At 67.2% G+C, this 56,167-nt stretch carries 53 protein-coding genes, 1 tRNA gene and 1 pseudogene (2 of these 55 running past the window's edge); 25 read left to right on the top strand and 30 right to left on the bottom strand.

Features of this window, described 5'->3' with window-relative positions:
* Window positions 1–1,582, bottom strand: the 5' portion of a protein-coding gene (locus ACQPZP_RS43255) for a helix-turn-helix transcriptional regulator (RefSeq protein ID WP_433475404.1). It extends 1,148 nt beyond the left edge of the window; only the first 1,582 of its 2,730 coding nucleotides appear in the window; its start codon is at window positions 1,580–1,582; its stop codon lies beyond the left edge, outside the window.
* Window positions 1,583–1,830: 248 nt separating this feature from the next.
* Between ACQPZP_RS43255 and ACQPZP_RS43250 the strand changes: the two genes are divergently transcribed.
* From ACQPZP_RS43250 to ACQPZP_RS43230, 5 genes are all read left to right on the top strand, one after another.
* A complete protein-coding gene (locus tag ACQPZP_RS43250) occupies window positions 1,831–2,790 on the top strand; it encodes an alpha/beta hydrolase (protein ID WP_433475403.1) in 960 nt (319 codons plus the stop codon).
* A gap of 133 nt (window positions 2,791–2,923) precedes the next feature.
* Window positions 2,924–3,679, top strand: a complete 756-nt coding sequence (locus ACQPZP_RS43245; protein WP_433475402.1) for an SDR family oxidoreductase — start codon at window positions 2,924–2,926, stop codon at window positions 3,677–3,679.
* 16 nt (window positions 3,680–3,695) lie between these two features.
* Window positions 3,696–4,103 carry a hypothetical protein gene (locus tag ACQPZP_RS43240; RefSeq protein ID WP_433475401.1) on the top strand — a complete coding sequence of 136 codons (408 nt, stop codon included), beginning with the start codon at window positions 3,696–3,698 and terminating at the stop codon, window positions 4,101–4,103.
* Entirely contained in the window at window positions 4,103–5,854 is a 1,752-nt protein-coding gene (locus tag ACQPZP_RS43235; protein ID WP_433475400.1) for a ferritin-like domain-containing protein, read from the top strand. Before ACQPZP_RS43240 ends, ACQPZP_RS43235 begins: the two co-directional genes overlap by 1 nt.
* 8 nt (window positions 5,855–5,862) lie before the next feature.
* A complete protein-coding gene (locus ACQPZP_RS43230; protein WP_433475399.1) occupies window positions 5,863–7,089 on the top strand; it encodes a low temperature requirement protein A in 1,227 nt (408 codons plus the stop codon).
* 268 nt (window positions 7,090–7,357) lie between these two features.
* Here ACQPZP_RS43230 and ACQPZP_RS43225 read toward each other — a convergent pair whose 3' ends face one another.
* Window positions 7,358–8,041: a TetR/AcrR family transcriptional regulator gene (locus ACQPZP_RS43225; protein ID WP_433475398.1), complete on the bottom strand. Its 684-nt coding sequence runs from the start codon at window positions 8,039–8,041 to the stop codon at window positions 7,358–7,360.
* 123 nt (window positions 8,042–8,164) lie between these two features.
* Between ACQPZP_RS43225 and ACQPZP_RS43220 the strand changes: the two genes are divergently transcribed.
* Entirely contained in the window at window positions 8,165–8,689 is a 525-nt protein-coding gene (locus tag ACQPZP_RS43220; protein ID WP_433475397.1) for a hypothetical protein, read from the top strand.
* A gap of 121 nt (window positions 8,690–8,810) precedes the next feature.
* Window positions 8,811–9,665: an SDR family oxidoreductase gene (locus tag ACQPZP_RS43215; RefSeq protein WP_433475396.1), complete on the top strand. Its 855-nt coding sequence runs from the start codon at window positions 8,811–8,813 to the stop codon at window positions 9,663–9,665.
* Window positions 9,666–9,754: 89 nt separating this feature from the next.
* Here the strand turns inward: ACQPZP_RS43215 and ACQPZP_RS43210 are convergent, their stop codons facing one another.
* Complete coding sequence (locus tag ACQPZP_RS43210; protein ID WP_433475395.1) at window positions 9,755–10,726, bottom strand: AraC family transcriptional regulator; 972 nt, start codon at window positions 10,724–10,726, stop codon at window positions 9,755–9,757.
* An 82-nt stretch (window positions 10,727–10,808) separates the two neighbouring features.
* On the opposite strand from ACQPZP_RS43210, the gene ACQPZP_RS43205 reads away from it, so the two are divergent.
* Window positions 10,809–11,546: an SDR family NAD(P)-dependent oxidoreductase gene (locus tag ACQPZP_RS43205; RefSeq protein ID WP_433475394.1), complete on the top strand. Its 738-nt coding sequence runs from the start codon at window positions 10,809–10,811 to the stop codon at window positions 11,544–11,546.
* Window positions 11,547–12,091: 545 nt separating this feature from the next.
* Here the strand turns inward: ACQPZP_RS43205 and ACQPZP_RS43200 are convergent.
* Window positions 12,092–12,289 carry a DUF397 domain-containing protein gene (locus tag ACQPZP_RS43200; RefSeq protein WP_433475393.1) on the bottom strand — a complete coding sequence of 66 codons (198 nt, stop codon included), beginning with the start codon at window positions 12,287–12,289 and terminating at the stop codon, window positions 12,092–12,094.
* A complete protein-coding gene (locus ACQPZP_RS43195; RefSeq protein ID WP_433475392.1) occupies window positions 12,286–12,936 on the bottom strand; it encodes a DUF5753 domain-containing protein in 651 nt (216 codons plus the stop codon). The genes ACQPZP_RS43200 and ACQPZP_RS43195 overlap by 4 nt, the downstream gene beginning before the upstream one ends.
* A gap of 259 nt (window positions 12,937–13,195) precedes the next feature.
* On the opposite strand from ACQPZP_RS43195, the gene ACQPZP_RS43190 reads away from it, so the two are divergent.
* Window positions 13,196–13,432 carry a hypothetical protein gene (locus ACQPZP_RS43190; RefSeq protein WP_433475391.1) on the top strand — a complete coding sequence of 79 codons (237 nt, stop codon included), beginning with the start codon at window positions 13,196–13,198 and terminating at the stop codon, window positions 13,430–13,432.
* 405 nt (window positions 13,433–13,837) lie between these two features.
* Here the strand turns inward: ACQPZP_RS43190 and ACQPZP_RS43185 are convergent, their stop codons facing one another.
* The 3 genes from ACQPZP_RS43185 to ACQPZP_RS43175 form a co-directional block, all read right to left on the bottom strand.
* Window positions 13,838–15,010: a hypothetical protein gene (locus ACQPZP_RS43185; protein ID WP_433475390.1), complete on the bottom strand. Its 1,173-nt coding sequence runs from the start codon at window positions 15,008–15,010 to the stop codon at window positions 13,838–13,840.
* A gap of 163 nt (window positions 15,011–15,173) precedes the next feature.
* A complete protein-coding gene (locus tag ACQPZP_RS43180; protein ID WP_433475389.1) occupies window positions 15,174–16,376 on the bottom strand; it encodes a cation:proton antiporter domain-containing protein in 1,203 nt (400 codons plus the stop codon).
* Window positions 16,377–16,724: 348 nt separating this feature from the next.
* On the bottom strand, window positions 16,725–17,234 hold the full coding sequence (locus ACQPZP_RS43175; RefSeq protein WP_433475388.1) for a DUF1269 domain-containing protein: 510 nt from the start codon (window positions 17,232–17,234) through the stop codon (window positions 16,725–16,727).
* A gap of 536 nt (window positions 17,235–17,770) precedes the next feature.
* Between ACQPZP_RS43175 and ACQPZP_RS43170 the strand changes: the two genes are divergently transcribed.
* On the top strand, window positions 17,771–18,742 hold the full coding sequence (locus tag ACQPZP_RS43170; protein WP_433475387.1) for an IS481 family transposase: 972 nt from the start codon (window positions 17,771–17,773) through the stop codon (window positions 18,740–18,742).
* A gap of 156 nt (window positions 18,743–18,898) precedes the next feature.
* Here ACQPZP_RS43170 and ACQPZP_RS43165 read toward each other — a convergent pair.
* Window positions 18,899–20,064 (bottom strand): IS3 family transposase gene (locus ACQPZP_RS43165; protein WP_433479771.1). Its coding sequence is split into 2 segments (ribosomal slippage): window positions 18,899–19,800 and window positions 19,800–20,064, totalling 1,167 coding nucleotides; the frame shifts between segments, so codons are not numbered across the junction.
* 424 nt (window positions 20,065–20,488) lie between these two features.
* Here ACQPZP_RS43165 and ACQPZP_RS43160 point away from each other — a divergent pair.
* Window positions 20,489–21,306: pseudogene (locus ACQPZP_RS43160) on the top strand (IS5 family transposase).
* Window positions 21,307–22,008: 702 nt separating this feature from the next.
* Here the strand turns inward: ACQPZP_RS43160 and ACQPZP_RS43155 are convergent.
* Window positions 22,009–23,274, bottom strand: a complete 1,266-nt coding sequence (locus ACQPZP_RS43155; protein ID WP_433475386.1) for a DNA cytosine methyltransferase — start codon at window positions 23,272–23,274, stop codon at window positions 22,009–22,011.
* Window positions 23,275–23,383: 109 nt separating this feature from the next.
* On the opposite strand from ACQPZP_RS43155, the gene ACQPZP_RS43150 reads away from it, so the two are divergent.
* On the top strand, window positions 23,384–23,887 hold the full coding sequence (locus ACQPZP_RS43150; RefSeq protein ID WP_433475385.1) for a very short patch repair endonuclease: 504 nt from the start codon (window positions 23,384–23,386) through the stop codon (window positions 23,885–23,887).
* A 280-nt stretch (window positions 23,888–24,167) separates the two neighbouring features.
* Here the strand turns inward: ACQPZP_RS43150 and ACQPZP_RS43145 are convergent, their stop codons facing one another.
* Entirely contained in the window at window positions 24,168–24,962 is a 795-nt protein-coding gene (locus ACQPZP_RS43145) for an HNH endonuclease (RefSeq protein WP_433475384.1), read from the bottom strand.
* Between the two features lie 1,201 nt (window positions 24,963–26,163).
* Between ACQPZP_RS43145 and ACQPZP_RS43140 the strand changes: the two genes are divergently transcribed.
* A protein-coding gene (locus ACQPZP_RS43140; RefSeq protein WP_433475383.1) for an IS5 family transposase occupies window positions 26,164–26,999 on the top strand; the annotation gives its coding sequence in 2 pieces (ribosomal slippage) (window positions 26,164–26,518 and window positions 26,518–26,999; 837 coding nt in all).
* A 23-nt stretch (window positions 27,000–27,022) separates the two neighbouring features.
* Here the strand turns inward: ACQPZP_RS43140 and ACQPZP_RS43135 are convergent.
* The 5 genes from ACQPZP_RS43135 to ACQPZP_RS43115 all read right to left on the bottom strand — a co-directional run bounded on the left by ACQPZP_RS43135 (window position 27,023) and on the right by ACQPZP_RS43115 (window position 34,197).
* Window positions 27,023–27,841, bottom strand: a complete 819-nt coding sequence (locus tag ACQPZP_RS43135; protein ID WP_433475382.1) for a DUF3883 domain-containing protein — start codon at window positions 27,839–27,841, stop codon at window positions 27,023–27,025.
* Between the two features lie 70 nt (window positions 27,842–27,911).
* A complete protein-coding gene (locus tag ACQPZP_RS43130; protein WP_433475381.1) occupies window positions 27,912–29,540 on the bottom strand; it encodes a DEAD/DEAH box helicase in 1,629 nt (542 codons plus the stop codon).
* A gap of 212 nt (window positions 29,541–29,752) precedes the next feature.
* Complete coding sequence (locus tag ACQPZP_RS43125; RefSeq protein WP_433475380.1) at window positions 29,753–31,180, bottom strand: hypothetical protein; 1,428 nt, start codon at window positions 31,178–31,180, stop codon at window positions 29,753–29,755.
* A 1,453-nt stretch (window positions 31,181–32,633) separates the two neighbouring features.
* Complete coding sequence (locus ACQPZP_RS43120) at window positions 32,634–32,762, bottom strand: DUF397 domain-containing protein (RefSeq protein ID WP_433475379.1); 129 nt, start codon at window positions 32,760–32,762, stop codon at window positions 32,634–32,636.
* Between the two features lie 46 nt (window positions 32,763–32,808).
* Window positions 32,809–34,197, bottom strand: coding sequence for a hypothetical protein (locus ACQPZP_RS43115; RefSeq protein ID WP_433475378.1), 1,389 nt, complete (start codon window positions 34,195–34,197; stop codon window positions 32,809–32,811).
* A gap of 370 nt (window positions 34,198–34,567) precedes the next feature.
* Here ACQPZP_RS43115 and ACQPZP_RS43110 point away from each other — a divergent pair, with 370 nt between their 5' ends.
* A complete protein-coding gene (locus ACQPZP_RS43110) occupies window positions 34,568–35,377 on the top strand; it encodes a transposase family protein (RefSeq protein WP_433479770.1) in 810 nt (269 codons plus the stop codon).
* Window positions 35,378–35,872: 495 nt separating this feature from the next.
* On the opposite strand, the gene ACQPZP_RS43105 is transcribed toward ACQPZP_RS43110, so the two are convergent.
* The 4 genes from ACQPZP_RS43105 to ACQPZP_RS43090 form a co-directional block, all read right to left on the bottom strand.
* Entirely contained in the window at window positions 35,873–36,124 is a 252-nt protein-coding gene (locus ACQPZP_RS43105) for a helix-turn-helix domain-containing protein (RefSeq protein ID WP_433475377.1), read from the bottom strand.
* Between the two features lie 322 nt (window positions 36,125–36,446).
* A tRNA-Pro gene (locus ACQPZP_RS43100) sits at window positions 36,447–36,520 on the bottom strand.
* A 76-nt stretch (window positions 36,521–36,596) separates the two neighbouring features.
* Window positions 36,597–37,184, bottom strand: coding sequence for a class I SAM-dependent methyltransferase (locus tag ACQPZP_RS43095; protein WP_433475376.1), 588 nt, complete (start codon window positions 37,182–37,184; stop codon window positions 36,597–36,599).
* Window positions 37,181–38,080 carry a metallophosphoesterase gene (locus ACQPZP_RS43090; protein ID WP_433475375.1) on the bottom strand — a complete coding sequence of 300 codons (900 nt, stop codon included), beginning with the start codon at window positions 38,078–38,080 and terminating at the stop codon, window positions 37,181–37,183. The genes ACQPZP_RS43095 and ACQPZP_RS43090 overlap by 4 nt, the downstream gene beginning before the upstream one ends.
* A 93-nt stretch (window positions 38,081–38,173) precedes the next feature.
* On the opposite strand from ACQPZP_RS43090, the gene ACQPZP_RS43085 reads away from it, so the two are divergent.
* Window positions 38,174–38,626 (top strand): GatB/YqeY domain-containing protein, encoded by a 453-nt coding sequence (locus tag ACQPZP_RS43085; protein ID WP_433475374.1) that lies wholly within the window; start codon window positions 38,174–38,176, stop codon window positions 38,624–38,626.
* A 43-nt stretch (window positions 38,627–38,669) separates the two neighbouring features.
* Here ACQPZP_RS43085 and ACQPZP_RS43080 read toward each other — a convergent pair whose 3' ends face one another.
* Window positions 38,670–40,994: a penicillin-binding protein gene (locus ACQPZP_RS43080; RefSeq protein WP_433475373.1), complete on the bottom strand. Its 2,325-nt coding sequence runs from the start codon at window positions 40,992–40,994 to the stop codon at window positions 38,670–38,672.
* Window positions 40,995–41,319: 325 nt separating this feature from the next.
* On the opposite strand from ACQPZP_RS43080, the gene ACQPZP_RS43075 reads away from it, so the two are divergent.
* Window positions 41,320–41,637 (top strand): WhiB family transcriptional regulator, encoded by a 318-nt coding sequence (locus ACQPZP_RS43075; protein ID WP_433465282.1) that lies wholly within the window; start codon window positions 41,320–41,322, stop codon window positions 41,635–41,637.
* 476 nt (window positions 41,638–42,113) lie between these two features.
* Here the strand turns inward: ACQPZP_RS43075 and ACQPZP_RS43070 are convergent, their stop codons facing one another.
* From ACQPZP_RS43070 to ACQPZP_RS43060, 3 genes are read right to left on the bottom strand one after another with little or no spacing between them, the layout of a single operon-like run.
* Entirely contained in the window at window positions 42,114–43,271 is a 1,158-nt protein-coding gene (locus ACQPZP_RS43070) for an ArsA family ATPase (protein ID WP_433475372.1), read from the bottom strand.
* On the bottom strand, window positions 43,268–43,456 hold the full coding sequence (locus tag ACQPZP_RS43065) for a hypothetical protein (protein ID WP_433475371.1): 189 nt from the start codon (window positions 43,454–43,456) through the stop codon (window positions 43,268–43,270). The genes ACQPZP_RS43070 and ACQPZP_RS43065 overlap by 4 nt, the downstream gene beginning before the upstream one ends.
* Window positions 43,453–44,448, bottom strand: coding sequence for an ArsA-related P-loop ATPase (locus ACQPZP_RS43060; protein ID WP_433475370.1), 996 nt, complete (start codon window positions 44,446–44,448; stop codon window positions 43,453–43,455). The genes ACQPZP_RS43065 and ACQPZP_RS43060 overlap by 4 nt, the downstream gene beginning before the upstream one ends.
* Window positions 44,449–44,689: 241 nt before the next feature.
* On the opposite strand from ACQPZP_RS43060, the gene ACQPZP_RS43055 reads away from it, so the two are divergent.
* The gene (locus tag ACQPZP_RS43055; protein ID WP_433475369.1) at window positions 44,690–45,745 is read left to right on the top strand and encodes an SPFH domain-containing protein; all 1,056 of its coding nucleotides are present in this window, start codon (window positions 44,690–44,692) and stop codon (window positions 45,743–45,745) included.
* A gap of 68 nt (window positions 45,746–45,813) precedes the next feature.
* Here ACQPZP_RS43055 and ACQPZP_RS43050 read toward each other — a convergent pair whose 3' ends face one another.
* Window positions 45,814–47,031: an MFS transporter gene (locus ACQPZP_RS43050; protein ID WP_433475368.1), complete on the bottom strand. Its 1,218-nt coding sequence runs from the start codon at window positions 47,029–47,031 to the stop codon at window positions 45,814–45,816.
* An 83-nt stretch (window positions 47,032–47,114) separates the two neighbouring features.
* Between ACQPZP_RS43050 and ACQPZP_RS43045 the strand changes: the two genes are divergently transcribed.
* Window positions 47,115–47,612: a MarR family winged helix-turn-helix transcriptional regulator gene (locus ACQPZP_RS43045; protein WP_433475367.1), complete on the top strand. Its 498-nt coding sequence runs from the start codon at window positions 47,115–47,117 to the stop codon at window positions 47,610–47,612.
* A gap of 96 nt (window positions 47,613–47,708) precedes the next feature.
* On the opposite strand, the gene ACQPZP_RS43040 is transcribed toward ACQPZP_RS43045, so the two are convergent.
* Together ACQPZP_RS43040 and ACQPZP_RS43035 are read right to left on the bottom strand one after the other, a co-directional pair.
* Window positions 47,709–48,509: a class I SAM-dependent methyltransferase gene (locus ACQPZP_RS43040; RefSeq protein WP_433475366.1), complete on the bottom strand. Its 801-nt coding sequence runs from the start codon at window positions 48,507–48,509 to the stop codon at window positions 47,709–47,711.
* Window positions 48,510–48,661: 152 nt separating this feature from the next.
* The gene (locus ACQPZP_RS43035; protein WP_433475365.1) at window positions 48,662–49,609 is read right to left on the bottom strand and encodes an NADP-dependent oxidoreductase; all 948 of its coding nucleotides are present in this window, start codon (window positions 49,607–49,609) and stop codon (window positions 48,662–48,664) included.
* An 81-nt stretch (window positions 49,610–49,690) separates the two neighbouring features.
* Between ACQPZP_RS43035 and ACQPZP_RS43030 the strand changes: the two genes are divergently transcribed.
* Window positions 49,691–50,092, top strand: coding sequence for a winged helix-turn-helix transcriptional regulator (locus ACQPZP_RS43030; RefSeq protein ID WP_433475364.1), 402 nt, complete (start codon window positions 49,691–49,693; stop codon window positions 50,090–50,092).
* Here the strand turns inward: ACQPZP_RS43030 and ACQPZP_RS43025 are convergent.
* Entirely contained in the window at window positions 50,084–50,842 is a 759-nt protein-coding gene (locus tag ACQPZP_RS43025; RefSeq protein WP_433475363.1) for a helix-turn-helix domain-containing protein, read from the bottom strand. The two genes, ACQPZP_RS43030 and ACQPZP_RS43025, sit on opposite strands and share 9 nt — an antisense overlap.
* A 58-nt stretch (window positions 50,843–50,900) precedes the next feature.
* On the opposite strand from ACQPZP_RS43025, the gene ACQPZP_RS43020 reads away from it, so the two are divergent.
* Genes ACQPZP_RS43020 through ACQPZP_RS43000 form a run of 5 tightly spaced genes read left to right on the top strand, consistent with a single transcriptional unit; the run spans window position 50,901 to window position 53,767 of the window.
* On the top strand, window positions 50,901–51,266 hold the full coding sequence (locus tag ACQPZP_RS43020) for a DUF4345 family protein (RefSeq protein WP_433475362.1): 366 nt from the start codon (window positions 50,901–50,903) through the stop codon (window positions 51,264–51,266).
* A 50-nt stretch (window positions 51,267–51,316) separates the two neighbouring features.
* The gene (locus ACQPZP_RS43015) at window positions 51,317–51,475 is read left to right on the top strand and encodes a DUF4177 domain-containing protein (protein WP_021591512.1); all 159 of its coding nucleotides are present in this window, start codon (window positions 51,317–51,319) and stop codon (window positions 51,473–51,475) included.
* A gap of 25 nt (window positions 51,476–51,500) precedes the next feature.
* Complete coding sequence (locus tag ACQPZP_RS43010) at window positions 51,501–51,962, top strand: RidA family protein (RefSeq protein WP_433475361.1); 462 nt, start codon at window positions 51,501–51,503, stop codon at window positions 51,960–51,962.
* Window positions 51,963–51,996: 34 nt separating this feature from the next.
* A complete protein-coding gene (locus tag ACQPZP_RS43005) occupies window positions 51,997–52,851 on the top strand; it encodes an NUDIX hydrolase (protein WP_433475360.1) in 855 nt (284 codons plus the stop codon).
* A gap of 4 nt (window positions 52,852–52,855) precedes the next feature.
* Window positions 52,856–53,767 carry an MBL fold metallo-hydrolase gene (locus tag ACQPZP_RS43000; RefSeq protein WP_433475359.1) on the top strand — a complete coding sequence of 304 codons (912 nt, stop codon included), beginning with the start codon at window positions 52,856–52,858 and terminating at the stop codon, window positions 53,765–53,767.
* A gap of 3 nt (window positions 53,768–53,770) precedes the next feature.
* On the opposite strand, the gene ACQPZP_RS42995 is transcribed toward ACQPZP_RS43000, so the two are convergent.
* Window positions 53,771–54,457, bottom strand: coding sequence for a Crp/Fnr family transcriptional regulator (locus tag ACQPZP_RS42995; RefSeq protein WP_067483689.1), 687 nt, complete (start codon window positions 54,455–54,457; stop codon window positions 53,771–53,773).
* Between the two features lie 229 nt (window positions 54,458–54,686).
* Here ACQPZP_RS42995 and ACQPZP_RS42990 point away from each other — a divergent pair, with 229 nt between their 5' ends.
* On the top strand, window positions 54,687–55,313 hold the full coding sequence (locus tag ACQPZP_RS42990) for a TetR/AcrR family transcriptional regulator (RefSeq protein WP_433475358.1): 627 nt from the start codon (window positions 54,687–54,689) through the stop codon (window positions 55,311–55,313).
* Window positions 55,314–55,367: 54 nt separating this feature from the next.
* Here the strand turns inward: ACQPZP_RS42990 and ACQPZP_RS42985 are convergent, their stop codons facing one another.
* Window positions 55,368–56,167, bottom strand: the 3' portion of a protein-coding gene (locus ACQPZP_RS42985; RefSeq protein WP_433475357.1) for an SDR family NAD(P)-dependent oxidoreductase. Its footprint extends 82 nt past the window's final position; 800 of the gene's 882 nt are visible here — the last part of the coding sequence; its start codon lies off the right edge, out of view; the stop codon is at window positions 55,368–55,370.

The following is a 56,167-nucleotide window of genomic DNA, read 5'->3' as shown; positions in this document are numbered from 1 at the left end:
TGATCCGCAGCGCCAGGCCGTCGAGCAGCAGGTCGGCCGGGCGCGGCTCGTCCGGCGACGGCGCGGACCGCGCGGCCTCGGCCGCCTCGACCTCCCCGTCGTCGGCCATCGCACCGGCGAAGAGCGCCGCACTGATCGCCTCCAGATACGTCTCGCGCGCCAGCGCAGGATCCTGCGGCGCGAGCCGCCGGGCCGCGTCGAGCAGGAGCCGCGGGGCCTCGCGGCCGCGGCCCACGGTGAACGCGATCTGGGCGCGCAGCAGCTCGACCTGCGCGCGCCGGCTCTGGTCGAGGGGGCCCGCCTCCGCGATCGACAGCAGCCGCAGCGCGGTGTCGGGCGACCCGGCCTGGTGCGTCGCCCGCGCGGCGGCCAGCGCGCGCTGCTGCCGCCGCACGTGGTCGGGGGTCAGTTCGGCCGCCCGCGCCAGGAACGCCGCCGCCGCGGCCACCCCGCCGCGCGACCGCGCCCGTCCGGCCGAGCGCTCCAGCTCCGCCGCGATGTCCTCGTCCGGAGCCTGCGCGCCCTGCGCCGCGTGCCAGGCGCGCCTGTCGGGATCGGTCTCCGGGTCGATGACCTCGGCCAGCACCCGGTGCGTGGCGCCGCGGTCCTCGGTCGACGCCGCCCAGTAGACGGCGGCGCGCACCAGCGGATGGTGGAACCGCACCCGGTCGCCGATCTCGACGAGCCCGGCCGAGACGGCGGGCGCGTCCGCCCCGACACCGATCCCCAGCCGGTCGGCCGCACGCCACATCAGGACCGGCTCACCGGCCGGCTCCGCCGCCGCGACCAGCAGCAGCCGGCGCGTCTCCGGCGGCAGCCCGGCCACCCGCCGGCGGTAGATCTCCTCGATCCGGCCGGCGAGGGTCCGCGCGCCCGGCACGCGGAAGCCGCCGGCGATGTCCGCCGGCGTCGTCTCCTTCGGCAGTTCCAGCAGGGCCAGCGGGTTGCCGCGGGTCTCGGCGACGAACCGGTCGAGAACCCGCTCGTCCCACCGGCCGGGGAGGGCGCTGCGGACCAGTTCCCGCGCGTCCTCGTCCGGCAGCCCTCCGACCGGCATCTCCGGCAGCCCGGTCACCTCCGGCGTGCCCTCCGCCACCCGGGTCGCGAAGACGATGGCCACCGACTCCGCGTCCAGCCTGCGGGCCGCGAACGCCAGCGCCTGCACCGACGCCTGGTCGAGCCACTGCACGTCGTCCACGAGGCAGACCAGCGGACGGTCCCGCGCCGTCTCGGCGAGCAGGCCGAGGATGGCCAGGCCGACGAGGAAGCGGTCGGGCGCGCGACCGGAACTCAGCCCGAGCGCCGCGCGCAGCGCCTCCTGCTGGGGTGCGGGGAGGGCGGGAAGCCGGTCCGACAGCGGCGTGCAGAGCCGGTGCAGCCCGGCGAAGGCCAGTTCCGTCTCCGACTGCACACCGGTGATCCGCATCGTCCGGAAGCCCCGCGCCCGCTCGGCCAGGTATTCCAGCAGGGCGGTCTTGCCCATGCCGGGCTCGCCCCGCACCACCAGCGCGCGGCTCTCCCCGCCGCGGACGGCGTCCAGCAGGCCGTCCAGCGTCGCGCACTCGTCGCGCCGGCCTCGCAACAACCGCCACCACCGCCACCCGGTAGTTAACCGACATACCCGGCGCGATGGGTGCATTCCCCCCGATCACGCCCGCAACGTCAGCCTACGAGACGGGCGGCGTGGTCCACCTCAACGAGCTGGCCCAGGGGCCCTGGGCCAGACCCCCGTGACCCGGCCAGTGACTCACCCTGGTTTCCTTCGCGCCTCCGCTGGCGAGGGTGGTCGGTATCGGCCTCGACGCCGAGATCGGAGGGGAGATCACGCTCATGAGCAGGAAAATCCTGGAACCCGCCGCGCAGGAGTTCGCCGACGCGGCGGCCAAACCGCCTTTCCTTTACGAACTGGGCACGGAAGGCGCCCGCAAGGTCCTGGACGACATCCAGGCCGCTGCCGTCGACATGCCCGACGTGGACGAGAAGTGGATCACCGTATCGGCCGGTGCCGGCGACGTACGGGTGCGGATCGTCAAGCCCGCCGGGACATCCGGCGTCCTGCCCGTCGTGCTGTACGTCCACGGGGGCGGATGGGTGCTCGGCGACGCCGGAACGCATGACCGGCTCGTCCGCGAGCTCGCCGTCGGCGCGCGGGCCGCGGTCGCGTTCGTCGAGTACGACCGCTCGCCCGAGGCCCGCTACCCGGTCGCGATCGAGCAGGCGTACGCCACCGCGCAGTGGATCATCCGGAACGGGCCCGCGGAAGGGCTCGACGCGTCCCGCATGGCGATCGCCGGCGACTCGGTCGGCGGCAACATGGCCGCCGCCCTGACGATCCTCGCCAAACGGCGCGGCGACGTGTCGTTCGTGCACCAGTCGCTGTACTACCCGGTCACCGACGCCGCCCAGGACACCGCCAGCTACCGCGAGTTCGCCGACGGCCCGCACCTGACGGCCAAGGCCATGGCGTGGTTCTGGGACGCCTACACCACCGACCCGGAACAGCGCGCGGAGGCCACCGCGTCGCCGCTGCGCGCCACCCTGGACGACCTGGCCGGCCTGCCGCCCGCCCTCGTCATCGTCGACGAGAACGACGTGCTGCGCGACGAGGGCGAGGCCTACGCCCGGCGGCTCACCGAGGCCGGCGTCCCGACCACGAGCGTCCGCTACAACGGCACCCTGCACGACTTCATGATGCTCAACCCGGTCCGCGGCACCGACGCCGCGAGGGCCGCCACCGCCCAGGCCGTCCAGGTCCTGACCGACGTCCTGAACACCCGTCCGGCCGGCTGACGGCCGAGCTCTCAGCAACCCGCAAGCCGGGTACGGCCTGAGAAGAATCCCGCCGGAGCCGTCACAGGCGGGAGGGCCACCCGGTCCTTTCCGGTGGCGGCAACGCATTCCCTGACGAAAGAGAGGCACCCACATGAAGATCGTCGTCATCGGCGGCACCGGCCTGATCGGGTCGAAGGTCGTCGCGAACCTCGCCGAGCACGGCCACGAGGCGGTCGCCGCGGCACCGAACACCGGGGTCAACACCCTCACGGGCGAAGGACTCGCGGAGGTCCTGACCGGCGCCTCGGTCGTGGTCGACGTGTCGAACTCCCCGTCGTTCGAGGACGCCGCCGTCCTGGAGTTCTTCGAGACCTCGACCGGCAACCTGCTGGCCGCGGAGGAGAAGGCGGGCGTCGGCCACCACGTCGCCCTGTCGATCGTGGGGGTCGAGCGGCCGCCGGAGCGCGGCTACTTCCGCGCGAAGATCGCCCAGGAGGCCCTGATCGAGAAGTCGCCGATCCCGTACTCGATCGTCCACGCGACGCAGTTCTTCGAGTTCACCAGGGCCATCGCCGACGAGGCCACCGCCGACGGCAAGGTCCGGATGGCGCCGGTGTTCTACCAGCCCATGGCCAGCGACGACGTGGCCGAGCAGGTCGCCAAGGCCGCGGCCGGATCGCCGCTCAACGGCCGGATCGAGACCGCCGGGCCCGAGCGGTTCCGGATGGACGAGTTCTTCCGCGACGCACTGGCGTTCTGGGACGACCCGCGCGAAGTCGTCACGGACCCGGCGGCGCACTACTTCGGGGCCGGGCTGGAGGAGCAGAGCCTGGTCCCCCTCGGCGACGCCGTCCTCGGGAAGATCCACTACAGCACCTGGCCCGGCCGGATCCCGCCCGCGAAGTAGCGGCCGCGGCCCGCTGGTGGTCGTCGCCCGGAGCCCGCTCGTTTCGCGGGCTCCGGACGGCGACCACCGGACCGACCGCGTCCTGGCCGCTGACCAGAGCACGCGGTTCACCTGGCCGTTCTCCGCCATCGGAGAGATCTCGACCCGGCTGATCCACGCGGTCGGCCGAACCACGCAGGGAGAGAAGATGAACAAGCCCCCCGATGACGACTTCGAGATCGAGATGGAGATCGAGGTCGAGGCGGAGATCACCATGGTCGAGTCGAGCCGGGCGGAGGAGGCCACGGACCGGCCGGTGTCCGAATGGCTCTTCGACCCGGTGGACGCCGAACGCGACGAGGTCGGCCTCCGCAACCTCCTCGGCGCTGTCGAGGCACTGGAAGAGGATCGCGGTCCTGGCGGCGCTGACGAGAAGAACCTTTGATGAATCGTCCAACGCGGCAAGGAGCCGTCGTCAACCGTTCCGCACGGATCACCACGCTCGACAGCCTTCGCGAACATTTGCAGTGGGCGATCGAGCTGGAACACGCGACGTTGCCGCCGTACCTCTGCGCGCTCTATTCGCTGGACCCGGAACGCAACCCCGACGCCGTGGAGGTGGTGGGTGGTGTGTTCATTGAGGAGATGCTGCATCTGGCGCTGGCGGCGAACCTGCTGAACGCGGTGGGTGGACGTCCGGTGCTGGACGCCCCGCATCTGCTGCCGCCGCACCCGCGGCCCCTGCCGCACGGCGACCGCTCGCTGGAGCTCTCGCTGCTCCCGTTCGGGGCGGCGGCGATCGAGATGTTCCTGCGGCTGGAGCGGCCGTCGCCCCCCGGCGCCCCGGCCGAGGGCGACGACTACGCGACGATCGGGCAGTTCTACGCCGCCATCGAAGACGGACTGCGCCACCTGTGCGCCTCGCTCGGCGAGGAGGAAGTGTTCAGCGGCGACCCGGCCCGCCAGCTGCACGCGGGGCATTTCCAGCACAGCGGCGGCCGCCTGGTCGCGGTCGACGACCTGGACACAGCCCTGGCCGCGCTGGAGGAGATCGTCGAACAGGGCGAGGGCACAGGCCGTGGCGAGGTGTGGGACGGGGACCAGGACGTCCACCACCCCGACCGCGAAGAGGTCGCGCACTACTACCGGTTCGAGGAGCTCAGGTCGGGACGGCGGTACAGACCCGGCGACACGGGCCGGTCCGGGCCCACCGGCGAGACGATCGGCGTGGACTTCGACGGCGTCCAGCCGATGCGGCACAACCCGCGCCTGGACGATCATGCGCCCGGCAGCGAGATCCGCATGGCCCAGGAGGAGTTCAACCACACCTACTGCGCCGTGCTGCACCTGCTGGAGCAGGCGTTCAACGGCAGCCCCCGGCTTCTGTCCGTCGCGACCGGCACCATGTACGCGCTCAAAGCCCAAGCGCAGGCGCTGATGGGGATGCCTGACGGGGACGGTCAGACCGCCGGGCCGACCTTCGAGTACGTGCCACCCGAGTTGCGCCGGTGGAGCATCGGCGACCAGCAGCGGATCGTCGTCCTGGCCGATGGGCCGTACGTGGTGTACGGGCGGGTACCGCTGCGCCGCAAACACAAGATCGTCTCCGGCGAGGGCCATGCGCTGACCTGGCAGACCGGCGACGCCGTGGAGACCGAGGACACCTACGCGCTGTGCCGCTGCGGCCACTCGGGCTCGAAACCGTTCTGCGACGGGACGCACGCGGTGGTCGGGTTCGACGGAGCGGAGGCGGCTGATGTGCGGCCGTACGCGGAGTTGCAGCACGTCCACGACGGGGTTGGCATCTCCGCCCAGCGGGTCGGGGAGCTGTGCATCCACGCCGCATTCTGCATCGGGCGCACACGGCCGATCGCCGCGATGCTGGCCGACACTGACGACAGCGACGTCCGCTCCAACATCATGGGCCGTATCGACCACTGCCCCTCGGGCTCCTACAGCTACGCCCTGGGGCGCGGCGGGGAGACGATCGAGGCCGACCTGCCGCCGGCCATTTCGGTCCTGGAAGAGGAGAACGGCCTGGCCAGCGCGCTGTGGGTCACCGGCGGCGTCCCGGTCCTGCGCGCGGACGCCGAGCCGCTGGAGACCCGCAACCGGATGACGCTGTGCCGCTGCGGCCACTCGTCCGGCAAACCCCTCTGCGACGGCACCCACCGGAAGATCGACTTCCGCGAGTAGGGACTTCCGTGAGCCAGACCCTGCCACCGGGCCGGATCCGAATCCGGATGACCGCGCGCCCGATCGACGAGCCGCACCGGACCGCGAGCCCGCTGGAGCTGCTGTTCGACCTGACGTTCGTTGTCGCCGTCGCGGCGGTCACCGCCCAGCTCGCCCACGACATCGCCGACGGTCACGGCGTGGACGGGCTCGTCCCGTTCCTCCAGGTCTTCTTCGCGATCTGGTGGGCATGGATGAACTTCACCTGGTTCGCCTCGTCCTACGACACCGACGACGTCCTCTACCGGCTGCTGACCATGGTGCAGATGGCGGGCGTCCTCGTCCTCGCCGCCGGGGTCCCGGCCGCAGCCGACCACTCGGACTACCGCGCCGTCACGATCGGCTACGTGATCATGCGGACCGGCCTGGTCGGCCACTGGCTGCGGGCCTGCGCCGAGGACCCGGACCGCCGCCGCACCGCCCTGCGCTACGCCGTCGGCGTCTCCGCCCTCCAGGTGCTGTGGCTGCTCCGTCTCCTGTTCACCGAGACGGGTGCCTTGCCCTCGTCCGCCCAGGTCCCGGTCTTCGTGGCACTGGCCGCGCTGGAACTCGCGGTGCCCTTGTGGGCGGAACGAACCGCGCGGACCACCTGGCACCCGCACCACATCGCCGAACGCTACGGCCTCTTCACCCTCATCCTGCTCGGCGAAAGCGTCCTCGCCGCCACCAGAGGCGTGTCAGGAGCGCTCGAAGAATCCGAGATCAGCAGCCCCTTCATCATCATCGCCGTATCGGGCCTGGTCATACTCTTCGCCCTCTGGTGGCTCTACTTCCTGGTACCCGCCGGCCAAGGACTGAGCGACCGCCGCCACCTCTCCTACCTGTGGGGATACGGCCACTACGGCATCTTCGCGGGGTTGGCCGCTCTAGGCGCCGGCCTAGAGGTAGCGGTCGAACAGACGGGACACCACGTAGAGGCATCCCCAACAGCGATCTGCTACGCCGTAGCGATACCGGTCGGCCTGGTCCTAACGCTCCTCTGGCTTGTCCACGCGCCCATAGTCACCGAACGCCACATCCCATCCGTGGCCCTGGTGCTGTCCGTCACGGTCATCCTGCTCACGCCATTGCTTGCACCCAGACTCGAAGTTGCCGCCGTACTGGCGGCAATAGCCACAACGTGCGTCCTGTTGACCGTCGTCACGATCACCACCAGACAACGACGCCCCAGCCGCCCGGACGCCCCGCTGGCCTGACGCGTCCGCCCCTAGGACCACTCGAACGCCGGTCACAGGCATCGCGCCTGCCGCCCCGACCGACGGTCTGCGGTTACCTCCAAGTCGGCTGCCACGCCGGGCCGACTCCCTGACCAGGCGCTCAGCCTTCCAATCCGATCTCAACACCACCGACAGGGACGCACATCTGGCTCGTAAGGACCCGAACGGAGGTCCCCCGGAGCCGACCGCCACCGAGTGCTGCACGGACGCGATGTGGCACTCGGCCAATGGAGCGTCGTCGGCCAGATCAGCGCTGGTGCCCAGGGGGCAATCGCCGTTCCAGCCCGTCAAGGAGGGCTTGAAGGCCGGACTCGAAGGTCCTGTCAGGAGCGGCGGCGTAGTCGGCCGCCGCCGAGGAGTCGAGACGGGCACGCAAGCGCGGGTAGCGCATCGCGATCTCCCTGGCGTCGGCCATGGCGTCCTGGAACCGCTTCTCAGCGCCGTCATCCTTGTCGAGTCGGCGGGTGAGCGAAGCGGTCGCAGCGGCACCGGCCGCGTTCCCGAGGACGTAGGTGAAGACGGCGCCCGCCGCCTGATCGGCCTGTTCACCGCTGAAACCCGCCGCCTCGTAGACGGCGAGGCTGTGGTCGTCGTGACGAGCCTTCCCTTCGCCGTACAGGACGTAGGCGGCGAAGGCCTGCACCAGCCAGGTGTGCCTGGCGAACATCTCGTGCAGATCGGAGGCCATGGTCGTGGCCGCGGCGCGCCAGCCCACCCGCTCCAGGTCGGGGAGCGCGAGCTCACTCCAAATCTGGTCTGCGGCGAGCAGAACCAGGTTGTCCTTGCTCTTCACGTGCCAGTACATCGCCGTGGCGGCCGAATCGAGCCGCTTCCCCAGGGCCCGCATGTTCAGCCCTTCAAGGCCCTCGTCGTCGAGGAGCGCGATGGCGGCGCGAACGATCTGGTCCTGGCTGAGGGTGTCCCGAGGCATGCCCCCGACCCTACGCAGTCACTTGCACAAAGTTCAAAACGACCTCTTGCACTTAGTTCAAGAGCCATCTAGTGTCATCCCCATCAGCACTTGAACTAAGTGCAAGTCGAAGGGAAGCCCTCCATGAACATCCTCGCTGCCGTCATGCAACTGCTGGTCGCCGTCGCTTTCGTGAGCATCCCGGTGGTCCGCCACCGCTACGGCCCGGCCGCAAAGGCCGCCGCAGAGGCCGAACTGCGCCGGCAGAACGTCCGCCCGCAGGTTCTGGAGGAGAACAAGCTCCGGTTCGACGCCGGCGGCCACGAAACCGCGGCCCCGGCGGCCGTCGCGGCGATCATGACCGCGACCGCCGCACTGAACATCGGCGGCGCCGACCTGGCCCAGCTGATGACCTGGATCTTCTCGTCCCTCGTCCTCGTGATGAACGCGGGGATCGTCTACAGCAACCTCACCGCGGTCAAGTCCGTGCAGGCCGCCTTCCGCCGCAAGGGCGACCCGGAGCTGGCCCGCGTCGAAGTCGCCCCCTTCCTCAAGGCCGCCGGAGACGCCTTCCCGCACTGGGTGCGACTCCAGACCTACCTCCGCAACACCACCGTCTTCGTCGGCTCCACCATCGCCCTGCTCGCCGTAACCCTGACCGGAAACTGACGGGGTCAGCCGGGCAGGCAGGGGACTGTCCACTTCAGAGCCCGATACAGGCACTCAACCCCGAGGAACGCTGATGTCGTGGAAGCCGGCACTGTCAGTGGGTGCGGCTAAGGTGCCCGCCATGATCTTGGTGACGGGCGGAAGCGGAACCGTAGGCTCGGCACTTGTAGAGACGCTGGGCGCCGCCGGGCATCCGGTCCGGGCCGCGTACCACGCGCAGCGCGACGTCGATCGTGCGGCCGCCGCCGGCCGGGACGCCGTCCGGATCGACCTGGGCGAGCCCGCGACGCTCCCGCCGGCGCTGCGAGACGTCGAGGCGGTGTTCCTGGTCGGCGCGATGGGCCGTGACCAGACCCGCCAAGAGCTCAACCTGATCGAGGCCGCGACCGCTGCGGGCATTCCCCGGGTCGTCAAGCTGTCGGTCTGGCGGGCCGACGAGGAACTGACGCCGATCGCCCGCCTCCACCGACCCGCGGAGTCGGCGCTCCAGGCCTCCGGCCTGGGCTACACGTTCCTGCGGCCGAACTTCTACATGCAGAATTTCACCCGGCAGTTCGCCGCTTCGATCAAGACGACCGGCCAGTTCGCCCAACCCCGCGCCGATGCCCCCATCAGCTTCCTTGATGTTCGCGATATCGCCCGAGTCGCCGCCCGCGTGCTCACCACCGACGGCCATGAGGGCCGCGCCTATACCCTCACGGGCCCTGAGGCACTCACCTACGACACCGCCGCCGAGGTGCTCTCACGCGTCCTGGACAGACCGGTCCACTTCGTCGGCCTTTCCGATGCCGACGCCCGGGCCGCCATGCTCGGACGTGGCCTACCCGAGTACTACGCCGACGCTCTGATCGAGGTGAGCCGCGCCTACCGGGATGGCGGCGCGGAGACCGTCACCACGACCGTCCGCGATCTAACCGACCGCGACCCGACGACCTTCGAACAATTCATCCGAGACCACCGCACCGCCTTCACCTGAACCGCAGCCCCGTACCGGCCACCCGCAGCCACATCCGACCGGAAACCGAACGCACCAACGCCTTGGGTTGGCCCGCGTCCAAGCCGCGTTCAGCCGATCGTCCCATTTCCCCCGAGGCTGGATTCACTCGGCGCCCCGAGGTCGCGCCAGGTCGAGGGCGTGCGTCCGCGGGCGCGTTTGAACGCCACGCTGAACGCGAAGGGATCCTGGTAGCCGACCTGGCGGGCCACCTCGGCGACGGTCTGCCGGGTGTCGCGGAGCAGGTCGGCGGCGAGGGTCATACGCCAGTCGGTGAGGTAGCCGAGCGGCGGACGGCCGACCAGGGCAGCGAAGCGCTGGGCGAAGGCGGCGCGGGACAGGCCGACCTCGGCGGCCAGCGAGGCGACCGTCCACCGCTGGGCGGGATCTCCATGCAGGAGGCGCAGCGCCGCACCGATCGCCGGGTCGGTCAGCGCCCGGTACCAGGCGGGCGGCGCCGCCTCCGGGCTGGTGCACCAGGCCCGCAACGCGATCACGAGGACCAGATCCAAAAGCCGGGCGAGCACCGCGTCCTGGCCTGGCTCGTCGCGGGCCGCCTCGGCGGAAAGCAGATCGAGGGCGGCCCGAGTACGCGGCCCCGAAGGCACGACCGCCAGCGGCGGAAGCAGGTCCAGCAGGCGGAAGGCCACGTCGCCGTGCAGCTCGTACACGCCACGGAGCATGACGATGGCCCCGGACAGGCCGTCGCCATACGTGCGGGGAGCCAGCATCGCGTGTGGGTCCGCCGATGCGCCTGAAGGGAGATACTTGCGTCCCTCGCGGATCACGAACCGGGGTGAGGTCGCCGGGTCGTCCGCAATCGTGTACCCGCCGGGGGCGGTGATGAGGGCGATGTCACCCGCGGCAAGGCGCACGGGAGCGGAATCCCCGAGCCAGACCCAGGCGTGGCCGCCCAGCGTGGCCGCGACCGTGAGCGATGGCGCATCGGCGTATGTCACCCCCCACGGTGGCCGCTGGATCAGCTGCCTGACCAGGGCGTTCTGCGCACGGGCTCGGTGCAGCAGATCCGTCAGCACGTCCACACCGTCACCTTAGACGATCACAAAGGCATCCCGGATGTTCACCCATGGATCGTCTAGCCACCTGCGCGGTTGGCTGGACGGCATGACGAAATCCATCGCAGTGTTCGGAACCGGCCCAGGCGTGGGTCAGGCCATCGCCCACCGATACGGAAAGGAAGGGTATGAAGTCGTCCTGATCGCCCGCCGTCAGGGCCCCCTGGACCTGCTCGCCCGGGATCTGTCCGCCAAGGGCATCACAGCCCATGTGATCAACGCCGACCTCGACCAGACCGACGACGTACCGGCGCTCGTCGAGCGGATCCGAGCATGCGTCGGGGACCCTACGGCCTTCTACTACGGCCCGGCGCCCACCGACCTGGCGTTCGTTCCCGCCGTCGATCTCACCCCGGAACTGCTTCAAGACCGCATGCCGATCACGATGTACACGCTCCTGGCCCTGGTCCGCGAGTTCCTCCCCGCCATGGTCGAGCGAGGCGACGGCGCAATCCTCAGCGCTCAGGGGGCAGCCGCCGTCCACGGCCGGCCGAACATGAGCGGCTGGCCCACGGTCCTGGCCGCACAGCGGAACTACCTCCAGTCGCTCGCGGCCGAGATCGCCGACAAGGGCGTCTACGTCGGCATGCTCTACATCGGCGCCCGCATCCTGGGCACCCCGTTCGAGGCGGACTACCAGCGGCGCCAGGCCCAGGGCGAACCCATGCCCGACATGCCCGCCGCAGACCCCGCCGAACTGGCCGACACCCTCTGGAACATGCACGCCGAGCGGAATAGCCACGAAACCCTAGTCCCCGCCGAGTTCCTTGATCGATCAGCTTTCTAACCGGCGAGCGGTGACGGACGGCCTCCAGCGCCGACATGACCTGCACTGGCCGTACGGTTCCACCGCATTCGACACCGCCGGCCGATGATCCTGGGGGGCCGGTGACGGGCATACCACCCGCACCGGACCAAGGGCTTGGGACGGGCACCATGCGACTCGCCTTCCCCAGTAAGACCCCGGTGCTCCTGATGGCGGTCCCGGGCAGCGGGGACGTGGAGCAACAAGGGGATCAGGTCAGGGCGCGGGATCAGACGGACGGGGGTGGCGGTAGGTCGATCCCTCGCGCGTAGGAGTCCCGAGCGGTTCGCCGCGCGCGGACAGGTCCTAGATCTCGGACGCCGCCACGCCAATCACCATCTGTTCTGATGCGTTTGCCGTATTCGAGTGACGTCCGGACCATAGGCACGACCGTCCCCGAGCCCGCTGCGGCGCCTTCCCCGGACACTGAGCCGTCTGTCCTCCCCGCTCAAGCTCGCCGATGCCGGACGCACAACGACGAGCCCTCGACCCGCATCGGGCCGAGGGCTCGTACAACGCGGGGACGTTCAGGTGAGGTCGTGCTCCCCGCGCTTCACAAGGTCTGCGAACACGCGCCAGTCGGCGTCGCCGAAAAGAAGGTGGGGGGCCTCGGGGGCCTTGGAGTCACGCACTCCGATGTTTCCTCCGAGGTGCGCAACCTCCACGCAGTCGCTCTGGCCGGACGTGCTTCCGCTGCGGCTGGACTTGCGCCAAACAGGAGTCAAAGAAGCCCCTCCATTACTCGCGTGATCAGCTCGATCGAGGCGTCGACCGGCAACGCCCGGTCGCTGATGCGGTCGAACCGCAGCCTGAACGAGCGGACCTCTGCCGCATCCATGACCAGTCTTCCACCCCCGCAGGCTTCGGTGTAGGCGATATCGGCGTTTCCGACCGTCATGATCTTGAATGAGCCATCTCGTCCCATGTGCGCACCTACGCTTCTCGGGACGACTCGAAACGTGATGTTCGGATGTTGTGCCCGTTCCAAGATCGCGGCGAGCTGAGCCCGCATGATCTCGGGGTCGCCCACAGGCTGGTCGATGGCTCCCTGATCAAGGAAAACGCGCATGATGGGGCAGGGGTCGCGGTTCAGCACATCCTGACGCTTCATCCGTAGCGCAAGGTGGGCTTCGATATCGAGCAGCCCGGCCGCCTCGAACATGGCCCGTGCATAGTCCTCCGTTTGGAACAGGCCAGGCATCCAGGACAGCTCCCAGATCCTCAACTCCGATGCGCGCAGCTCCATCTCGGCGTGGGCCTTGAACCACTCGGTGTCATGTCCAGCAATGGCAAATCCCGCCAGGAATGTGAACAAACTGCCGGTTTGCCACTCTCGGTCGAGAATCCTCGCGTGCTTGAGCTGGAGCTTCATCCCGCCGGATTCAAGGCGCGAAACACTCGATCTATCTAGATCAAGAAGTTCGCCCAACTTAGATCCGGACATTTTACGCTCCTCGCGATGTCTTCGCAGCTGAAGCGCTATGAGGTCCCATAGTGAACCAGCCGGATCGAGCGAGTCTCGGGCACTCATCACCAGTTCCCTGTTGTTGTATTTCCTGGACGAACGTAGCGAAGATAACTCGCACCTCCCATGCTTGTCCCGGGAAGTCGCAAGGACGTGGAGGTCGAGTATGAATGCGCAATACGATCTTGAGTGTCAACAACTTGATCGTCTTCGCAACGAATTCACGGGCCACCGGATCTGGCGGGCGGTTCGCTGGGACGGGCGGCTGGGCGATTGGGTGGCCAGCCTTCACGACCCGACCGCCGGGATCTATCCGACGGTGATCTGCTCGGACGCCGCCGCGCTTCGCGACGCCCTGCAGGCAGAGGCCGAACGCGCCGCCGCGCGAAAGGGACTCCGGTGATGCAACAACCGCACTTCAACGCGGCACGGCCACCGGAGGGGACCGCGACCCCCAGCGCGGTCCCCTGGGGGGAGGTGAGAGCGGCGCGTCCGGTGAGCGTCCCCCCGGGCGCACCGGCCGCGCCGCTCCACCGCCCGCTCCACCTCCTGAATCGGCAGCCGGCCAACACCATGCGGCCGCCCACCATTGCGAACATCGGAGAGCAATTCCCCGGCGTTCACTGCTGGTGGGGACTCCACACGTGCCGATGGTGGGCCTATGTACCGACGCCGCAAGGCGGTTGCCTGCTAGAGGCCGCCACCACAGACACTCTCCTCGCTCAAGTTGCGGAGAGAACAGAGAGATGGCCGTGGATCGCGAATCGATGACCCGGATCCACGCTGCAGTTGATCAGTACCAGGAGATTCAGCCTTGGGACACCCAGGCAGTGTGCCTGGCCCGAGCCTCCGATAGGAGGAGTTCTCTGAGCTGCTCACCCGTACGCCCCCTTGTCTTGACCGCATGACAGTTGGGGCAGAGGGCGATCATTTGAATCGGATGGTCGCGGCCCCACTTTGCCCGATCCTGGACGTGGTCGACCTCCAGAATGGGGTCGCCGTTCTTGTTCACGTCGTCGGGCTGCCCGGCGCACAAGGGATTCTCACAGTGCCCGCGGCTTCGGACCAGTACCGCTTTGACAGCAGCTGAGGAGCGTTCGGGCTGCTCGCGAACGGTCTTCGAGGTGCGGTCATGGTCGCCGCGTGCTTCGGCGGCCTCCACCGTAAAGCAGAGCCGCAAGTACATTTCGAGCCTGCTTGCACCCTCGGACGGCGAAGCGGAAGTGTGCTCTATCTGACGCAAATCAACCGCCGTGAGCAACGCTTCTGGGAGGTCGCCGTCGAAGAATTTCCTGTCGATGATTTCGATGACTTCTAGCCGCACCGCTTCAGTCGACGCGACGAGTTCATATACCCAGGTGCTGAGACCACAGTGGGGATTCTGTTCTTCGAGCCAGGTGATCGGCTTGCCGTGTGCCGGTGGAACAGGCCCCACGTGTCCTTGCAATTCCCACAGATCCGTGTGGGCCAGTGCAACAATGGGAAACTCGGGGGTTGGTCGTGAGCTGGGTTGGCCGTACTCGCGCATAAGGCCGCGCAGTTCACGGTGCACGTCTCGCCAGAAAACCAGGCGCGGATGCTGGTGTGCTGCTCTCCCCAGCGCCCAGAGAAGGGTTATGGGCTGATGCCGAGCGGGCCCATCAGGGGTGTTGGCGGCGCGGAGCGTCCCAAGGATCTCTAGCAGGCGCGACCGAGGGGAAGCCGGCTCCTCGACGATCACCTCGAAACCCAAGCGCTCCAGGATCCGGCCGACCGTTTGCCGACCGCCGGAGAATTGGTCCGGGGCCAGTGGCTGGCCTGTCGCATGACGGTGAGCAACCCCGACTATGGCCTTCGAGTCGTAGTAGACGCCGTCGTGATGGAGGAAGTATCGACGGGCCGGATCGAAGCCGTAGTGGTGCAGGAAACGATCACGCCCGAGCTGATCGCACTCGGCCATCGCGTCGAGGACGGCCTCGCGCGTGATCACCGAAAGATCCATCCAGGCATGCTATGCCCGAAATGGGCGGGATTCCCGCTAGTTCTGGCTCTATGGGTTGGCCTTCTAAGGACGGTGGACGTGTGTGACGAGGGTGCCTACGTGGCCTGGGGCGGGGCCAGTGAAACCCGCGCCGTAAGGCAGACGGAACTCCGAACCTCCGACCTCAACCCGCCGCGCGGACGACGCGCAGACGGCGGGCCACCGGGGTCGCGGTCAGGCCGTACAAGGTCACCGTTGCGACGATCACTAGAAACGTGACAGGGAGGATCTTGGAGGCGCCGCCGATTCCCTGCGCGGTGAGCTGGGTGGAGAACGTCGAGGCGGTGGCGGCGGCGACGATGCCGCGCGGGTCCATCCAACCGATGAAGCACCACTCGCCAGTCGTCAGGTCCGTGCCGCGCGTGGCCAGGTAGGCCAGGAGTGGCCTGACGAGCACGACCAAGGCGACGACCAGTCCCAGGGCCGGAAGCGCCACATCGGCGACCGACTCTGGTGTGATCGTGGCCGAGATGGAGATGAAGAGCAGGCCGATGCTCAGCTGGACGATCGTCTCGGAGACCGGCCTGTGTTCGGGGAGGTCGAAGCTCTTCAGGTTGGCCACCGCAAGTCCCATGATGATCGCCGCCAGCAGGCCGGCGTCGTCGCGGGCGATGTCGCAGGCGGCCGCCACGGCGACCACGGTGGCGAGCTGTGCGGTGGCCGCGAGCACCTCGCCGAACCGGAGCCACCGCATCAGCAACCACAGCAGTCCTGACCCGACAAGCCCGCCGGCCAGGCCGACTCCGAGGCTGAGGGTGAAATGCAGTACGTGCGTGCCGGAGCCCACGCGGGTCTCGTGGATGACGCCGCTGAACACCACAGCGCCCAGGATGCCGCCGATCGGATCGACCAGTGAACCCTCCCAGAGCAGGATTCGCCCCACCCGCTCGGCGGGCCGGACGAAGCCGAGCAGCGGGCCCACCACCGTCGGGCCGGAGACGACCAGAATGGCTCCCAGCATCACCGCCGCGCCCGCCGACAGGTCGAGCAGCGGCGCGGCGAGCAGCGCGGCGCCCGCCATCGTGAGCGGGACGCCGAGCACGATCAACCTGACCACGATGCGGCGGGTGTCTCCCGTGAGCTTCCGCATGTCCAGTCCCAGACCGGAGTCGTAAAGGATCAGCGCCACCGACAGTGACACCAGGGGCTCGAAGGCCGCCCCCAGCAGCCGATGGGGATCGACGTCATCGGTCAGCGCACCCGCGACGAAACCGGTCGGGAGCAGGACGATCAAAGCGGGGATGCGCAACCAGCTCGCCAAGAGCTGGGAGCCGACCGCGAGTGCGACGGTCAGCCCCAACCCGAAAAGGATCTCATCGGTCGTCATGGCGCCCCCTGGCCTCGCGTCGCCCGGCCAGACGGACGCGTCTCATCGGTACGGCGTCAGCCGGTCACGGCGACGGTTCGGTCACGCGTCTCTTCGAGCGCGTCACCGAACTCGCGCACTCCCAGAGGTAGTGGGCGCCTTGCCGACCACCGAAGCCGAGCCCCTCACGGCCCTAAGCGAGCCCGCCAGATGACGACGCCAGTATCGGCGACGCTCCGAAACCTGGACGCTACTAGACGGAGTAACGGCAGGCTGACGCAGACACACCATGGCCCGGAACCCAAGACGAAGGGTGAGAACCACAACCGGCCTCAGGTCCGGGCACCGGCTCCTCCAGGGGGCCGCAGGTCAGCGGAGTTCGCCGGCAGCGTCCCGGACGACCTTGTCGACGTCCTTCGAGCTCACGTCGAGCTCCCTCGCGACGTGCTTCTCGGCCTTCAACGCGGCCTTGTCCATGGCCTGCAACAGCTTGCTCTCGCCAATGATGATCAGCGCGGCCTGCCCATCATCGATGATCTCCCCGAACTCCTTGACGTCCGCGCGGGACATGCCGCGCCACAAGTGGCCGCTCACCCCGCCGACGGCGGCGCCGACCGCGGTGCCGGCGATGATCGCGGGCGGGAACAGGATGCCGACCAACGCGCCGACGGCGGCGCCTCCCCACGCCCCGTGCCGGGTGGCCGTCTCGTCCTTGTTCACGTGTACCTTGCCCGCGTCGTCCTTGGAAACCACGGCGGCGTCGTAAGTGCCGATCGCGCCGGCCGCGTGAAGGTCCTTGACGACGTCGTAGTCCGCCCGCGCCACAGCCTCGCTGGGATAGGTGCCGACGTAGATGAATACCGCATCTGGCTTCGCCATGTCGTATCTCCTGTTCTCACCGCACCCGGATGGACGCGCGGCGGGCCGAAGCCGGATCATGCGGACCGTTTCGGCAGGAACGCTGCCGGTGATCCGCGATCAGGCTGTCTTCTCGATCAACGCCAGGATGCGCACTGGCGGCCCTGCCGCACTTCACCTCCTACGGGTGAAGCCCACCCCCTGCAACAGCTGACCCTCGCCATGCCCTCGGACACCATGCCGCAGGCTCGTCATCCGCGCTCTACCTGCGCGACTCTGCTGCCGCCCTTGACGTGCATCCGCGCGTGGCCATGCGCATCCTGCGCCACATTCAGATCACGTCACGATCGAGGTCTACATCCAGGTGACCGACGACAGACCCTGGAGGCGTTCAAGTGCCTCGGCAGCGCATTCGACCTGTAGTCGTCAGGGCGTGTCGCTATACATCGCTGCTGTGTGGAGATCTACAAAGCCCCCTTACGGTGACTTGAGTTTGTCGGTCTAAAACTGACGATGATCGTTGACACCTGGGTCTCCGGCCACTACGGAGATCATCTATGTCGACCCCCAGCCCCCAGCTCGACCGTCCCAGCCCTCCACTGGACCGTGAGGCCAAGCGGCGCCTGGCGGTCATCCGGCACGTCGAGGAGGTCACCGGCAACGTCGCTCAGACGTGCCGGTACTTCGGGATCAGCCGGCAGGCGTACTACATCTGGTACCGCCGCTACCAGGCCGAGGGCGTCGAGGGCCTGCGCACCCGCTCCAAGCGCCCGAAGACCAGTCCGAACGCCACCCACGTCGAGGTCGTCGGGAAGATCATCTACCTGCGGCAGAACTACCACTTCGGGCCCGAGAAGATCGCGATGTACCTCAAGCGGTACCACGACGTCACGATCTCCAAGTCCGGGGTGTGGCGGATCCTCAAACGGCTGGACATGGGGCGGCTGCCCGCCTCGCAGCGCTACAAGCGGCACGACAAACGCTGGAAGCGGTACGAGAAGCAGCTGCCCGGCCACCGACTTCAGATCGACGTGAAGTTCATCGAGCCGATCGCCGGTGCCGCAACCGGGCGCCGCGGCGGCCGCAACAAGTACTACCAGTTCACCGCCATCGACGACTGCACGCGGCTGCGAGTGCTGCGCATCTACCCGACCCTCAACCAGAAGACCGCGATCCAGTTCCTGGACTACGTGCTGTCGCGGCTGCCGTTCCAGGTCGAGGTGATCCAAACGGACAACGGTGCAGAGTTCCAGTCCGGGTTCCACTGGCACGTGCTGGACAAGGGCATCGCGCACACCTACATCAAGCCGCGCACTCCGCGGCTGAACGGGAAGGTGGAACGCTCACATCGCATCGACGCCGAGGAGTTCTACGCGATGCTCGACGGTGTCCTGATCGACAGCGCCGAGGTGTTCAACGACAAGCTCCGCGAGTGGGAGGACTACTACAATTACGATCGACCACACGGCGGCCTCGGCGGCCAGACACCCTACGAACGTCTCAAGCAGAAGACTCAGGCCCAGACGTAAACGATCATCGTCGGTCGCACATTGACAGAGTTCTAGTGGTGGTCTCAACCCCCAGCCTGGGAGTTGCGATGGGCTTCGAGATCCGGCCTTGGATCAAGGTGCTGGCGTGCGGTTCTTGTAGTTGGGGGCTTCCACCCTGATCGTGGACACCGGTTGCTATGCGGCGGCTGCCAGCATAAATGATCTCTGTTCGTACTCGGCCAGGCTGAGGTGGCCGAGGGCTGAGTGCCTTCTCCGGGTGTTGTAGAAGGTAAGCCACCGGAACACCTCGAGCCGGGCTTGGTGCATGTTCGGCCAGCCGTGGGCGGGCAGGATCTCGCGCTTGAGGCTGGCGAAGAATGCCTCGGCCAGGCTGTTGTCGGCACTTGAGCCGACCGCTCCCATCGACCGGCGTACTCCCGCGGCGGAGCATGCATCAGCGAACGCCTTGGAGGTGTACTGAGCGCCGTGGTCGGAGTTGAAGATCACCCCGGCGGCGTTCCCGCCGCGCGTGGCCAAGGCGGCGTTCAGCGCGTCGATGACCAACTCGGCGCGCATGTGCTCGGCCATGGAGTAGCCGATCAGCCGTCTGGTTCCGATGTCGATCACGGTCGCCAGGTACATCCACTTCCCTGCGACGGGCAGATACGTCACATCCCCGCACCAGCGTGCGTTGGCGGCCCCGGTCCTGAAGTCACGCCGCAGCAGGTCCGGCACCGGCGAGGCCGGCTGCTCGGGGATGGTGGTGCGGCACCGCCGGCGCAGGTGCCGTCCGATGATCCGGTGCTCGCGCATCACGCGTTCGACGCGTTTGCGGTTCACCCGATGCCCTTGGCCGCAGAGTTCGGCGTGCACCCGCGGCGATCCGTACGTCGCGCCGGAACCGGCGTGGATCTTGCGGATCTGTTCGGCCAGACACCGATCTGCGGCCTGGCGGGCGGCCCGGGCCGGAGCGGCCTGCCGCCACCGGTAGAACCCCGACCGGGAGATCTTCAAGATCTGGCACAGCCGCTTCACGCCGAACGCGCGGTGGTGGGACTCGACGAAGGAAAAGCGGCTCAATCCAGCGTCTCCCGAGCGAAATAGGCGGCTGCCTTGCGAAGGATCTCCCGCTCCAGCTTCAGCTCGGTGACCTGCTTGCGCAGCCGGGCCAACTCGGCGTCCTTGGCCGACTCGGCCGCCGCCCCGGGCCGCTGTGCGGCCTGGGCCGCACGGACCCAGGTCCGCAACGTCTCGTGATTGACCCCCAGATCCTTAGCGACCTGGGCGATCGGCTTTCCCGACGACCGGACCAACGCCACCGCGTCGGCCCGAAACTCCGCCGGGTACCTGAATGTCCCCAACAAGGACTCCTCTCCCTGGACCACTCATGATCCAGGTCCCGAGGTGTCCACGATCAAGGGGGAACGCCCTTGGTCTGTGGTCGACCTTATGTTTCGGGACCGCTTGCCCTTCGGAATGGCCTGCGGCAACACACAGCGTGATCGCGGTGCGGTGGTGGGCGCCGCGACCTGGAGGATCCGTGCTAGACGGGTTGTCAACGGCGCTTGAAGCTGGGCCTGGCTGCGGCGGGCGGGTTCCAGTACTTGTCGCAACACTCCTGGCTTGTGAAGGGCTGTGGAGTTGGGACGACGGGGACGTAGGCGGCAACTGAACCAGAGGCCTCTGCGGGCTGTGTGCCGCGCAGCCCTGGATGTGTCGCCTTCAACGCTGAGCTAAGAGCGTGTCTCATGTGGTGTCGGTGGTCTTGCGGCATGATCGGGGACTATGTCGTCGGATCTTGCGCTCCGGTTGGTGCCCGATGAGTTGTGGCAGCTTGTTGAGCCGTTGATTCCTGGGTTCACGCCGCGGCGACAGGGTGGCGGAACCGCAGGAGTGGACGATCGTGCGGTGTTCACCGCGATCGTGTACGTGCTGACCAGCGGGTGCGCGTGGCGGCATCTGCCTGCGGATTTCGGGGTGAGCGTCCCGACCGCGCATCGCCGGTTCTCCGCCTGGACCTCCGCGGGGCTGTGGCCGCGACTGCATTAGGTGGTACTGGACGAGCTCGGGTCACGGGGCCAGGTGGACTGGGCGTCGGCGATCGTGGACGCCGCCGCCGTCCGCGCGAAAAGGGGGGCACGCTGACCGGCCCCAATCCGGTCGATCGCGGCAAGAAGGGCAGCAAACTCCACGTGCTGACCGACGCCGGCGGGCTTCCGCTGGTGGTCGCGGTCTCGGCGGCCAACGTGCACGACAGCCAAGCGTTCAAGCCGCTGCTGATGGCGTTACCGGCGATCCGGTCCCGGCGCGGGCCACGCCGCCGGCGGCCGGTCAAAGTCCGCGCAGACAAGGCGTACCACTCCGCCGAGCATCTGACCTGGCTGCGCAGACATGGCATCGTGCCGCGCATCGCCCGGCCCGGCATCGAGTCCGGCGAACGCCTCGGCCGCCACCGCTGGGTGATCGAACGCACCCTGGCATGGCTGTTCGGCTACCGACGACTGACCATCCGCTACGAACGTCACGGCCACCTGTTCAATGCGTTCCTCACCCTCGCAGCCGCCATCACCTGCTACAAGAAGCTCGCTCAGCTTCCCACGTGAGACACGCTCTAAGTCGCCGCGCTCATCCGCCATCGAAGCAAGGCGGTCGGGTCGAGATGGCGGCTGCTGAACTCCGGGCAGGAGGTGCTTCCCCCCTGGCCCATCTGCGCAACGACGAGACGTTCAACCAAATCAGCGTCGGTTCGGAGGCGTCAACGAGCACCGCCGGCGGTATGTGGAGGAGACGGTAATGCTGCTGTCGGCCCGCTCGCCCGAACTCGTGCCGACGCTGCGCAAGGAGACCAGGAGATGGACCTCACCTATCTGGTGCTGGACGGCACCCTCATCCACGCCGACGGAGTACGAGCAGACCGCCCGAACTTCTCCGGCGAACACCGGGTGCACGGGATGAACCTGCTGGTGATCGCCAGTGCGAGCGGAACGATCCTGAGGACATCGGGGGCACCTGCCGAGCAAGGTCCACGCCCTGACCGCCGCTCGCATGTGGGGCATCCTGCGCGGACTGGAGAAGGTCGGGATCCCCTCTGGCAGACAAGGCCTGCCGGGGGCCGAAGCCTCGGTGGTCACCACCTGGGAAGTGATCAATCCGGACCCGCTGCATCCTGAACCCGCAACCCGCTGCGGGCGTCTGGATGTCCTGAGGGTACAGAGAAGCTCGCGCTATCCCGAGCCTTTCCTGCCCTTGGGTGTGCCACCAGCGTCTCTGGAACTCCCAAACCATCATCTGGCGAAAGCTCGAGGCTAGCTGATCGTCGGGAGCTGAGTCTGGAATGCTTCATGACGCGAGTGGATTTCCTGCCCAGTGAAGGCCTTGAACTCGCCGAGGCGGTACGCGGTAGTGCTGCCGCGAACCTTCTCTTTGATCTCGAAGTCACGCTTTAGGTGGTTGATGTGCCGCTCAAGAGTGTGCTGATCAAGTGGGTGGCGCAGGGCCTGAGAGATCTCTTCGAGACGCATGTAGCGGGTTGCCTTACGAAGAACCTGGTAGACCGGATCATGGACCGGCTTGATGTCTTCAATGAGGGGCTTGGGTGCGGCCTTCGGGCCAGGGTTCAAAGCCTTGTGGATCGCCGTGCCGACTGCTTCGGCGACGGGAGGCGGAAAGGCGTTTCCGATTTGACGGTAGACCGAAGTTTTGCGACCAGAAAACTCCCACTTGTAGCGGGCATCATCCCAGCCTTGGATTCTAGCCACCATTGGCCAAGTCAGCTTGGGCGTAAAGTCGATGGGATCGTCCGGACCCGGGGCATCGTTTGCGATCCCCCAGCCATCGACGCCCATCTCTGCCCATGCCGCCTTGGCACGTGTCGGGCCGAGATCGGCGCCACCGTGCTTTTTGGAGCCGCCAACGATCGTAGGTGCGATCTTGTTGGCCTTATCGCGCCAGGCGTTGGCGCCCGGCCAACCGTTTGCGGCCATCAGGTCGTGCAAAAGTTCTCCGACAGTAAATGGCTTTTTGGTAGCAGGTTCTGGCCACTCAAAGTACGCAAAGTCCTTGGCATGCATGGCCACCAGGACGAAGCGGGGTCGAAGCTGCGATACGCCGAAATCGGAGGCTTGAAGGAGCTTCCAGTCCGCAATATATTCCATGTCGTGGAGCTCGTCCAAGACAGCCTGCCGGTAGGCCGTGAACCGGTTCATGCTAAGCCCCCGCACGTTCTCCAGTAGGAGGGCCCGCGGCTTCATCTCGCGGCACTGCTTAACCGCCCACGCAAATAGGTCGCGCTCGTCAGTTGCCCCTAGTTGCTTGCCGGCGATGGTGAAGGGCGGACAGGGCACCCCACCGGCGAACAGGTCGATACCTTGGTAGTCAGCTGGGTCCCAGACCGAAGGGTCGGCGACATCACCCTCTCCGATCTTCCAGCCGGGACGGTTCAGCTTCAAGGTCTGGATGGCATTGGTATCGAGCTCGACTGCGAGTTCGTGCTCGAAGCCTGCTCGCTCCAGGCCGAGTGACTGGCCCCCTGCCCCAGCGCAGATCTCCACGACTCTCAACTGGTCAGCCATGGAGTCCTCCTGTGATGCCTGAGTGTTGTGCGAGGAAGCAGTCATGAGCAGTATCTTCTCTCATGGAGGCCCACCGCTGACGAATTGAGAGCAGAGCCACGGCAAGATCATGTCTGACGCACCTGGCAGTGACCCTCGTGAGCACGCTTGGGGCAAGGGACTGTATCCCCGCCCGACGAGCGAGGGACGGTCGCGGAACATGCGCGCCAACCGGCGCTCTGACACCAAGCCCGAGGTAGCGCTGCGTAGTGCTCTGCATGCTCTTGGCTACCGCTATCGTAAGGATCTTCGGGTCGATCTTCCTGGGGGTGCCCGCGTCAGGCCGGACATCGTCTTCACGGCGCGCAAGGTGGCTGTTTTCGTCGATGGCTGCTTCTGGCACGTCTGTCCAGAACACGGCAGGCAGCCCACCACGAACGAGTGGTACTGGACCCCTAAGCTCCGTCGGAACATGGAGCGTGACCGGCAGGCCAATGCTGCCCTCCGTGGAGCAGGCTGGCGCGTGGTGCGCCTGTGGGAACATGAGTCCCTCCCCGAGGCCGTCGATGCTGTCGTACGGGCAGTGGGGCCCGCCTCTGCCGAATGCAAGTTCGAAGGTACGGGCGAGGACTGACAAAACAATAGATCGCCGTGGGCGAGATCACGTCAGGTCGACGCCGAGCTTGCCTCACGGCAAATGTTCTGCAGCAACCGCTTTCCTGGTCATCTGCGAAACCACGCCCGCGTGTCCGTTCGGCCATCCGAAGTCTGAAGTGGGGGCCGAAGGGGAAGGAACCCGCCGGGCGTATAAGGCGACCAGAAGGGTAAACGGCTGTGCGGTACTAATTGGTCGGTCCGCGGACGAGCCTGCTCCCGCCTAGGAGCAAGGGGGAGCAATATAGAGGGCCTCTACCTCAGGAGCTTTTGTCGCCGTCTAGCATGTTGCGTATCTTTTGCCTCAGAGTGTCCTGGTCGCTAGCCGATAGGCGGCGCACCCGGTCATAGATCAGGTCTAGGCGTGTCCGGATTCTATGTCCTGCTTCGAGCCAGGATCGCAGTGAACGCAACTCCTCTTTTCGTAGCCCTCTGACGTCTGGCATCAAGGCAGTGAGTGTTTCTGGTATTCCCATTTCCTGGCGAACCGGCTCGTTGCACCGCTTGCACTCTGTCTGGAGATTATCCAGGTCTGTTGAACCGCCTAGCTCTCGCGCAAGCCGATGACCCACTGTCAGTACAGCCTTGCTCTCGGGCTTATCAGGGTAAGGCTCTCCACGTCCGATTCCACACACCATGCAGCGGAAGCCATCACGATCGAACACTCGCCGACGCTTCCCGTCGGAAATTCCCTCACGCTTTGGTCTCGGCCCCAGTCCCGGATGCCATCCCTTTTGATCCAGCCGGTAGGTACCTACCGGTAGCGTTCTGTCGTCCTTGTTGGATGGGACGACCCAGTCGTCTGGCCGAAGGTTGCGCAGTCGGCGGTTGAGATGTTCAGCGCTGTTAGGCACGTCGGGGTCCTCCCCGAGCGCTCGGCGCAGAGTGCGCATCGTGAACGTCTCGCCTTCGCTGACGTTGAAGGCCAACCATGCTGCGGTTTTCTGCTCGTCACCGAACTTTCGACGGGTCCCCGGCCAGTAGCGCAGCTCCCACCACAGCACGTGCCCGGGTGCGTAAGCCCCGGCCGGGTAGTTGTCGGCGCTGTCGGTCATGTCTGAGATCACAGCAAATGTCTAGCCGTTGGCGCCTGCGGGTACAACCCAGTATCTGAACACCACTTGTGAGGGCACTGGACCCTTCGGAAGACGCGGGCCTGATCAGGTGCACCTGGCGGAGGGCGAAGCAGCGCGTCGCAGATCCGGTGAGCAGCACCTGCTGGCTATCGCTGTTGTCATGCCCTGGCCTGGTGTAAGGACGGCTGCGACTCCAGGTTGACCACAGCGTCGTGGTTCCGGCCCGGTCGCCTGGCTGAGCTCGTGACCTGCGCGATGGGCTTCCTGGTCTCCGTGACGATCCGCATCGTGCCCTCACGGAGTTCCGGATCACACCGTCCTCTCCTGTCTCTCACGACCCAACCATCTCTCTGGTCCAGGTCTCCAAGCTGCGAGGGGAGCGCATTCCATTGCTATGCGCGCCTGTGTAGCTGTCGTGGCAAGCGCGGACGGTCTTGCATACGTACCGGCCTCGTGAATCGACGGTAAGGTGACATGATTAAGGCCGACGTTGCGGCGGTCTCGCGCCGACGAGGCAAGGATGAGGGATGGCTGTCGGTGGCTATGGGGTAGTGGCACTTAAGTCGGGCGTCGTGAATCAAGTCAGTTTTTCAGGTTTCTGGCTCGGCCAGATCCGAACTGTCGCTTACGTGTTCAAGTGCGCCGCAAATTTAGCAGTGACGAGGCTCGAACCCAGCCTCAGTCTCATGTGTCATGGGGCAAATACCACGGGCCAGCCCATGCAGTGCCTCTTGTGCGGGCTCGCGTGAATCCCAGTAACCAAGCCCAGGTAGCTTGATGGCCGCGACGCTAGGGCGTGTTGCTATGGGTAACGATCATCTCCAGGGTGATCCCTTCTGTCTTCAGATGCATCATGCCTCCGTGATCGCCTAAACGGGCGTTTGTCGATGGAGCGGTCTGGCGACACTGAGGAGACGTGTTGGTGCCCATCTAAATCAGCTCGAGCAATGGCATGTTGGATCGCAAGGGTGAGCGATCTCGGTTGAACACGGCTGGCGCTCTGTGGGATGGGACGACCTGCTGTTTGCACGTGTGGAGTGTCATCCGCCGACGGCTAGATGCCCCCCGTGCACATTCAGCCGTGTGCGCAAGTCCTGACATTCTTAGTGCGCGTTTGAGAAGTTGATCTCGGTCGGTGTGTCTGCGTGATGTCGTGTGCCGGTTTGCGCAGGGTGTGGCGATGGCTCGGACGTCGTGTTACCCCTCGAACCTGACCGATGAGGAGTGGGCGCTGGTGGAGCCGCTGCTGCCGCCGGCCGGCAGCGGTGGCCGCCCGGAGAAGCATTCGCGGCGCGAGATCGTGGACGCGGTGCTGTACGTGGTGCGGACCGGCTGTCCGTGGCGGCAACTGCCCGCCGACTTCCCGCCCTGGCAGACGGTGTACTGGTACTTCGTGCGGTGGGAGAAGCAGCGGGTCACGCTGCGGATGCTCGACGCGCTGCGGCAGCAGGTCCGCCAGGTCGAGGGCCGCGACGCCGACCCCAGCGCGGGCATCATCGACTCCCAGAGCGTGAAGGCCGCCGACACCGTCGGCCGCGCGGGTACGACGCGGGCAAGAAGGTGCCGGGCCGCAAGCGGTTCATCGTCACCGACACCCTCGGCCTGCTCATCACCGTGACCGTGTGCGCCGCCGGCGTCCAGGACCGCGACGGCGCCAAGGGCACCCTGCTGGGCCTGTACCTGGCATCCCCGACCTGCCGATTCGTGTTCGCCGACGCCGGATTCGCCGGACGCCTGGTCGACTGGGCCGCCCAGACCCTGCGCACCACGATCCACATCGTCCGCAAACCCGCAGACCAAAAAGGGTTCGCCGTACTGCCCCGCAGGTGGGCGGTGGAGCGGACGCTTGCCTGGCTCACCGCACACCGCCGCCTGGCCCGCGACTACGAACGCTGCCACCCCGCCACCAACGAAGCCATGATCCGCTGGGCCGCCATCGGCCTCATGACCCGCCGCCTGGCACGCGGTGGACAGCCCGCCGTCCGCCAAGGCCCACGCCCCCTCGAATACCTGTAACAAGATCCTTCTCAAACACGCACTTAGTCGCCTACCGCTGCCATCATCCAGGCCGGCGGGTGTGGACCGGTTCCGGTACGGAGCGGGTGACAGGCACCAAGTTGGGTTCCTGCCCAATCACGTACATCACTGATCCCGCGCCGGATGACGGAGGGCGGGATGTCGAAGCGAACTGATTCCCAGCGGCCGACTGAGGACTGGTCAGCTGGGGTGTGCTGGCGGATCCAGCCAGGCTCGATGGTTCCGACGGCCCCTACCTGCAGATCGGCATCAAGGAAGACGAGGGCGAGCCGCCATGCCGGGTCGTCCCGCATCACCTCGTACTCGGTGCGGGACAGGTAGATGGTGAGACGACCCCTCCGGGTTGTGGTCTTAACCTCCAGATTCAGGCACAACCCGTCGGCCTGCACGGAAATGTCGTAGCCAAGGCCGTCGGCATACTCTGCAACGTGGTCGACATGCACGCCTGAGACATCCTTGAGAAGTGTGGCGAGTGTCGCCTCTCCGGCCGCGCCGACCTGTTCACGGGCGGCGGCATCGAATTTTCCCCAGGCAGTGTGTATTACGGCCGTGGCCTGACGTGGGGAGAGCCCGAGGGCCTCGCCTATCGTAATTGCATCGTTAGGCAGATCATCAGGGGTACTGATCAGCTGGTCGGCGTCGCGGAGCCACAGCGGGCTGGCATGCAGGATTGCCGCCTCCATGAGGACCAACTCAAGCGGGCTGCCGCGGTGGGCCAGGGCCCCATCGCTGCTTACGATACCGAGATCTTTAAGCCACGCGAGGGCAGTCCCGTACTGCGTGGGAGTGAGATCGACGAAGTCGGGGTGGTTGGCAAACACGGCATGGGCACGGTCTACGGATGAGTGCCGGAGATGACGGCACCATCGGCGGGCAGCGCGCAGTACAGGCTCAGCCGGCAGGGGGGACATTTAGGTGCTCCAGCAACGCTGCAATATCTGCTTGGGTCGCGGCCGCGGGTTCTTCTTCAAGGTCGGCGAGCTGCCCGACGGAGGGATCGTCTAGCACTGCTTCCATGAACCGCAGCTTGGTCTCGAGCCGCTGTTCAACCACATCATCGATTGTCTTGTTCGCCGAAAGCACCGTGACGTTAGTGAGCGTCCCGGGTTTCAACCCGAGGCGATGGATGCGGTCGAGGCTTTGCAGGTATCGGCCCGCGGCGAAGTCTCGGTCTACGTAGACTGCATCGTGGCAGTCCTTGTGCAGACTAATCCCCTCACCCAGGGTTGCAGGGTTGGAGAGCAACACATAGCAGTCGGGGTCATCGCGGAACCGTTTAAGCTGATCGGCGCGGTCTACTGTGCCACCGTGCACCAGGGCCGGCCGATAGGGGCGCAGCATGAGTTCCAGGGTGGTGAGATTTCGAACGAAGGTCGACCACACGAGCGTCTTGCGCCCAGCCTTGGCGTTCGCGTCGACGATCGCGAGGGCCTCCTGATACTTTGGTGACAGCTCGTAGCTGGGAAGATCCTCTAGCAACTGGTATAGCGTGGCATCGCTTGGCACTTCAAGCGGCGGTACTCGGAAGCGCAGAGCTTCGTACTTAGTGTCGCCGACGGCAAGCAGGGCAGGGCTAGTAGCCGCCATGAGTAGATACATCATGACGCGCCCCAAAGCCTCTAGGCCTTCCTGGGACCGTGGATGAGCGACCCGCGCCGATCGAGCACTCATCTCTCCTGTGAGAGCGGCGTAGATTTCTTCATGCAGGTTGGGAAGGTCAAGGCGACGAATTGTAAGCTTGACTTCCGGCAAGCCAAGCTCGCCCTTTGTTGTGCGCGCAAAAAGCGGTCGCAGCACGGTGCTGGCATGCCGCAGATCATTATTGCCGATGGCTCGCGTGACGATCCGGCGACCTTCACCCGGCCACACGAAACCCAACAAGCTCTCCAAATCCTTGACGCCATTGGGAGCGGGTGTGCCGGTCAGGATAAGGCGGCGGTGTGCTCGTGGACCGAGTGACAGGCAGGCAGCTCCGTGAACACCATTGGAGCCCCTTTTCATTCGATGTGCCTCGTCCAGGATGAACATCGAGGGCTTGATGGTGAGCCATCGCGCAAGCGATACCTGGTGCTTCACCAGCCCTTCATAATTCACGATGATCAGTTCGACAGCTGGGTCGACGCGACCATGGTCTAAAACCTGTGCATGCAAAGATTCGGAGAAGCAAACTGTGTTCTCAAATCGCCAGCTCTCATAGGCCGCCTTCGGGGCCACGACCAGCAAGCGTTCGACCTGGCCCTGAGCGCGCAATACTTGAAAGGCTGCCAGAGCGACCCGGGTCTTTCCTGCTCCGGGTACGCTAAAATTGGCACCGTGATTCATCGACAGCAACATGGCGATGTCGCGTAGCTGAAACGTTGTGAGTGGATCAGGTGCACACCAGCCGGAAGCATCAAGGACATCGTTGATTTCTTTTGGCGACAGAGGCGGCGCCTCAGGCTCTTCGAGTTGCCTGCTAGCGGCCACGGAATCCCGGTGGCTAGTCTCGACTAGAATTCTTAGCTCGGGCTGCCACTCCACGTCATGAGACGATGGCCAGTTCCCCAGCTCCCGGAGATTAGCAAGTAGATCCTCGAGTTCTATCTCTACCAGGTTTGGCCGTTGATGCCGGGCTGTGACGAAGTGGCCTGAGAGCTTGCGCAACTCGTCGGCCCGCTCGTTCGGGACGCGAAGAAGTACAGCTGTGCCGGAGGGGTCAAGTTCGAGGCGGAGACTAAACATACACAAGCTTTCTACTCCGCTGTTGCGCGCTGGAGCCAGGCCAGGCCGATGCCGGGCTCACTGACGCCGCGTGATGCGGTCCGAACCAGCTGGCTGAGTGTGTCACGCAATCCGATCAGTGCGTCGTCCAAGGCCTCGTTGTCGAGGATGTCTTGGGCGCGGGCCTTGGCGATGTCTTCGATGCAAGCGCGCAAGGCGTCAGTGGCCTCATCGAGCTTTTCGGGCGCGGCCATCTTCCGCTGTGCTTGGCGGACATCACGCTCCGCCAGGCGGAGGCTTTCCCTGATCGATTTATTGGCCTCAGCGATGAGTGACGTCGTGCGGGCGGTCTCGGTCGGCGACAGTTTCGCCGCAGCGGCAGCCCGGGCCTTGGCTTTGAGGAGCTTGTCGGTGGTGGCCTTGGCGTCCTCGACCCTTGGGTCCTCAGGCGGCATGGTGATGCTCAGCCCCGGAATGCTGGCTCCTGCGGGCTCTGCAGTTCGGCGAGTCGGCTTGAGGTGGGGTGTCAACTCCGGCTTGAGGTACTTCTCATCGAAGTCGTCCACGAGCCAGATGTTGCGGATAGCTGTCTTGGGTGCGTCTATCAGCAGGGCTGCGAGGCTGGCCTCCCTGAGCCGCTTGGCAAGATCTGGATCTTCGGCCTGGATCTTTTTGTAACGGTCGTAAACCTCCTTGAGAGACTCCTGATGGCCCTCGAAGTCCATTCGCCGGAGGTGGACACCGGTGCCATCGTCCAGGTGAGTGCGGCTTCGTTCGATCGCTTCGTCAATGAGAGCCAGCGCCCACTGACCTGCCTCAATGGTCTTTTTCTTCTTGCGGAATGCGGCTGCGGTCTCCTCCAGCGACCGTCCCATGGCGATGAGCTCGCTGTGGGCAATTATCTCATTGATAAATGAGTACTCGCGCCGGAACGTCCTGCGGAGCTGAAGACTCAGCTCGACTGCATTGACGTCGTCCCAACCCCAGTCGTCAGGAAGAACTGCGACACGGATGTTGCGCTGTCCGATTTCCTGCAGGGCCGCACACCGAGTGTTGCCATCCACCACGATCCCGCTTGGCGTGATCAGGCCTGCTGTGTTTTGTGTATTGGCCTTGAGATCGTCCACCAGGGCCAAAAAGTCCGGGTCGCGGATGTCGGGATTATCTGGTTTGGCCTTCAGGAGGTCGCGGAGATAGGCCTGGCTTTGGGGACTCCACGGGTCCTCCGACAATGCTGCGTCGCGCGCTGGCTCATGGGCGCGCTGTGCCCGAATGCGATGCGTCTCGGGGTTGAAGTAGAGTGTATTGACCGGCATGTCGATGACAGGAAGATTTCGATCTCGGCCGCGCCACTCGACCCGGAAGGTCTCCGGAGTGCCGTCGCCGTTGCGCAGTGCGGCTAGCCGGGCCGCGACCAGCTCTTCGTTCTGTGTGGCGCCAGGGGGCGGAGTAGGGCTCATGCATCGTCTCCGGGAGGTGCGTGATATGTGCCACCATCATGGTAGATGCCACTGACACTCTGTACCCGGGAAAGTACTGACCTTGCGGATGGAGACAGCCGTGACCTTCCCTGACTGGAAAGACACCTCCGTGCGGCGAGGTACGAAGATCAAGATCGCCCTGTGGCTGCTGGGGGAGGTCGGTGAGGGCAACATCTTCACGAAGGCACAGCTTCGCGGAGCCTTCCCTGGTGTAGAGCAGGCTGATCGGCGCATGCGGGACCTCCGTGATCACGCATGGGTCATTCACACAAGCAAGGAGGACCCAGCTCTCGGCCCGAATGAGCTCCGTTTCGTAAGCGCAGGCGAAGAAGTCTGGAAGCCGGGCAAAGCTCGCCCGAAGGGCCCAGTGATCACCGCTAAGCAACGCGCTGCTGTGCTTGCTCGTGACGACTACATGTGCGTCATCTGCGGCATCGCAGGCGGAGATCCATACCCCGACGCTCCCCACCAGACTGCTCAGCTGTCGGTGTCTCGCCGCTCCAGTTGGCCTGGGGAGGAGCGCTATGTCACTGAATGCAAGCGTTGCCGGGCAGGAGACTCCGCAGGTTCGTCGCCCTCCCTTGAGGCGCTGCTCCAGGACATCAAGGCATTGGCAACTGACGACCGTGTCGAACTCGCCACTTGGGTCAGTGCAGGACGGCGGTCAGCCGCTCCAGTCGAAAGAGTCTGGTCGAGATACTGTCGTCTGTCGGCTGAAGATCGTGAGGAACTGGCTAGGCTGCTAGAGGACTCGGTCTGAGGTCCCTTGGGGCCGGGTTGCCGCTTTGCAATAGAGGGAAGGCGACCTGGCGAGGCGGTTTTATCCCGCTGCGTTTCCTTCCTCTGTTGGCTGGCACGTACGAGTCTCGGCAAAGCGGTGGCGGGCCGTGGCCAACCTCGTCCTGAGTATTCATCGAGGTAGTGGATGACCTCGATGACCTGGCCCACGCGTCCACGCTCAGCGATGGTCTGCTGTATTCCGGAGGCCAGGAGCTAAGGTTCCGGATCGGCGAATGACCGTGATCTCTGACACTGCATCTGGCTCGAGGGCTCGTGTTAGCCGGCGAGGGGCGGTGCTAGGTCTCGATAAGAGTTGCGCCGATGTAGACGATCGACGGGCGCGTCTGCACAAGCGAACTCCATCAAGCACTGTTCTACCTGCGGGAGTGACCGCCCTCGGACCCGCGGCGTGGCCGTGGGAGTCAGCAGCCTAGAGGTTTCAAGAGTTTGCGTGGTAGTGAACTGTCGTCAGCATCGGCTCATTTCCAGTCGAGACCGCTAGCCTTGATCTGACGCCTAAGATTCCGCCAACCTTGCGCTTCGAGAAAACGAGCTTGAGACCTTCCGAATCCTTAGAGTCCCGCACGGCTGCGTAACCTCGACGTTCACTAGTTCTACGCACTGATCGGTCGTCGCCCGGCTGCTCGTGCTCCTATTCCAAGCTGATCGGGTTGAGCTTCTGGAGTGCGACCGCGGCTGGCAACGTGGTGACGTTCACGCAGTTCTCACCGCTGGTGCTGTAGGAGGAGCGACGCCATGCGAGGCCAGGACCCCCAGCCATCCGTGATCTCCATGCAGCACGCTCGATACGTGCCACACCTAGGCGCTCAATCGCCATACTCGTGAAGAAGCTTTAAGGCATTCCGTAGTTTGCCTATGGCGTCCTGCGGTAGTGGATCAGGGTTGAAGTGCATAACGTCATTGCGTATATCGCGGAGTTCGTCGAGTCGTTTGATTACAGTTTTGCGGTCCAGCGGCCAGCCGAGCTTTTCCCACATGCCGGAATTTTCTAGCACTCGCTGATAGTCGCCCATGGACATGTCGTCAAAGGACTTGATTTGCCGCATGCCGTCGGGGTCGCAGAGTGCAGCTACTTCCTCGAAGCTGTAATTCTTTGCAATTACGCGCCGAAGCGCCTGATCGAGCTCCCCTATTAGAAAGAAGGGCGTGGCGAGCTCACCATATGCGTGGACAACATCGGTTGTAGTGACGATACCAGAGATTTTGTTCTTGTCGTCTCGGATGAAGACGAACTCGGACGCCTCTAATGTCCGCAGGATATCAATCAGCTCTGTGTCATAACGCGTTTCTTGGGCATCGATGATTGCGTCTGCGAAGCTCGCAGACGGGCTGGCATTGCGTGCTCGGGCGATGGATTTCCAGGTCACTGCTCCGCGCAGATTGTGAGGGCTTGCCATGATGGCGATCTGTGAATAATCGTTCAGAAGCATTAGAGTGATGGCCTGCTCGAAGGTCGCTCCAGGTTTCACTGAAACAACTCCTCCAAGTGCTGAGGGGAGATTGCCAACAGTTAGAACCATCTCTGTCTCATCGGAGTCGTCTGCCTCAGGAAGTGCAGAGTCAACCTTTGCTTCTCGCTCTGTATCCTCTTCCACTACGCCAACCAATTGGACAGTCGCATCGATTGTAACTTTGCGAAATACTGGATTTGTGCTCAGTCCATGGTTGGCAAGGTCGGCTTCGATGCGTTGGCTGATCCGATATCCGCGAGCGGCAGCGCCCCACCATGCGAGGAGATCCCGTATAGTGATTTCAATCGGCTCGCCCTTATCGGCTTTAGCGCGAGCCTCTTTGAGGAAATCATGCCTGCGCTGAGGGGCAGGGGTTTCGTTCTCTGCTTGGTCCCCTTCGGTTACAGAATGCGTTTCAGGTGACTGAGCGGCTACAGCATCGAGAAGTTCCTGACGAAGAGAGTCCAGTGAGCGGCCTGATGAGTCGACTACCCATGCGTGCCATCCATCAAGAGCCCGCACGCCAGCCGCAACTTCCGCCGCCCGTGACGGCGATCTAGAGGCTAGACCGTCACTGAGCGTTAGATGGCCGTCAGCGGTGACTTCGGCATAATGAGTCTCGCCAAGACGGATGCGGTCGAACCGCAGGCGGGTACCAACTTCGAGTTGGCCGCCCTTGATGAGGTCAAGGACTGTGACGCGCCGCCCATCCAGAAGGTATTGGGATCTTGAACTTTCGGACATCGTGAACCTCTTCACAATGCGGTGTGGCACTGGGAGATCAGTTAGCTCCGACGAGATGCTCGTGCACCAGCAATGCCGATTATGCATCCTACCTGTGTAGCGGTACAGCGTTTTGTCTACTTCGCAACGCAGCAGTCGCCGGGATAGGTCACGCAAACACTCGGGTCGAGTGACAACTGCAGCAGCCAGCCATGCGTCGTTGGGGCACGTCAAGAGGCAGATCGAATGTCGCAAGGAATCAACCACTACGCGGCGTCAGAGTGAACCCTTTTCATCCTGTGACTGCGGGCCGCTGATCACGACGTGATCGCGATGCGGTGGTTGGGGCCGTGACGTAGAGAGACCCCTGGTAGACGGGTTGATCACCACAATCACGTCGCCTGAACCAGAGGTCTCTGCGTGCTGTTACCGTGCCGCCCTGAATTTGTCGCGTTCAACGCTGAACTACCTCGCCGGGCTGATCCGCCGCCGGCGCAAGGCGATCGGGTCCAGGTGGCGGCTGCTCAACCCCGGGCAGCAGGCCCCGCTCGTCCTGGCCCACCTGCGCAAGGACGAGACGTTGACCGAGATCAGTGCGGGGTTCGGGGTTTCTGCGACCACCGCATGGCGGTATGTGGAGGAGGCCGTCATGCTGCTGTCGGCTCGCTCACCCAAACTGACGCAGGCGCTGCGGAAGGCCGCCAGGGACGGGCTGACCCATCTGGTGCTGGACGGGACGCTCATCCACACCGACCGGGTCGGGGCAGACCGCCCGTACTTCTCCGGCAAACACCGGGTGCACGGGATGAACGTGCAGGTGATCGCCGGCCCGGACGGGACGATCCTGTGGACCTCGGGGGCGCTGCCCGGCAAGGTCCACGACCTGACCGCCGCCCGCGTGTGGGGCATCCTGCGGGAACTGGAGAAGGCGGGCATCCTCACCTTGGCCGACAAGGCTTACCAGGGGGCCGAGGCCTCGGTGGTCACCACGCCCTACAAGGGCAAGGACAAGCCGGAGTCGCAGAAGCAGGCGAACCGGTCGCACGCCAAGCTCCGCGGGCCGGGCGAACGCGCGAACGCGCAGCTCAAGTCATGGCGGATCCTGCACAAGCTGCGGTGCAGCCCGGGCAAAGCCGGCCACATCGTCAAAGCCATCGCCGTCCTACAAAACCACCGCGTCACCCACGCCACCCGAGGATGAAATGGGCTCAGTGTTGGCGTAACGTTCCTCGCCTTGGGCTGCGTCTGTCGTGACGCCAACGACGACTGCTGTTCCCACCTCTGACCGTTGCTCGAGCTGAAAAGCTGCGTTGACCTTGCCTGCGGTGGCCGTGAACGCCAGCGGTAGTTCACGGCCACCGCAAGTTAGGTGGAGTTTGGCGGCGAGCAGCGTGTGAAGCTCTCGCACATGCTCCCATTTGCGCTGGCTGTGTGGCTTCTTGGACTGTTGGGTGTCAATGGATGCCACAGCGGGCGGTCGGCCGCGTAGGGCTGGGGACGTCCGGCTTGAGGTCAGGAGGCCGGTGTGACCAGGCCGCGGACGGCCGGATGGGGGTGCGTCTTTGCCCGTAGTAGGCATAGCCCTGCGGACTCGGGCTACGAGGAGATCTGTGGTCTTGCTTTGCGCTTCGGTGGCTGCGGACGCAATGGCGCTGGCTGGAGGACTGGGGGCGGCAGCGGTAATGGCGAGGCTTGGTCAAGAGGTGACGGCGCCGCAATCGTCCTCAGCGGATGGCTGAACCGTCACCGTAGCGGTGATCTCCAGCGCCGTCGTGGAGATCCGTAGGACTTCGGCGAGGCGGCGGAGGGCGGCGAAGCCGTCCAGAGGCTGTGCGCCAGTCTCCAGGCGAGAGCCGGCTGAGCGTGAGCAGTGGAGGCGGTCGGCGAGGTCGCCTGCGTCCAGCCGTGGGCGACGCTGGTCGAACGAGCGTGCCCAGTTTCTTCCCACGGTGGCCCGGTGGTCCGAAGAACGACTCCGTGGGAGGTAATGCCACCCCAACCCAGGTGCTAGGCACTGTCGTGGGTCGCTGCCACGTTAGGTCTGTTGCTGGTCCTTTGGGTGACGCGGAGCTATGTCCGTTTAAGGCGCTTGGACGCGGGTGGAGGGGCCGTGGATCTGAACATCTGGGCAGTGCGCAGGTTCGCTCAGTGCTGGTGAGGGACGGAACGGTGTCCTTGGGTGGAGGCAACGTTCGCGGACGAATGGCGGACAAAAGATCTTGAGGCCGGTCTCCTGAGTGGAGATCCGGCCTCTGACCTGGCGTTATGTGTCGGGGTGGCGGGATTTGAACCCACGACCTCTTCGTCCCGAACGAAGCGCGCTGCCAAGCTGCGCTACACCCCGGTGGTGGCTGCCCGGGAGGTCGTACGTTCTCCCGGCGCCTAGTCCACCTTAGCGGATGCCGGGGGGTGCTGCGTCCCTATTTACGGGCTGTGAAGCCGGTCACGGCGCCGGAGCGGGTGAGGTCTATGTCGGTCAGGCCGGCCGCTGTCAGCCAGGATTCCAGGTCGGTGATCGTGCCTGGGTTGCCGAAGCTGCCTTGGCGTTGGAGGACGCGGATCAGGGGGTCGCGGCCTGCGCCTCGGACGATGGTCGTGCCGCGGAGGGTGCCGCCTGGGCGTAGGACGCGGGCCAGTTCGCGGATGGCGGCGGCCGGGTCTGGGAGGCAGTGGAGGCCGTTGTAGGTGAGGCAGGCGTCGAAGGTGGAGGTGCCGAAGGGGAGGGCGTAGATGTCTGCCTGGAGGAGGGTGTTCGTCTTGCGGCGGGCCCGCTTGAGCATTGTGCCGGAGAGGTCGGCGGCTACGTGGCGGGGGTTGTTGTCGACGGCTATGCCGCCGCCGCAAGGGATGTCGAGGGTCAGGGCGGACGGGTCCTGGGCGGCGATCGACCGGTGGAGGTGGTCGATGTCGTAGTTCCAGAGGAGGCGCGCTGCTATGCGGGAGACGACGGGGCTCTGGACGGCTCGGTCGTAGTAGGTGGCCGAGAGGCGGTCGGTCTTCCAGTTCACCGGCGGGGCACGAGGGTCAGGAGGGACGCCTCGGGCGGGCAGCAGAAGCGGATGGGGGCCTTCGGGGACGTGCCGAGGCCCGCGGAGACGTGCAGCCACGAGCTGCGGTGCCGGTGGAGGCCCTTCACGCGGGGGCGGTCGATGCCGCAGTTGGTGGCCAGGGCGCCGTAGAAGGGGACGCATACCTGGCCGCCGTGGGTGTGGCCGGCGAGGAGGAGGTCGTAGCCGTCGGCGGTGAAGCGGTCGAGGTTGCGCGGTTCGGGCGAGTGCATGACGCCGAGGTGGACGTCGGCCTGGGGGTCGACCGGGCCGGCGATCTTGTCGTAGCGGTCGCGGCTGATGTGGGAGTCGTCGATGCCGCCGAACTCGATGTCCAGTTCGCCCACCTTGAGGCGGCCGATGCGGTTGTTGAGGTCGAGCCAGCCGGCGGCCTGGAGGGACGAGCCGAGCTCGCGGTACGGGAGGTCGGGTTCGCGGCGGCGGCGGTCGTAGTCGGACTTGCTCGTCCGCCAGATGTAGCGAAGGGGGTTCTTGAGGAGCGGGGAGTACAGGTCGTTGGAGCCGTAGACGAAGACGCCGGGACGGTCGAGGAGGGGGCCGAGGGCGTCCAGGAAGGGGCCGATGGCGTCGCGGTGGGAGATGGTGTCACCGGTGTTGACGACCAGGTCGGGTTCGAGGGCGTCCAGGGAGCGGACCCAGTGGATCAGGCGGGACCGGCCGGGCGTGAGGTGGGCGTCGGAGATGTGCAGGATCTTCACCGGGGGGCGGCCGGGCGGCAGCACCGGCACGTCGAAGCGGCGGAGGCGGAACCAGTTCCGCTCGATCACCGATGCGTACCCGAAGGTCGCGGCGCCCGCGCCCAGCAGTCCCAGGGGCACGGCGTAGATCTTTCGCACGGCTCTCCCTTCTGAGAGGTCCATGCTTTCAGAGATGTGCACCGCGCGGTAATCCTGATGAGGCAGAAGGTGCCGGAAGGGCATGATGTGAGCATGACCTTGAAGGAGAAGCTGGAGACCGATCTCTCGACCGCGATGAAGGCGCGCGACGAGGTGCGCACCCGCACCCTGCGGATGGCGCTGACGGCGGTGAAGACCGAGGAGGTCGCCGGCAAGCAGTCACGTGAGCTGTCCGACGACGACGTCGTCAAGGTGCTCACCCGGGAGGCGAAGAAGCGCCGCGAGGCCGCGACCGCGTTCGGTGACGCGGGACGCGAGGCGCAGGCGCAGGCCGAGCGGGACGAGGGCGCGGTGCTGGAGGAGTACCTTCCCGCGCAGCTGACCGACGAGGAGCTGACCGCGCTGGTGGCGGACGCCATCGCCGAGTCGGGCGCGGCGGGGCCGCGCGCGATGGGGCAGGTCATGAAGTCGGTGAACCCGAAGGTGGCCGGACGGGCCGAGGGCGGCCGCGTCGCCGCCGAGGTGAAGCGCCAGCTCGCACAGTGAGGCGGACGCAAAAGGGCCCGGCGTGAGCCGGGCCCTTTTCGCGTCAGTTGCCCCAGGGGGGCGTCTGGTTGTTCGGGCGCCCGTGCCCACCGTCGGGTTTCTTGCCGCTGCTCACGTACAGGATGACGGTGCTGCCGGGCGGGACCTCGGTGCCTGCGTCTGGTGAGGCGGACACGACCGTCCCCCTCGGCTGGTCGGAGTCGACGGACCCGGACGCGACCTTCACCTTCAGGTCGGCGCCCTTGAGCTTGGCGGTGGCGGCGGCGATCGTGTCGCCCTTCACCTCCGGGACGCGGGCGGTGTCGCCGAAGTCGCGGGACGGGGTCTGGAAGCCGGGCGCGGGCTTGCCGGACAGCGCGTTGCGCATGGACTGCTGCCACATCCCGCCGGGGATGTCCGCGCCGTAGACGCCGTAGACCTTGTACTGCCAGGGTCCGCGGAAGTCCCAGTAGGAGGTGGCGGCGGCGAGGTTCGGGGTGAAGCCGGCGAACACGGCGCAGGTGAACTCTTCACAGGTGCCGGTCTTGCCGGCGGCGGGACGGCCGATGCCGCGTCCGGCCGCGGTGCCCTGGGTCAGGACGCCCTGCAGGATCGAGTTGACCTTGTCGGCGACGGCCTGGTCGACGGCCTGGTGGCAGTCCTGCTTGGGCAGCTTGAGCTTCTTGCCCTCGGGGTCGACGACCTCCGTCACCGAGATGGGGGCGCAGTACTTGCCGCGGGCGGCGAACCCGGCGTACGCGGCGGCGAGGTGCACCATGTCGATGTCGTTGACGCCGAGGACCTGGGACGGGAGCGGCAGCAGCGGGTTGCCGTTGGCCTGCTTCATCCCGAACTTCTCGGCCATCTTGACGGCGTTGCAGACGCCGACGCGCTTCTCGAGGACGGCGTAGAAGGTGTTGACCGAGTGCCAGGTGCCGGTCTTGAGGTTGAAGTTGCCCTTCTCGCTGTCGCCGGCGTTGGACAGGGTCCAGGGGCCGCCGCCGAGCATGCCGTTGTCGACCTTCTTGCCCTGGTACATCCCGGTGTAGCGGCACGACTGGAAGCCGCCGACCGTGGTCGTCTGCGGTGAGTTGATCGTCGTGCTGACCGGAATGCCCTGGTCGAGGGCGGCGGCGAGGGTGAAGACCTTGAACGTCGAGCCCGCCGACACGCCGTTGCCGCCGCCGTGCCTGGAGTCGGCGGGAAGGTTGATCGTCGTCCGGCCCTTGCCGGGGCCGAACCGCTTGCTCAGCCCGATCGCGCGGACCTTGCCGGTGCCGGGCTCGACCATCGCCTCAGCGCCGACACGGTTGCCGCCGGGGGCGACGGTGCCGCGCAGCGCCCGGTCGACGGAGTGCTGGTCCTCCATGTCGAGCGTGGTGCGGATGGTGTAGCCGCCCCGGTTCAGCTTGTTGACGATGTTCTCCTGCTGCTTCGGCTTGAGTTCCCAGTACTTGCCGTCAGACAGGATGTTGAGCATGTCGTACTTCACGTACTCGCAGAAGTACGGCGCCTTGCTCGACTCGCAGCCGCCGACCGGGTCGGTGCGGTTCAGCTCGATCGGCTTGGCGGCCTCGGTGTCCGCCTGCGCCTTGCTGATGTGCCCGAGCTGCGCCATCCGGTAGAGGACGACGTCGCGCCGCTTGCGCGCGTCGATCGGGTTGCGGATGGGGTCGTAGGCGGTGGGGTTCTGGGTGATGCCGGCCAGCAGCGCGGCCTGGCCGAGCTTCAGTTTGTTCGCGGGGATGCTGAAGTACCGCTTGGACGCCGCCTGGACGCCGTACGCACCGGCGCTGAAGTAGGCGACGTTCATGTAGCCCTCAAGGATCTGGTCCTTGGTCATCCGCTGCTCGATGTCGAGGGCGTAGCGGAGTTCGCGGAGCTTGCGTCCGACCGTGGGGGCGGTGGCCTCGCGGTACTCCTGCTCCGTCTTGGCGCTGTCGACCAGGAGGTTCTTGACGTACTGCTGGGTGAGGGTGGAGCCGCCCTGCGTCGACTCGGACTCGACGTTGGACGCCATGGCGCGGATGGTGCCCTTGAGGTCGAGCGCGCCGTGCTCGTAGAACCGGGAGTCCTCGATGTCGACCATCGCCTGGCGCATGATGGGGGCGACCTGGTCGAGCCGGACGGACTCGCGGTACTTGTCGAAGAACGTGGCGACCTGCTTGCCGTTCCCGTCGTACATCACCGTCTTCTCGGACGGTGGTGTCGTCTTGAGCTGGCTGTCCATGTCCTCGAAGTTGTTCGCTGCGTCACGGGCGGTGAGCCCGGCGCTGCCGACCGCGGGCAGGGCGATCAGCGCGACGATGAGACCAGCCACCACGCCGGCCCCGAGGAGCCTGAAGAGTGTGGAGGCGGCCTTGACCCGATCCGTATTCGCAACGCGCACGGGGTCTAGGGTACGCGGGACGAGCAGTGCATTAGGGACAGGTCCCCCGCGCCCGTGCTTTCCGGGCCCGTTGATCAGGAAGTTCGTCCGTTATGCCCTCATGATGGCAACCTGCTCCGTGTCTGGCGCGTCAACTACAGGTAACTAGTCCGTTCCGGCGGTATGGCCCCGGTGGGCTATATCGAGAATGGGCCCATCGGGGGCTGTTGAAACGTCCCCCGCTTCCGTAAGTTCTTCCCCACGGCTTTCGTTTGGCGGCCTGACGTCCGCGCCCGTCCGGCCAAGGAGCGCAAATCGACACAGACCCTAGGGGAGTGGGGCCAAGATGTGGATCACGGATTGGACCGCCCGCGCCGCCTGCCGTAACGCGGATCCGGACGCCCTGTTCGTGCAGGGAGCGGCGCAGAACCGGGCCAAGATGATCTGCCGCGGTTGCCCGGTGCGTACAGAGTGTCTCGCCGACGCTCTCGACAACCGGATCGAGTTCGGCGTCTGGGGCGGTATGACCGAGCGTGAGCGCCGTGCGCTGCTGCGGCGGCGACCGGATGTGCGATCGTGGCGCGAGCTGCTGGAGACCGCGAAGGACGAGTACGAGCGGTCGGTCGAGGTTGACGACGAAGAAGAGGAACTCGTCGCCAGTTGACCCGATGGGGCCCAAGCGGCCCGTCCGGCAGAGGTACAGCACAGACCAATAAGAAGCGTGTCGCAGGCCCGTACCGCCTTTCCCGGTACGGGCCTCGGTCGCGTCCTGTGCGCCGCGGTCGATCGCCGCGCCGCCCGGACTCGGCGGCACGGCTGATCGTCGGTCTCGCCCGCCTTCCGCGGTGCGGCTGATCGGTTCGCGTCACCGCCTTCCGCGGCGCGCTGATCGACTGCGTCATCACGCTCCGTGTGGTCAATGATCGTCCCCGTGAGGACGCGCCGTGCGTGCTCGGTGCCGCTGACCCGCACGGTCTCGACCCGTCCGGCGCGAATGTGATCCCGTGGTGCGGGCTTACACGAGCCAAAACCGCGGCTGTCGGTTTCGCGTTCGTCTGATCAACGCCCCGTGAAAGCATTCCCGCAGGTCAAGGCGTAGCAAGGGCAGCCTCGGCGATGCCGAGGAGCGCGTTGTGCGGGTCAGGCGGCCGTCGGGGACGAGGTGGGGGCGGCCAGGTCTTCGCCGACCTGGCGCAGGCCGTCCAGGTCGTGGACGTCCTCCGCCTGGGCGGGCACCGCCGTGACCGGGACGGTCGGGTGCGTGGACGCGAAGTGGTCGCGAAGGCGTTCCTCGCGGGCGGCCAGCTGCATGCGGTCGGTGTGCATGCGGAGCAGAGCGGCGGTCAGCGTGTGCTCCCCGCGCTCCTCCAGCGTTTCGGCAGCGGCCTGGCTGCGGGCGGCGGACACCGTGTCGGCCGCGGATTCGTGGACGCGGTTGACCACGAGCCCGGCGAGCGGCATGCGCTCCTCGGCGAGACGCTCGACGAAGTACGACGCCTCGCGGAGCGCGTCCGGCTCGGGCGCGGCGACGACGAGGAACGCGGTGCCCGGGGTCTGCAGCAGCCTGAACGTCTTCTCGGCGCGCTCGCGGAACCCGCCGAACATCGTGTCGAACGCGGCGACGAAGGTCTGCACGTCCCGCAGCAGCTGGACGCCGAGGACCTTGTTGATGACGCCCGTGAACATGCCGAACCCGGCGCTGATCACCTTCACGCCGAAGCGGCCGCCCGTCTTGGCCGGGGCCGCGAGGATCTTCATGAAGCGGCCGTCCAGGAAGCGGCCCATCCGCTCGGGCGCGTCCAGGAAGTCCAGCGCGTTGCGGGACGGTGGGGTGTCGACGACGATCAGGTCCCAGGCGCCGGAGCGGTGCAGCTGCCCGAGCTTCTCCATCGCCATGTACTCCTGCGTGCCCGACAGGCTGGACGACAGTGACTGGTAGAAGGGGTTGGCGAGGATCTGCTTCGCCCGGTCCGGGTCGGCGTGCGCCTCGACGATCTCGTCGAAGGTCCGCTTCATGTCGAGCATCATGGCGTGCAGCTCGCCGTCGCCGTCGACCTCGATCTTGCGCGGGTTGTTGTCCAGCTCGGACAGGCCCATCGACTGGGCCAGCCGGCGCGCCGGGTCCACGGTGAGGACGACCACGTCCCGGCCCCGCTCGGCGGCGCGGACACCGAGCGCCGCCGCCGTGGTCGTCTTGCCGACGCCGCCCGAACCGCAGCACACGATGATCTTCGTGCGGGGGTCGTCGAGCAGCCCGTCGACGTCCAGGGCCGGAGGGTTCTTGCCCGCCGGGCTCATCGCTTCACCTCCGCCGCCTGGTGGACGGTCACGTCGTCCCGGAGCCCGTGGTCGCCATCGGGCGCGACCCAGGAAACGCCGGGCGCGCTCAGCGACACCCAGGACACGCCACGGCCCGGACGACCGGGCGCGCTTCGCACATCGGACGGGACGTCGAGGGGGCGGGGAGCGGGCTGAGGGATCATGCGGCGCCTTGGGTGCGGAGGGCGGCGGCCAGGTCGTAGAGGCCGGCGAGGTCCATGCCGTCCGAGAGGAGCGGGAGGGTGTAGCGGGGGCGGTCGATCGACTCCAGGCGTTCCTTCTCGCGGCGCTGGAGGGCGGTGCGGCGGGCGTGGTCGGCGGCCTCGGCGGCGAGGACGGCGGCGATCGACTCGGCGTCGTGCTCGAGGCCGGCGGCCTTCACGCCGCGGACGATCTCGTCGGCGTCCAGGGTGCCCGCGGCGGCCGCGGCGAGGTCGTCCTCGGTGAGGACGGGCTGGTGCTCCATGTTGACGATGACGCCGCCGATCGGGAGCCCGACCTCGGTGAGGTCGCGGATGCCGTCCATCGTCTCCTGGACGGGCATCTCCTCAAGGAGTGTGACGAAATGCACGGCGGTCTCGGGGCTGCGGACGACCTTCATCACGGTGTCGGCGTGGTTCCGGACGGGGCCGACCTTGGCGAGACCGGAGACCTCGTCGTTGACGTTCAGGAACTTCGTGATGCGGCCGGTGGGCGGAGCGTCCATCACGACGGCGTCGTAGATGAAGGAGCCGTCCTTCTTCCGGCGGCGCACCGACTCGGACGTCTTGCCGGTGAGGATGACGTCGCGGAGGCCCGGCGCGATGGTGGTGACGAAGTCGACGATGCCGAGCTTGGTCATCGCCTTGCCGGCGCGCTTGAGGTTGTAGAACATTTCGAGGTACTCGATGAGCGCCTCTTCGGTGTCGATGGCGAGCGCGTAGACGTCCCCGCCGCCGGGGGCGACGGCGACACGGCGTTCCTCGTACGGGAGGGGCGGGCAGTCGAAGAGCTGGGCGATGCCCTGGCGCCCCTCGACCTCGACGAGCAGGACCTTGCGGCCTCCGGCGGCCAGGGCAAGGGCGAGGGCGGCCGCGACGGTCGTCTTGCCCGTGCCGCCCTTCCCGGTGACCACATGGAGGCGTACGCCGTCCCAGTCGGTGTCTCTCGCGCTCACCCGATCGACCATATCGTTCACTCGGCAAACACTTGAGAGGGCCGCGGCCCTCATGCAAGTGATCCCTGACACGGTTCCGCCGCCCGGACGTTGTCATCCGGCGTGCCCGCGCGGTTAGCTGGAAAACGCGAACCGTTCTCCGGACGGTTCCGTCTGAATCTCACAGGTTCAGAAGCCCGCCGGAGCCCCGGGGGCGAGCGCTCCCGATGCCCCGGCACTCCACGCGAGAGAGGTGCCCGTGATGGAAGCGGTGGCGCTCGTCATCCTGCTCATCATCATCGTTGGCGGACTGATCGTCCTGTCCTCGTCGATCCGCATCGTCCAGCAGTTCGAGAACGGGATCGTGTTCCGGTTCGGGCAGGTCCAGCGGGACGGGCAGCTGCGCCCCGGCGCGGTGCGCAGGCCCGGCCTGACGGTGATCCTGCCGATCATCGAGCGCATGCAGAAGGTCAGCCAGCAGACGATCACCATGGGGGTGCCCGCGCAGGACGGCATCACCCAGGACAACGTGAGCGTCCGCGTCGACGCCGTCGTCTACTTCCGGGTGGTCGACCCGGTGAAGGCGATCGTGAACGTCCACAACTACGGATACGCGGTCTCCCAGGTGGCGCAGACGTCGCTGCGGTCGGTCATCGGGCAGGCCGACATGCAGGAGCTGCTCGGCGAGCGCGAGAAGATCAACATGCGGCTGCGGGCGATCATCGACGAGATCACCGAAGGTCCGTGGGGCATCCTGATCGAGCGGGTCGAGATCAAGGACGTGTCGCTGCCCGAGGGCATGAAGCGGTCGATGGCCCGGCAGGCGGAGGCGGAGCGGGAGCGCCGCGCCCGCATCATCACCGCGGACGGCGAGTTCCAGGCGTCCAAGCGGCTCGCCGCCGCCGCGGAGATCATGTCGCAGGACCCGGCGGCCCTCCAGCTGCGCCTGCTGCAGACGGTCGTGGAGGTCTCCGCCGAGAAGAACAGCACGCTGGTCATGCCGCTGCCGGTCGAGATCCTGCGGTTCTTCGAGCGCGCCGCGGGCGGGGCGGGGCGGTCCCAGGAGGGCGAGGAGAGCAAACTCGATCTCGGGGCGCGGCTCGCGAAGGCCGAGGAGGAACTGGCGAAGGCGGCCGAGCAGCCGTCCACCCTGGAGTCGGCCGAGGACGTCCCGCCGGTCATCGGGCTGGACGAGCCGAAGCCGCACGGCGGCACGGCGGTGTCCGCGCCACAGGACGACCAGCAGCGCGGCATCGCCGGCGGCACCCCGGAGAACCCGGACGGCCGGGGCAAGAGCAACCAGCCCCCGCCCAACTGAACCGACCACTGACGACGGGCCGCCCCTCTTGAAGGGGCGGCCCGTCGTGGTCTCCAGGGGCACGACATTCAACTCGTCGCCGGTAGTGGTGTCGCCTTGGGCTCCGTCAGGTTGCGGACGCCGGGGACGGCGGCCGTGCCCAGGCAGGAGACGGCGACGAGGACGGCCGCTGCCCAGAGCGGCACGGACGCGTTCCAGGCGGACGCGGCCAATGGAGCGAGTGCGTAGCCGAGCGGCGCCGCGGCCAGTGACAGCAGCCAGTCGTAGGACGTCACCCGGGCCAGCGCCCGCGGCGGGATGCTCGTCTGGACGACGGTCTCCCACGTCGGGTTGAGGACGCCGAGCCCGGTCAGCGCCAGCCCGTACGCGCCGATGACCAGGGGCGCGGGCGCCGCGACGGCCAGCAGGGCGAGGGGCAGTGCGAGGGTGGCGAGGCCCGCGTTCGCGACGAGCACGGGACGGCGGGGACGGACGCGGGACGCGAGCAGCGCACCGGCGACGAGTCCGACGGCACCCACCTGGACGGTCGCGATCCACGTCCCCTCGCCGCCGAGCCGCTCGACGGCGAGGGCCGGTCCGAGGGTGAGGAGGACGGCGGAGGCGCCGTTCCAGACGCCGTGCGCGATCAGGCTCGTCCAGTACCAGTCGCGTGAGCGGACCTCCGACCAGCCCTCCGCCAGATCCGCGCGGAGCGAGCGCCGGGGGATCGGAACGTGCCGGACGCGTGTCACGGCGAGCAGCGCGGCGCTCGCGGCGAACGAGGCGGAGTCGAGCAGGAACGTCCACCCGGGGCCGGCGGTCAGCACGAACGTTCCGGCGAGGGCCGGGCCGGCGAGCCGGGCGGCGCCGTTCGCCGCGCTCATCAGGGAGTTGGCCCGGTGCAGCCCGGACGGTTCCACGGCGCCGGCGACCAGCGGCGAGATGGTGGGCGTCTGGAACGCCGAGGCCGTGCCGCCGATCGCCTGGGCCGCGGCGAGATGCCAGAGCCGTGGCTCGCCCCCGAGAAGTTCGAATGCGGCGAACAGCTGGGCCCCGGCGCTGACGAGGTCGGTGGCCAGAGCGGTGCGGCGCGCGCTGAACCGGTCCGCGACGACGCCGCCGATCGGCAGCAGGAGCAGGCGCGGCACCATCGCGCAGCCGAGCACGAGGGCCAGCGCGGAGGTGGAGCCCGTCGCACGCAGGACGGCGAGAGCGAGCGCGGCGGGGACGGCGGCATCGCCGGTCATGGACAGGACACGAGCGCCGAACAGCAGCCGGAAGTCTCGGCCGCGCAATGGGCTGGTCATGTCCCGCAATATAGTTCGTCACAGAATTATTCTTCAACGAGTTATTCTTCAGCGAACCAACATGGCTGGATACGATCGCTCGCATGGGTGACAGGGACCGGACGGACGACCATGTGGCGCGGTGGACGCCGATCCTGCCCGACCTCGATCCGGACACCGAGGGTGCCGTGACCCGGATGGTCCACTTCGTCCAGCACATCAGGCACGTCCGCGAGCAACTCCTCGCCGCCTCCGGCCTGCAGCGGCATGAGTACGACACGCTGCACGCGCTCGCCGGCCGCGGCGGGACCGCCGCCCCCACGCAGCTCGCCGGCGATCTCGGCATGCCGCCGAACTCGATCACCGGGCGGCTGGACGCGCTGGAGCGCCGCGGTTTCGTCCGCCGGTCGCCGTCCGCCACCGACCGCCGCCGGGTCGTCGTCCAGCTCACCCCCGCGGGACGCTCCGCCTGGCGGGACGCGCTGGACGGCGTCGGCGTCGAGGAGGACCGCCTGCTCGGCGCACTGGACCCCGAGGAGCGCCGCACGCTGTCCGACCTCCTGCGCCGCGTCATGCTCCGCGCCGAGCAGAAGGCCTCGTAGCACGGCGTCATGCGAACAGAAGAGCGCGGGCGGATCCATGGGACCGCCCGCGCTCAGCGTGTGCTGCACCCGGCCCTGGCGATCAGGGCTGGACGGTTACTCGGCCGGTGGCCGAGTCGCGACCGCGAACACGTTCTGCCCGAAGGGCAGGGACTTGCAGTCGAGGCGGCGGCTCAGCGGCACGACCGTGCGGTCGTACAGCCTCACCAGCCGCGGATCGGCGAACTCCTTGGGGGGACGGATCAGGTTGAAGAGCCCGCCCAAGAGGTTGATGGCCTGGCTGAGTTCCACGTCCAGGCCGCCTTGCCAGAGGCTGTGCCTCAGAGTCTCCGGCTCGTAACGCATCAGGCGGTTGGCCTGGACCTCGTCGAACTCGCTGAGCAGCTTCGGGAACGCCGCCTCCCAGACGACGAACCGGCCACCCGGTTGGGTGACCTTGGCCAGTGCCTCGATGACCCCGACGTCGTAGCGGATGTACCCGAGGACGTTGACCATGATCACGGTGTCCACAGGCTGGATGTCGGGCACACCCGGCAGCTCCAGGCGCAGGACCTCGGCGCCTCGGACGTGTCGGAAGCGTCGCTCCAGGTGATCGACCCAGTTCTGGTCCCGGTCGGTCAGCACCAGGCGTTCGAGCCCGGCACCCTTCAGCTCGACAAGCCGCGCGGCGAACTCACCTGTCTGTTCGCCGACGATGAGCACCGAGCGGCCGACGTACGCCAGGGCCATCCGGGCCTGGTAGTCGCGGTACCGCTTGGCGTCACCGCTGGACGTCCACGACCGGATCAACTCCGGGGCGAGACCGTCGCCGCCGTCGCCGTCACCGGCGGTCGGCCTGACGATCTCCCGCCTCTCGACGAACGGGCGGAGAGGGTCCGGCAGTAGTGCTAAGGGCATGATCATCCTCCGTTTCGTTTGGGTACAGCGCAACCTGGGCGATTCACCCGGTTGAGCTGCACGGTTTCACTACTGACAGTCAGTGTTCGATCTTCAGCCGCAAGTGCCGGGGCCATGACAGCCGCGCTGGTCGACCGTGCTGGTGCGGAGGGTCAGGGCAGTAGGACCAGGCGGCCGCGTAGGGCTCCTGCCTCCAGGCGCTCGTGGGCCTTGACGGCCTTTGTGAGGGGGAGGGTGTCGGCGACTCGGGGGGTGAGGTGGCCCCTGTCCACGAGGGTGGTGAGGTGGGCCAGTTGTGCGGCGTCGGCGCGTATCCACACGTTGTGGACGGTGATGCCCCGCAGCGGGAGGGGCGTGGCCGGGCCGCCGCTGACCGCCACGAAGGCGCCTGCGTTCCGGACGGCGTCGAGTGCGGTCACCGAGAGCAACGCCGCGTCCAGGGCGCCGTCCACGCCGCCGGGGACGAGTGAGCGGACCGCGTCGCCCAGGTGCACGCCGCGTGGCACGAACATCTCCGCGCCGAGCCCCCGGACCAGGGCCTCGTCCGAGGCGGAGGCCGCGGCCACGACATGGAGGCCGCGGTGGGCGGCGAGTTCCACCGCGTAGCCGCCGACCGCGCCCGCGGCCCCGGTGACCAGCAGGGTTCCGCCGGGCGGGAGGTCGAGAAGGTCGAGGGCCTGCAGCGCGGTCAGGCCGTTCAGCGGGATCGTCGAAGCCTCGGCCGGTGCGACCGACCGCGGGGCGGGGGCCACAGCGTCCGCGTCGAGGACGACGGCCTCCGCGTAGGCGCCGAGAGGGACGTCGAGCCGGTCCTTGAGGCCGATGACCTCGTCGCCGGCGGCGAACCGCGGCACGCCGGTCCCGACCGCGTCCACGGTGCCCGCGACGTCCCAGCCGATGCCGACTGCCGGGCGGGAGCCGAACGGGGGCATGAGGCCCGCGTCGGCCAGGACGCCCGAGCGGGTCACGGCGTCGACCGGATTGACCGCCGCGGCCGCCACTGCGATCCGCACCTGGCCCGGTCCGGCGACGGGTACCGGGACGTCGGAGACCTCAAGGGCGTCGGGCCCGCCGGGTGTCTTCACAATGATCGCGCGCATGTCAGAACTGTCGCCGGAACAGTGGCGAGCCGGAAGAAGTTACTCCGGAGTGCGTTCGGTACCCGGAGGTGAGCCCGCAGCATGGCCACGATGACGGCGGCCCAGCGCCGCGAGAAGGAGAAGGCGGCGTTCGACGCCTACATGGACGCGTGCCCCACGCATCAACTGATGGGCATCATCGGCAACAAGTGGAGCATGATGGTGCTCTCGGACCTGGCCCACGGGGCGCGCCGATACGCCGAGGTCGGCAAGGCTCTCCCAGGCGTCAGCGCGAAGATGCTCACTCAGACGCTCCGTTCCCTGGAACGGGACGGCTTCGTGGCGCGCACCGTGACTCCGTCCGTGCCGGTCCAGGTCGAGTACACGCTCACGCTGCTCGGTGAGCGGATCGTCCCTCTGCTCACCTCCATGCAGGAGTGGGCCAACCGTCACATAGGTGAGATCCAGGCCGCGCGTGACCAGTACGACGCGCGGTCAGGGTGAGCGGTCGCTGCGCAGAATCGTGAGCGGGACGGCCAGAAGCCGGGACGGTGTCAGCCCGAACGTGTCGTGAAAGGCACTGCTCAAATGGGACGGGCTGGAGAAGCCCGACTCGGCCGCCGCTCTGGTGAGATCGTGTCCCGCATCGAGTGATTCGGCCGCGCGCAGCATCCTCGACCAGAGGCGGTAGCGGCGGAAACTCGTCCCGGTCTGCGCTTTGAAGAGATGAAGGAAGCGTGACACCGACAGGCCCGCCTCGGCGGCCAGAACTGTCGCGGTGACCGTGGAGGCGGGGTTCCGCAAGAGACGTCGGGTGGCCGCATGGATTCGCTGGTCGAATACCGTTCCCGGCGAAGTCGGTGCCGCCTTGGTCAGCCACGATGCACCGTCAGAGAGACGCAGCAGGTCCTTCTCCGCTCGGTGCGTATGGCTCAGAGCGCCGTCCCTCACTGTCATCTGGGCACGGCAAGCATCCGCATAGGACGAGGCCGGGTCGAGATAGCAGAAGGCCATTCGCCCGCCTTGCGCGTCCAGCCGGTGAAGGAGCCGCGGCGGAATCAGAACGCTCCGCGCTGTCACGGACGTCCAGCCGGGGACTTCCACAAGGACCGGAGCGTCAATGCCGACGGCCAGGCAGGAAACCGATCCGGCGTGGACGCCGAGGTCCAGGGACGGGCCCGCGTAGAGCGCCTGGCCCGGCCACAGCCAGAGCGTGGCCGCGGCATCGGAGCACGTTCTTGAAAGCGGCTGCACGGCGAGTCGGCCCATCCTTCCGGTGAACGAACTCGGAGACTAACCGGAGGTCAGGCCCATGCCCACCACAGTGATAGCGGTCGTCGCGGTGTTCTTCCTGGGGATGGGCCTCTACGGCCTCGCCGCCCCTGCCGCGTTGATCCGGCCGTTCGGGGTGGTTCTCTCGTCAGGAGAGGCCCGCACCGAGGTTCGTGCCGTATACGGAGGGTTCGGCGTGGCAATGGCGGGTCTCCTCGCCGCCGCGGCGGCCGATGTGCACGAAATACGGCAGGGAGCCGTTCTCGCCGTGGCGCTCGCACTCGCCGGTATGGCGGTCGGGCGCCTCGTCGGATGGGTCGCCGACCGGTCGAGCGGCTTCTATCCGATCTGGTTCTACTTCTGGGTCGAGACCCTGGGCGCGGGCGCACTTCTGGCCGTGCTCTGAGCGGTGGGTTCGAAGGGGGTCCGGGCGGGCTGATCGCTAGGGTGAGGGCCATGAAGAAGTGGGAGTACGCGACCGTTCCGCTGCTGGTGCACGCGACCAAGCAGATCCTCGATAACTGGGGCCAGGACGGGTGGGAGCTCGTCACCGTCCTGCCGGGGCCGAACCCGGAGAACCTCGTGGCTTACTTCAAGCGCGAAGTCCAGTCGTAACACCGACCCCAGAGAGGGAGCAGTCATGAGCACGCCCGAAGAGCGGATCCGGGAACTGGGGATCGAGCTGCCGGAGGTCGTCCCGCCGGTCGCCTCGTACGTCCCGACGGCGCGGACGGGATCGCTCGTCTACACCGCCGGGCAGATCCCGCTGGTCAAGGGCGAGCTGGGCGTCACCGGGAAGGTCGGCGCCGAGGTCAGCGCCGAGGAGGCGGCGAGGCAGGCGCGCATCTGCGCGCTGAACGCGGTCGCGGCGCTGAAGGCGGAGGTCGGCGAGCTGTCGCGGGTCGTCCGGATCGTGAAGGTCGTCGGGTTCGTCGCCAGCGCTCCGGACTTCCACGGCCAGCCCCAGGTGATCAACGGGGCGAGCGACCTGCTGAGCGAGGTGTTCGGGGACGCGGGCAAGCACGCCCGCAGCGCCGTGGGCGTCGCCGTCCTGCCCCGCGACGTGCCGGTCGAGGTGGAGCTGATCGCCGAGGTCTCTTGACGGAATGCCATTCGGTATGTCCGAATGGGCCGCCATGAGGATCACCAACGGGCTCAAGCTGCCGGCGTCGTTCCTGGACCGGGTCGAGGCCGTCCAGGACGGCCGCGCCGAGCCCGCGCCGGCGAAGCACGCGGCGACCGTGGTCGTGCTGCGCGACCACGCCAGGCACGGGCTGCAGGCGTTCATGCTGCGCCGCGTCCGGTCGATGGCGTTCGCGCCCGGCGCCTACGTGTTCCCCGGCGGCTCGGTCGACCCGCGCGACGGGGAGGCGGCGCTGGCGTGGTCCGGCCCGTCCCCCGCCGAGTGGGGCGCCGCGTTCAGGGCGGACGAGACGCTGGCCCGCGAGCTGGTCTGCGCGGCCGTCAGGGAGACGTTCGAGGAGACGCTCGTCCTGCTCGCCGGCCCGACCGGTGAGACGGTCGTGGACGACACGCGCGGGGACGACTGGGAGGCCGACCGGCAGGCGCTGCTGGACCGTTCCCAGTCGTTCGGCGGGTTCCTCGACCGGCGCGGCCTCGTGCTGCGCTCGGACCTGCTGCGCCCGTGGGCGCACTGGATCACCCCGAAGATCGAGCCGAAGCGCTACGACACCCGCTTCTTCGTCGCCGCCATGCCCGACGGGCAGCGGGCCAGGGACGTCAGCACCGAGGCCGACCAGGTCGCCTGGGTGCGCCCGGCGGAGGCGGCCGAGCGGGTGGCGGCCGGCGACTGGACGATGCTCCCGCCGACCATCGCGACGCTGGCCGAGCTCGCCGAGTTCGACACGGTGGCGGACGTGCTGGCCGCGCCGCGCGAGATCGTCGTCCACGAGCCCGTCGCGGAGATCATCGACGGGGACCCGTATCTCGTCCTGCCGGAGAGCGTCGCGCGGCACTATCCGCAGGGGTGAGGCCGTGCGCCGCCGGATGCCGCTGAACCAGGCCCTCATGTGGCGGCTGGCGGGCACGTCCGCGCTGCGGCGGCTGGAGCGTCTCGGCTGGAACCCGGCCCGTCACCCGGATCGGGCCTCGGGCAGGATGGGGGATATGACGGAGATCGACGGGATGGGTACCGACCGGGCGACCTGCGTGCTCGCCCCGAACCCGTCCGCCATGACCCTGGACGGCACCAACACCTGGATCATCGCCGAGCCCGGATCCGATCAGGCCGTCATCGTCGATCCCGGCCCGAAGGACGGCACGCACCTCCGGCGCGTCCTGGCCACCGTCGAGGCCCAGGGACGGCGGGTCGGCCTCGTCCTGCTGACGCACGGCCACCCGGACCACTCCGCCGGGGCCGGAAAGTTCGCGAAGCTGGCCGGCGGCGTCAATGTGCGGGCGCTCGACCCCAGGCACCGGCTCGGCGACGAGGGGCTCAGCGAAGGCGACGTCGTCACCACCGGCGGGCTGGAGCTGCGGATCATGGAGACGCCGGGCCACAGCGACGACTCGCTGACGTTCTGGCTTCCCGCAGACGGCGCCGTCCTCACCGGCGACACCGTCCTCGGGTACGGGACGACCGTCCTGGAGGGGAGGCTGGGCGACTACCTCGGCTCGCTCGACCGGCTCCGGAAGTTCTCGGCCGACGTGGAGGCCGCGACGATCCTCCCCGGCCACGGGCCCAAGCTGGACGACCCCATCGCCGTCCTCGACCACTACATCGACCATCGCCGTGAGCGGCTCGCCCAGGTCGAGGCCGCCGTAGCCGCGGGCGCGCGCACGGCACGCGAGGTCGTCGAACGCGTCTACGCCGACGTCGACAAGTCCCTTTGGCCCGCGGCCGAATGGTCCGTCCAATCGCAGCTGGACTATCTCAACGAGCGGTGACCCCTACTTCGAGCGCTTGCGCAGGCGTTCGATGTCGAGGATGACGACGGCGCGGGCCTCGATGCGCAGCCAGTTGCGCTGGGCGAAGTCGGCGAGGGCCTTGTTGACGGTCTCCCGGGAGGCTCCGACGAGCTGGGCCAGTTCCTCCTGGGTGAGGTCGTGGTGCACGTGCAGGCCCGCCTCGGACGGCTGGCCGAACCGCTCCGCCAGGTCGAGCAGCGCCTTGGCGACCCGTCCGGGGACGTCGGTGAAGACGAGGTCGGCCATCACGTCGTTGGTCTTGCGGAGCCGCTGCGCCAGCGCGCGGAGCAGCTGGACGGCGACCTCGGGGTGGCCGGTGAGCCAGGGCCGCAGGTCGTCATGGCCGAGCCCGGCGAGGCGGCACTCGGTGACGGCGATGGCGCTCGCCGTGCGGGGGCGCGGGTCGAACAGCGACAGCTCGCCGAACATCTCGCTCGGGCCGAGCACGCTCAGCAGGTTCTCCCGGCCGTCCGGGGCCGTCCGGGTCAGCTTGATCTTGCCCTCCAGGACGACGTACAGCCGGTCCCCGGTCTCGCCCTCGTTGAACAGGGTCTGGCCGCGGGCGAGCCGCACCTCGGTCACGTTGGCGCGCAGCGCCTTGGCGCCCTGCTCGTCGAGTGCCTCGAAGAGCGGGGCTCTGCTCAGAACGTCCACGTCGCGATCGGTCACGCTTCTCCTCCTCGAACACCTACAACCTAGTGTGACGTACGTCCCACCGCGTACGTGAAGGCAGGGTCACGGCGCGCCGAAACGCGGGACCGGGTCTGGCGTCCCGCGAACGGGTCACGGTCCCGTTCGCCCAGTGTACGGACCATCGGGTGAATGCCGTCACACCGGTCTCATCACCTGTTACCGGACGACCTCGGCGGGGTAGCAAGCGGTGCCTTACCCTGATCGGATGACCGAACCGCGCCGGCTTCCCAGAGGGCGTCACGCGCTGTCCCGTTCGGAGGTCGACCGGGTGCACCGCGACCGTCTCTGCGGGGCGATGGCGGCGGCCATGGCGGAAAAGGGATATGTGGCAACGTCCGTGGAGGACGTGCTGAAGCGTGCCCGGGTGTCGCGGCAGAGCTTCTACGGGCTTTTCTCGTCCAAGCTCGACTGCTTCATGGCCGCGTTCGACCAGGCGAGCGAGTTCCTCCGCCTCCACCTGCAGGACACCATCCAGCAGATCACCGCCGGAGACGCGGCGGAAAGATTCGAGCGGGCGTTCACCACCTACCTGGAGACGCTGGCGCTGGACCCGGGATACGCACGGCTGTTCCTGGTGGAGGTGTACGCGGCCGGGCCGGAGGCCGTCCGGCGGCGCACCGAGGTGCAGCACGTCCTGGCGGAGGGCCTCGCGGACCTCATGGGCGTGACAGGGGAGACCGCCCGGTTCGCGTGCCAGATCGTGGTGTCGGCGGTGAGCACGATGGTGACGCCCGCCGTCGCGGAGGGCGACATGGAGGCCCTGCGGGCGGTCGGGCCCCCGGTCGTCGAGCACATGCGGCTCCTGCTGCGATCGGGCGTCCTGGACGGCTGACGCCGGGCGACCCACGCCGTTGTGCTCCGGATCCGCCCGCGACGGTCACGGCCGTCAGGGATCGGGGTCCGGCTGTGGCGTGGTCAGCTCGACCTGCTCGTTCCTGGCGATGTCCAGGATGTCGCGGAGCCCGCGCTGGACCGCGCGGTCGACGACGGGTTGCACGACCATCCGGATCGGCAGGACGCCGCCGACCCACCACGGAGCGGCGATCCGCCTGGAACGGCGTGCGATTCCACGTTCCAAGGCGTCGATGCCCACGCGCAATGGTGTGACGCCTGAGCCGAAGCTGTTCTTCGGGGCCGCACGCATCAGGGCGGACGCCGCCTCGGTGCCGAACCCCCGCCGCGTCATGTCGGTGTCGAGTTCGGCGAAGTAGGCGACACCGGCCTTCGCGCCCCAAGGACGCAGCTCGGCCCGCAGCGTGTTGCCCAGAGCCTCTACCGCGGCCTTGGACGCGCTGTAGGCGCCGAGCAGAGGCGCTTGGACGGCCGCCGCCAGCGACGACACGGTCAGCGCATAGCCGCGCTCATGGCTGATGTGAGGTCCGGCCGCGCGGAGCGTGTTGTGGACGCCCAGAACGTTCACCCGCAGGCTCTGCTCCAGGACGGACGGGTCGCCCCCTATGACCGGCATCTGCGCGGCCACCCCGGCGTTGGCCACGATCACGTCCAGCCCGCCCAGTTCCCGGACGGCGCTGTTCACGACCTCCTCGACCCTGGCGCGGTCGGTCACGTCGCACGTCCACCAGGGCGCCGCCCCGCACGTCTCGGCGACGACCGCGAGCCGCTCGGGTTCCAGGCCGGCGAGCGCCACCCGCGCGCCGCGTTCGTGGAGCCGGCCGGCGAGCGCCG

The sequence above is a fragment of the Spirillospora sp. CA-142024 genome (assembly GCF_050942325.1).
Lineage (GTDB): Bacteria > Actinomycetota > Actinomycetes > Streptosporangiales > Streptosporangiaceae > Spirillospora.
The sequence above is the reverse complement of the archived record's forward strand: the minus strand, read 5'-3'. Positions and strand labels throughout refer to the sequence as shown.

Coding starts and splice junctions, on each gene's coding strand:
- ACQPZP_RS43085 (WP_433475374.1), top strand. CDS start 38,174: ATGACCTTGAAGGAGAAGCTGGAGACCGATCTCTCGACCGCGATGAAG.
- ACQPZP_RS43115 (WP_433475378.1), bottom strand. CDS start 34,197: ATGTCCGAAAGTTCAAGATCCCAATACCTTCTGGATGGGCGGCGCGTC.
- ACQPZP_RS43005 (WP_433475360.1), top strand. CDS start 51,997: ATGAGGATCACCAACGGGCTCAAGCTGCCGGCGTCGTTCCTGGACCGG.
- ACQPZP_RS43070 (WP_433475372.1), bottom strand. CDS start 43,271: ATGAGCCCGGCGGGCAAGAACCCTCCGGCCCTGGACGTCGACGGGCTG.
- ACQPZP_RS43020 (WP_433475362.1), top strand. CDS start 50,901: ATGCCCACCACAGTGATAGCGGTCGTCGCGGTGTTCTTCCTGGGGATG.
- ACQPZP_RS43045 (WP_433475367.1), top strand. CDS start 47,115: ATGGGTGACAGGGACCGGACGGACGACCATGTGGCGCGGTGGACGCCG.
- ACQPZP_RS43040 (WP_433475366.1), bottom strand. CDS start 48,509: ATGCCCTTAGCACTACTGCCGGACCCTCTCCGCCCGTTCGTCGAGAGG.
- ACQPZP_RS43180 (WP_433475389.1), bottom strand. CDS start 16,376: ATGACGACCGATGAGATCCTTTTCGGGTTGGGGCTGACCGTCGCACTC.
- ACQPZP_RS43235 (WP_433475400.1), top strand. CDS start 4,103: ATGAATCGTCCAACGCGGCAAGGAGCCGTCGTCAACCGTTCCGCACGG.
- ACQPZP_RS43155 (WP_433475386.1), bottom strand. CDS start 23,274: ATGGCTGACCAGTTGAGAGTCGTGGAGATCTGCGCTGGGGCAGGGGGC.
- ACQPZP_RS43190 (WP_433475391.1), top strand. CDS start 13,196: ATGAATGCGCAATACGATCTTGAGTGTCAACAACTTGATCGTCTTCGC.
- ACQPZP_RS43225 (WP_433475398.1), bottom strand. CDS start 8,041: ATGCCTCGGGACACCCTCAGCCAGGACCAGATCGTTCGCGCCGCCATC.
- ACQPZP_RS43120 (WP_433475379.1), bottom strand. CDS start 32,762: ATGGCTGGGGGTCCTGGCCTCGCATGGCGTCGCTCCTCCTACAGCACC.
- ACQPZP_RS43245 (WP_433475402.1), top strand. CDS start 2,924: ATGAAGATCGTCGTCATCGGCGGCACCGGCCTGATCGGGTCGAAGGTC.
- ACQPZP_RS43150 (WP_433475385.1), top strand. CDS start 23,384: ATGTCTGACGCACCTGGCAGTGACCCTCGTGAGCACGCTTGGGGCAAG.
- ACQPZP_RS43125 (WP_433475380.1), bottom strand. CDS start 31,180: ATGAGCCCTACTCCGCCCCCTGGCGCCACACAGAACGAAGAGCTGGTC.
- ACQPZP_RS43015 (WP_021591512.1), top strand. CDS start 51,317: ATGAAGAAGTGGGAGTACGCGACCGTTCCGCTGCTGGTGCACGCGACC.
- ACQPZP_RS43145 (WP_433475384.1), bottom strand. CDS start 24,962: ATGACCGACAGCGCCGACAACTACCCGGCCGGGGCTTACGCACCCGGG.
- ACQPZP_RS43185 (WP_433475390.1), bottom strand. CDS start 15,010: ATGGATCTTTCGGTGATCACGCGCGAGGCCGTCCTCGACGCGATGGCC.
- ACQPZP_RS43035 (WP_433475365.1), bottom strand. CDS start 49,609: ATGCGCGCGATCATTGTGAAGACACCCGGCGGGCCCGACGCCCTTGAG.
- ACQPZP_RS43250 (WP_433475403.1), top strand. CDS start 1,831: ATGAGCAGGAAAATCCTGGAACCCGCCGCGCAGGAGTTCGCCGACGCG.
- ACQPZP_RS43050 (WP_433475368.1), bottom strand. CDS start 47,031: ATGACCAGCCCATTGCGCGGCCGAGACTTCCGGCTGCTGTTCGGCGCT.
- ACQPZP_RS43170 (WP_433475387.1), top strand. CDS start 17,771: ATGTCGACCCCCAGCCCCCAGCTCGACCGTCCCAGCCCTCCACTGGAC.
- ACQPZP_RS43195 (WP_433475392.1), bottom strand. CDS start 12,936: ATGAAGCTCCAGCTCAAGCACGCGAGGATTCTCGACCGAGAGTGGCAA.
- ACQPZP_RS43030 (WP_433475364.1), top strand. CDS start 49,691: ATGGCCACGATGACGGCGGCCCAGCGCCGCGAGAAGGAGAAGGCGGCG.
- ACQPZP_RS43065 (WP_433475371.1), bottom strand. CDS start 43,456: ATGATCCCTCAGCCCGCTCCCCGCCCCCTCGACGTCCCGTCCGATGTG.
- ACQPZP_RS42990 (WP_433475358.1), top strand. CDS start 54,687: ATGACCGAACCGCGCCGGCTTCCCAGAGGGCGTCACGCGCTGTCCCGT.
- ACQPZP_RS43010 (WP_433475361.1), top strand. CDS start 51,501: ATGAGCACGCCCGAAGAGCGGATCCGGGAACTGGGGATCGAGCTGCCG.
- ACQPZP_RS43075 (WP_433465282.1), top strand. CDS start 41,320: ATGTGGATCACGGATTGGACCGCCCGCGCCGCCTGCCGTAACGCGGAT.
- ACQPZP_RS43055 (WP_433475369.1), top strand. CDS start 44,690: ATGGAAGCGGTGGCGCTCGTCATCCTGCTCATCATCATCGTTGGCGGA.
- ACQPZP_RS43175 (WP_433475388.1), bottom strand. CDS start 17,234: ATGGCGAAGCCAGATGCGGTATTCATCTACGTCGGCACCTATCCCAGC.
- ACQPZP_RS43220 (WP_433475397.1), top strand. CDS start 8,165: ATGAACATCCTCGCTGCCGTCATGCAACTGCTGGTCGCCGTCGCTTTC.
- ACQPZP_RS43205 (WP_433475394.1), top strand. CDS start 10,809: ATGACGAAATCCATCGCAGTGTTCGGAACCGGCCCAGGCGTGGGTCAG.
- ACQPZP_RS43215 (WP_433475396.1), top strand. CDS start 8,811: ATGATCTTGGTGACGGGCGGAAGCGGAACCGTAGGCTCGGCACTTGTA.